This is a genomic window from Enterobacter sp. 50793107, assembly GCF_001463365.1.
In the GTDB taxonomy this organism is placed as follows: Bacteria; Pseudomonadota; Gammaproteobacteria; order Enterobacterales; family Enterobacteriaceae; genus Enterobacter; species Enterobacter cloacae.
In genome coordinates this window covers 1-57,671 of record NZ_LNII01000168.1, presented here as the reverse complement: position 1 = coordinate 57,671, position 57,671 = coordinate 1, and the positions used below count along the sequence as shown (strand labels likewise).

Here is a 57,671-nt window from a genome sequence, read left to right as displayed (position 1 = left end):
ATAAACGTGACGCTGCTCTGGCTTTTGTCGACGGTATTGATCCTCGCGACTGTCGCCTTAAAGTGGGCAAAGAGATGTTTACGTTATTTGGACCACAAATCGTACGCGATCTGCAACAGCGCGGTTTTGACGTTTTCCTCGACCTCAAATTCCATGATATTCCAAACACCACGGCGCACGCCGTTGCCGCGGCTGCCGAGTTGGGTGTATGGATGGTTAACGTGCATGCATCGGGTGGGGCGAGAATGATGACAGCCGCGCGTGAAGCGCTTCTGCCGTTTGGCAGCGACGCCCCCTTGTTGATTGCGGTAACGGTGCTGACCAGCATGGACGAAAATGACCTGCGTGACCTCGGTGTGACGTTGTCACCGGCTGAACATGCAGAACGTCTTGCGCGGCTGACGCAGAATTGCGGCCTGGACGGTGTTGTCTGTTCCGCGCAGGAAGCGGTGCGTTTCAAAACGGAGCTGGGCCAGAATTTCAAACTGGTCACGCCGGGTATTCGCCCAGCGGGCAGCGAGGCTGGCGATCAGCGCCGTATTATGACCCCTGAGCAGGCGCTGGCGGCAGGCGTGGATTACATGGTCATCGGCCGTCCGGTGACACAATCTGCCAATCCGGCAGAGACGCTTAAGGCGATCAACGCATCACTGAAAAAGGGGGCGTAATGACCGACTCAAACAGCCGTCTGGTCTATTCAACCGAAACCGGGCGCATTGATGAACCGAAAGCGAAAGCAGAGCGCCCGAAAGGCGACGGTATTGTCCGTATCCAGCGCCAGACCAGCGGGCGTAAAGGTAAGGGTGTTTGCCTTATCACGGGTATCGATCTGGATGATGCAGAACTGGCGAAACTGGCGGCTGAACTGAAAAAGAAATGTGGCTGCGGCGGTGCCGTCAAAGACGGGATAATCGAAATCCAGGGTGATAAACGCGATGTCATTAAATCGCATCTCGAAGCCAAAGGGATGAAAGTAAAACTGGCGGGCGGCTAAAATAAATGAGCCACGGTATTTACCGTGGCTCTTGTTTTATACGTGCGTAAGTCAGACCTGAAATGCGATAAATATCGCGATGCCCATCAGGGCGTATAATAATTATTTGCCGACCTGGTGACCGATAATACCACCAACAGCAGCACCACCTAATGTACCCAGCGTACTACCGTCTGTTAATACTGCACCACCCAGTGCACCAGCACCGGCACCAATAGCGGTGTTACGGTCACGTTTAGACCAGTTAGAGCATGCGCTCAGGGACATTGCTACAGTGATTGCCAGAACAGCGGCGGCTAATTTTTTGCTGGTTAAGGTCATAATACTTTCTCCTGAATTATCGATTCACGGAAAGATGCACGCTTTAAGTATAGACTAAACGAATACTTAAATTCTGTTCTCCGTGAAAGCTGGTCGCGCAGGTGTTACGTCATCACGCAGGTGATAGTCACTTCCTGTTATATCGCTAACATTAATTTTACGTCTTCAGGGTCAGTTAAACAGGTAAAAACTCTTAAAGGGGGGTTAGGATTCCTCTCAGAGAGAGGTTAAGAGGCGCCTGAAATTCAGGCGCTCGCGGTATCAGGCGGGTTTTTTAATAATGTCGACGATAAGTCCGTCTTCCTGGAGTTTATTCCGATGCGCTTCGCTCAGACGGTCATCGGTAATTACGCGGCTGAACCGGGATATTGGCCCCATCATATAGGGATGGACCGCGCCAAATTTTGAACTGTCGGTCAGCACGATTGCGTCACACTCTTTTTCCAGTACCGCGTTCACAACGTCTGAACGCATCATATCCCGGCCGGTAAAGCCGGTTTCTGGCTGCCAGCCGTCAATACCGATGAAGGCCTTGCTGAAATGCACCTGCTGCACGTACTGACGCGTCAGCGGGCCGACCATGCTCTCACTTTTTTTCTGATAGATACCGCCCAGCAGGATGACCTCGCAGCGTGTCTCCTTCAACAAGTGAGCGATATAGCTACTGACGGTAATGATGGTGATGTCTTTTTGCTCGGCCAGGGTGCGGGCCAGCAGGGCGTTGCTACTGCCGTTCTCAATAAAGACCGTTTCGCCATTGTTCACTAAGGACGCGGCAAACTCAGCCAGCTCACGTTTGAGGGCATAGTTATTCATCATGCGGGTTTCGACGTCCTCGCTGTCCAGCGGGACCGCATACCCATGCGCACGACGCAGGTAGCTCTGTTTTTCGAGTAGATTCAGATCCTGACGGATGGTGACTTCAGAAACGCCTGTCGTTTTAGCGAGATCGACGACGCTCACGCGCCCCTGATCGATGACCATCTGCAAAATGATTTGTTGTCGGGAATTCATAGCATCCATTTAATAAAGCGAAACGAGGGCGGATAGGGCGTGGTTAAACTTCCCACGGGGCTTTTGGCTGTCTGTTTTCTGACGCGGTTTCGGCGCCATTCTGAGCCAGAAGTTCAGACTTCAGGATCTCAAGGTTACGGATCGCAGAGTGATAATCGCCCGCCACCAGTATATCCAGCACGGTATCAATTCGTTGGGCTACGGCCTGCGCATCAATGTTAGACATAATCTCATCCCGGGTACGAAAAGTTAATATTTTCAATGATGCAGAAAATGGATTCAAAAGAGAAGGGAAAAAATGCAATAACTAAATTACATAAATGAAAGTAATAAATTTATTCCCCCGCATGCAGCGTGATGAATGAGTGGATTAGTCTAAAACTGCGCGCAAGGCGCTTTTTTATATGAGGAATTAGACTATGACAGTTATCAATCAGACTACCTGCACACTGTTTACCGATACTGAACGTTTCACTCAGTTGTCCGGGTATTACGAGGAGGAGCGCCGCACAGTCTGGATGATGTTGCGGGCGCAGCCACGACCTTGTTTCAACCATGCGTTAATCGAAGAGATCATGAACCTCTCCTGGCTTGTTCGCCAGTCCGGGTTTGCGGTCGATTTTTGGGTTACCGGTTCGCTGGTACCCGAGATGTACAATGCGGGAGGTGATTTACAGTTCTTTGTCGAATGTATCCAAAACGGACGCCGCGAAGCGTTAAGAGCCTATGCCCGTGCCTGCGTGGACTGCGTTCATGCGGCGTCACGGGGGTTTGATACGGGGGCTATTACCCTGGCGATGGTCGAAGGCAGTGCGTTAGGGGGCGGATTCGAAGCCGCGCTGGCGCACCACTTTGTGCTGTCCCAGCGCGATGCCCGCTTAGGCTTCCCTGAGATCGCCTTCAACCTTTTCCCCGGCATGGGGGGGTACTCGCTGGTTGCTCGCCGCTCAGGTATGAAGCTGGCGGAGGAGCTCATCTACAAAGGGGAGTCTCATACGGCAGAATGGTATGAACAGCATGGGTTAGTGGATGTCCTGTTCGAACCCGGGCAAAGTTACGTCTCCGTCAGAACGTTCATTGACACGCTGCGGCCGAAGATGAACGGCGTAAAGGCGATGTTACGTGCCCGTACCCGCGTGCTGCAGCTGCCTCGCAGTGAGCTGATGGATATCACGGAAGATTGGGTTGACGCCGCGTTCTGCCTTGAACCAAAAGATATCGCCTATATGGAGCGTCTGGTCATGCTGCAAAACCGCCATCATGCGGCGGGTTTACGCAAAGCCAGTTAGTGCTGTTTACGCGCCTGATATCGCTTTAGCCATCGCTCGAATGCGGCAGCGGGCATGGGCTTAGCAAAGAGAAAACCCTGCCGTTCGTTGACGCCGTTCTTAGTCAGAAAGGCGTCTTCTTTTGCGTTCTCCACACCTTCGGCAATGACCTGCAAATTAAGCGCCTGCGCCACCGCGACGATGGCCCGCACCAGCGACTGGGAAATAGACTGTTTATGAATATCCCGGACAAATGACTGATCGAGTTTTATCGCATCGATGGGGAAGCGTGCCAGCTGCGACAAAGACGAGTAGCCGGTACCAAAATCGTCCAGATGGATTTGCGCACCAAGCTGGCTGAACTGCTGGATCACCGACAGCGCCAGCTCTTCGTTTTCAATGAGGCAGCTTTCTGTTAACTCTACGTCGATAGGGCAGTATTCAAAATCCAGATCCTTCAGGGCCTGTTTTAAGTCGCTGAAAATGGTTTGATCTGCCAGCTGACGGGCCGAGACGTTCACCGCCACGCGCAGGTTAATGCCTTTGTCGCGCCATTTCGCCACCTGGCGAACCACATCAAGCATGACCCAGCGGCCAAGCGGCACAATCAGCCCTGACTCCTCAGCATACGAGATAAACTCCAGCGGAGGAATCAACCCGCGTTCTGGTGATTGCCAGCGCACCAGCGCTTCAAGGCTTCTGACTTCACCGCGCCAGGTGACTTTAGGCTGGTAGTGGATCAGCAGTTGATCGTTATCCAGCGCTTTGCGCAGGTTGGTATCCAGCCAGAGATACTCAAAAACGCGCTGGTTCATTTCCGGCGAGAAGACGCAGAACTTACCCCGGCCATTCTCTTTTGCGGTGTACATGGCGGTATCGGCATTGCGGATGACGCTTTCCCGATCGTTACCGTGCTGCGGGGCGAGGGCAATACCTAACGAGCAACCGGTATAAATTTCAATCAAACCAATTCTGAACGGCTGGCGCAGACGGGTCAGAATGCGTGATGCCATCGCTTCCAGAGAACCCTGAGAGGTATTGGTGGCCATGACAATAAATTCATCGCCGCCGAGTCGCGCCAGCACCTGGCCTTCTTCCAGACAGCTCAGAATGGCCAGTGCGACCGCCTGTAATAACTGATCGCCAAACATGTGCCCGTAGGCGTCGTTCACCTTTTTGAAGTTATCGAGATCGAGATACACCACGCCAACCTGCGTCTCACCGCGGCTGTCGATGGCATCTGAAATCAGTTCGTGGATCGCGTTGCGGTTCGGCAACCCGGTGATGGTGTCGGTATTGGCCAGCACCCGCAGGCGCTCCTGGGCGCGGCGCTCCTCCGTAATATCGGTGCCGGAACAGATAAGAAAAATTTCATTTTTACCGCTGCCGCTGTGGACAAATTTGTTTCTGAACAGAAACAACCGTTGTCCTTTTCGCGTTTTGATCCAGCGCTCGACTTCGTAAGAGCTGCCGTTGCGAAAGAAGCCGGTGATGTTGCGCTTAGAGGCTGCCGCTTCACTGCGGCTCATAAACAGCTTGAACACGTTCTGGCCGATAACTTCTTGTTCTTTCAGGCCGGTGTACTCCTCGCTCAGGCGGTTAAACCGCTGAATATTGCCGTTCTGATCGAGGATTACGATAACGGAGTTGGCTTCCGAAACCACTTGTTCCGCAAAGGACAGCCCCTGAGCCAGGTCCCGGGCTACGGAAGGCGTATCGTTCCACGCAGAGGCTGTTCCGGCCCACTCATTACGGGTTATTTTGCGTCCGACAAGGTGAACAGGAACATCTTCACCGTACAACGAGAGCGTCATAGAGATACTGGACGTAATGACGGTTAACTGGCGAATAAGTTCGGCCTGTTCATCATCCAGCGCCACCACCTGAGTGACATCGGCATTTTCGCTGGTGGAAAGGTGCAGAGCATTGCTATCCGCTGTCAGTCGCCACCAGGGGCTGTGAGTTCCCATGTAACGAAACAGCAAATTCTGCTCCAGATCGTCCATCATGTTTTCTCCTGCAGCTACCTGTTAGCGCACAATTTATTCAGTTGCAATCGGCTTTTTCGAGGTGAAACCACGGCCAGACCGATGTGAACTTATTGTTTTTTCCCGGGTTTCTTATAATAAAACGAGTCAGGTAAAAAAGGATACTTGGCAAATAAAAATTCACGTAACCGAATATAACGGCACTCTTTTACTGTAGATAATTCTGGCGAATTTGGGCGGGGGAAGTCTGAAAATAGTAAGAAAAAATGAAGAATTTGCAGCGTGGCGTAAAAGAAAAAATTGTCGGCCCGTCCGGCAAGGAAAGGGCCGACAATTGAACAGCTTATCAGGCGGCAGGGCGCGCGATGATGCTGCGGGTTTCCATGCGGACTTCGGCGATAGTTACGTCAATCACGTCGGTGACCTTGTAAACCGTTTCACCTTTGATTTGCACAGTCCCGTTTTCCTGGCTACAGACCAGTTCATCGCGAACGGTATGCAGGAACGGCGCAGGGATAAAGGCCACCGCCCCGTTATCCACCAGACGTACGCGCATCCCCCCACGGCTGATATCAATGATTTCTGCAGCGAAGCGAGTGTCTGTGCCGGCTTTGTCCTGCAGGAAGCGGGCGTACAGCCAGTCACCTACGTCACGTTCCGCCATGCGGTTCAGGCGCCGACGATCTGCCATCTGCAGGGTCGTGTCATCCTGAGGACGCGCAATTGATTCGCCCTTAATGATCGCTTTCAGCAGGCGATGGTTAACCATATCGCCATACTTACGAATTGGAGATGTCCAGGTGGCGTAGGCTTCAAGACCGAGGCCGAAGTGTGGGCCAGGCTCAGTGCTGATCTCGGCAAAGGACTGGAAGCGACGAATACGGCTGTCGAGGAAACCAGAAGGCTGTGCGTCCAGCTCGCGGCGCAGCTTGCAGAAGCCCTGCAAGGTCAGCACTTCTTCCGGGTCAACATGCACATCATGGTTCTTCAGTAAGGCGGCCAGCGCTTCGGTGTTCGCCGGATCAAACCCAGTATGAACGTTATAAATGCCGAAGCCCAGCTTGTCGCGCAGCACGCGTGCGGCACAAATATTGGCGGAAATCATCGCTTCTTCGACGATGCGGTTCGCAATGCGTCGTGGTTCGGCCACGATATCCAGCACTTCACCTTTTTCGCCCAGAACGAAGCGATAGTCCGGACGATCCTTGAACACCAGCGCATGGGTTTGACGCCACTCGCTGCGGCTCAGACAGATGCGGTGCAGCAGACGAATCTGTGCGGCAATGGCCTCAGAGGCCGGTTCCCAGCTGCCCGTGTTCTCCAGCCAGTCAGAGACGTCGTCGTAAGCCAGCTTGGCTTTAGATTCAATGGTGGCCGCGAAGAATTCGATATCGTCTTCAATTGTGCCGTCCGCAGCAATGGTCATGCGGCAGGCGAGCACCGGACGCACTTCGTTCGGCCGCAGCGAACAGAGATCGTCGGAGAGTTCACGAGGCAGCATCGGGATGTTAAAGCCCGGCAGATAGTTGGTGAACGCACGGATTTTCGCGATATCGTCCAGCTTGCTGCCTTCGGCAATCCAGGCGGTAGGATCGGCAATGGCCACGGTTAACAGCAGTTTGCCGTCGGCATGTTCTTCAGCGTACAGCGCATCATCCATATCTTGCGTACTGGCGCTGTCGATAGTAACAAACTCCAGGGCAGTCAGATCGCGACGCTCAAGACCTTCGTCCTGCATCTCGGTGGCGACGCCGTTCGGGGCTTCTTTCTCAAGATTATGGCGCGCAAGCGTAACCCACCACGGTACAAAATGGTCATCACCGAACGTGATGAACTGGGTCAGTTCCGCATAGAAACCGCGATCGCCTTTCAGTGGATGACGGCGCATTTCGGCAACGGCCCAGTCACCTTCTTTAAAATCATGCTCAACGCCGCGAGCGGCACGGCAGGGGATGGCGTCTTTCAGCAGAGGATGATCCGGCACGATGGAGAGACGATCGTCTTTTCTCTGCACCTTGCCCACAAAACGGGTCAGAAACGGCTCGATCAGTTCTTCCGGCTCGGCAGATTCACGCTCTTTTTCGGTATGAATAACCGCCATGACGCGGTCGCCGTGCATCACTTTCTTCATCTGCGGTGGCGGAATGAAGTAGCTTTTCTGCGCGTCGACTTCAAGGAAACCAAAGCCTTTTTCCGTGGCTTTTACGACCCCTTCTGCACGCGGCGTCTGGGAATGCAGTTGCTGTTTAAGCTGCGCTAGCAGCGGGTTGTCCTGAAACATAATGTTCTATTTTCGTAGCCATTGAGCGGCTGACAGTTTTACGCGATTCTCACTGCCACAGCAAGCGCTCTTTGGGTAAATAGTATGGTTATTCCGCTTTGCCAAGCGCAACTTTCAAACGCTCCAGCCAGCCGTCTAACGCGCTTCGCGTAAGCAGTGCAATCGCCCGGCCAGCGGGAAGACCTTCCTCCGTGAGCGGGTTAAACTGTGCTGCACTGAAACGGTCCGGTGAACGTGTCAACAACTCCACGGCCGCTAAGAGCGCTGGCGACGCGGCCCGGTCTTCATTGCGGCAATGGTTCAGGATTTCTCCTGTCAGATCGAGCAACGTGGGTTCGTGGCAGAGCACAGGCGTCAGCGCCTGAAGGGCGGGCTCGGCTTGCCAGCGTGAAAGCGACTCAAGTTGATGCGCACTGGCATAGCGCAGTTCCACGACAGGCAGTAGAGCGATCCAGGCACCGGGCCTGGCGGGCAGCGTGTGCGGTTGAATATGGTGTCCCGGCAGCCAGCGTACGGGGTAACCCAGTAGAGCCTGAAATACTGCTACCGCGCGGGCCTGAAAACCGATGAAGCCAATAATCTGGCTGATGAGCACAATGTCATACGTTGTCAGACCCACCTCATCAAGCTGGTTCTGCGCTTTATCATCAATGACATCCGGTGAGCTGGCAAGCTGGCGGGCATACTGCGTGATCTGCGCCAGACGGCGGTTACTTTCGCGAGAGGAGTCCGGGCCGGGAAGGGGGGCGAGAAGGGCGGCGTAGTGGTTACAGAGCCTTTGAACCCCGCAGGCCTGCGCCACCGTCAGCGCGGTGCTCAGCCTGTCGTAGGCACTCAGCGTATGCAGACGATTGACGGCGATATCGAGTGGAAACAACCGGTGACATAACGCCCGGGCAGGAGTAAGCCAGCCAGCACAGGCAGTAACAATCTCATCCGGTAAGGCTAAATCGAGCAAAAAACGATCGTCGACGTTAGCGGCTTCGGGCACCAGAGGCAGGACATCCGTCTGCGCGTGGTTTGACTGGGTTTCGTGGTACCAGTGGCCTTTGCCGGAAAAACGGCGTTGTTCCATGGGCGTTCCTTGATCTCAAAATGGCGATCAATATCCTGGCGTAAGGCGGATGAGGGGAAAAATATTGTTAGGTGATAACAAATAGCAGAACGGAATAACGAGAGAGGGCGGGCCGGGAAAAACTCTCTTCCCGGGCGGGAAGAGAGTCACAAACTTATTTAATTTCCAGCTCGTTCATTGCAGCGATGTTGAAGCCGCCGTCAACGTGAACCACTTCGCCGGAGATACCCGCGGAAAGGTCAGAGCACAGGAATGCTGCAGAGTTACCCACATCTTCAATGGTAACGGTACGACGAATCGGGGTAACCGCTTCGCAGTGTGCCAGCATTTTACGGAAATCTTTGATACCGGAAGCCGCCAGGGTGCGGATTGGACCTGCAGAGATGGCGTTAACGCGCACGCCTTCAGGGCCCATTGCGTTCGCCATGTAGCGGACGTTTGCTTCCAGAGACGCTTTAGCCAGACCCATCACGTTGTAGTTAGGGATTGCGCGCTCTGCGCCCAGGTAGGACAGGGTCAGCAGGGCGGAGCCCGGGTTCAGCATGGCACGGCAAGATTTCGCCATCGCAACAAAGCTGTAAGAGCTGATGTCGTGAGCGATTTTAAAGCCATCGCGGGTTACCGCGTTCACGTAGTCACCGTCCAGCTGGTCGCCAGGTGCGAAGCCGATGGAGTGAACGAAACCGTCGAATTTATCCCACGATTTTGCCAGTTCAGCAAACATGCCATCGATGCTTTCATCTTGTGCAACGTCACATTCCAGAACAATGCTGGAACCCAGCTGCGCGGCAAATTCTTCAACACGGCCTTTCAGCTTGTCGTTCTGGTAGGTGAACGCCAGCTCAGCGCCTTCGCGATGCATTGCCTGTGCGATGCCGTATGCGATGGACAGTTTGCTGGCAACACCGGTTACCAGAATGCGCTTACCGGAAAGAAAACCCATAGCTTTAATCCTTATATTCATTGCTTATTTTGCCTTGTAATTCATAGTGTTACAGGCAGTATTTCAAAATTATTCGAAATCAGCTCGAAATTATAGCCCACTCACTGCCCCTTGTGTCACGCTATTTCTCGCGAATCTCCCGGGAATGAACGCGCGTAAGGGGCTGATATGGGAAACGCGGCTGTGAAAATTTCGGCATTCGTCCAGTATATCACCCGGCGTCAGGTTCACCTCATCCAACCAGCGTCGAAGCGTGATCCCGTAAAGCGTTTCACCTTTTCTTGGCCTGCTCGATGAAACGCGCGACGACAATAAAGAAAACCGGGACGAAGAAAATGGCGAGAAATGTACCGCTAATCATACCGCCGAAAACCCCGGTGCCAATGGCATGCTGCGTGCTGTCACTTGCGCCACGGGCCAACATTAACGGGACAACCCCTAGCGTAAAGGCCAGTGAGGTCATCAGAACAGGTCGCAAGCGTTGCCGGGCAGCCTGTAGCGTTGCTGTCACGATTGTTTCCCCCTCCCGCTGCAGCTGCCTGGCAAACTCGACAATCAGAATGGCGTTTTTTGCAGACAGCCCGATCAGGGTGATCATCCCCACCTTGAAGAAAACATCATTTGTCATGCCGGTAATGTGTACGGCCGCTACCGCGCCAATAAGACCCAATGGCACGACCAGCATAACCGCGAAGGGTATAGACCAGCTCTCATAGAGCGCGGCAAGAACCATAAACACAACGAGGATCGACAGCACAATAAGGCCGGGAAGCTGTGACTCAGACGCTTTCTCCTGCGATGAACTCCCGGCCCATTCCCCTGCGATACCCGCAGGCATCTCTCTTGCCAGCGCTTCCATGGCTTTCATTGCCGTACCGCTGGATTCACCCGAGGCGGCACTTCCTGTAATGCGTATCGCAGGATAACCCTGATAGCGGTTCAACTGCTGGGGCGCAACGTTCCATGAAAGGGTGGCAAACGTAGAGACCGGCACCATCTGTCCCGTCCGATTTTTTACCGATAAGGCTAACAATTGTTCGGGCTGCATGCGGTAGGGCGCATCGGCCTGAACAATCACCTGTTGAACGCGGCCGTTATTGGTATAGTCATTAACGTAACTGGAGCCCGTGGTCACAGACAAGGTTTGATTAATTTCGTCAAACGAGACGCCCATGGACTCGGCTTTTTCCCGGTCGATCTGAATTGCCAGGCTGGTGCCATCCGGCAGGCCATCTATGTAGACATCATTCAGTTCAGGCCGTTGATTTGCCTGCTGAACAAGGTCATCCGCAGCCTTTTTTAGAGCCTGATATCCCAGTCCTGCCCGGTCCTGCAGATAGTAAGTAAATCCGGATGAGGTCCCCATATCCGAAATCGCCGGAGGGAGCAGGCTCATCGTCACGGCATCAGAAACACTCTCCATGCGCGACTGGATAGCGTTTGCTTCATCCTGGGCGGTGATCCCTTGTCGGTTTTTCCAGTCCTTAAGCGTGGTAAAGGCCATGGCCGAGTTGGGGCCAGAACCTGAAAAGCCAAAGCCCAGGATCATAATGTTGCTCTCAATCGCCGGTCGCGATGCAATTTCCTCTTCAAATTTTTCAACCACTTTAAGGGTACGCTGCATGGTTGCATCAGACGGCAGTTGCAGGGATGACATAAAGTAGCCCTGATCTTCATCCGGCAGAAACGAGGAGGGCAAAGACGACAGGCCAGCAAACAGGGCAGCGCAGAGGGCAACATACAGCAGCAGCATGCGGCCCGTTCGTTTTAATACGGCGCCCAGGCTGGAGGCATATACCGCCGTGAGGGCGTGAAAATGCGCGTTAAACCAGGTCGCAAATTTCCCGGCGCCTCTCTTGTTCGCCTCATGGGGCTTGAGTAACGTGGCACAAAGCGCGGGTGTCAGCGTCAGTGCCAGAAAGGCCGATAACAAAATGGAAATGGCCATTGAAATACAGAATTGTCGATAGATGATCCCCACCGATCCCTCAGCAAAGCCCATCGGGATAAACACCGCCGTGAGCACAAGCGTGATACCCGCGATGGCAGGGGTGATTTCCTGCATGGCCTGCCGCGTGGCTTCGCGCGGTGAAAGCGCTTTTTCTTCCATCACTCTTTCGACGTTTTCAACCACGACGATGGCATCATCAACGATAATACCGATTGCCAGCACCATGCCGAACATGGTCAGGATGTTGATGGAATAACCGCTGAGCAGCATGATCGTAAAGGTGCCCAGGAGCGCCACGGGGGCGACAATCGCCGGAATAAGCGTGCAGCGTATCTTGTGCAGAAAAAGCAGCATGACCAGAAACACCAGCACCATCGCTTCAACAAACGTCTGTACCACCTTCATAATTGAAAGCTTTACGAAGGGTGCCGTATCAAAAGGGACGGTGAAGCTCATTCCCTCCGGAAGCACGTGAGAGAGCTCATCAATGCGCGCCCGCACGCCTGAGGCGGTACTGATGGCATTCGCTCCCGGCGACAGCTGGATTGCGGCTGCCGTCGCCGGGACGCCGTTTTCGCGAATACCGTACGCATAGCTTTGCAGGCCGGATTCAATGCGGGCAACGTCCGACAACTGCAGGCGGGCCCCTGTGGTATCGGATTTAAGGGTAATATGGCGAAATGCCTCGACCGAAGAAAGTTGTCCTTTAACCGTAATCGGATAAGTCACTCCCTGGCCTTCTGTTGCCGGTTCATCGCCCGTTCTGCCGGGGGAAACAATGGTGTTCTGCTGGCTGACTGCCGTAAGTACATCGCTCACCGACAGCCCATAGCTGTGAAGCTTCATCGGATCGAGCCAGATACGTAGCGCTTTCTCACCACCAAAAAGCTGGACTTTGCCAACCCCCGGCACGCGGCGAAGCTCATCGCTAATATTTCTGGCAAAATAATCGCTCAAATCCGCTTGCTGAAATTTCCCGGAGGTGGATTTTAACCCCACCATCATCAGAAAACCGGCGTTCGCCGCCTCGACGTTAATGCCGTTTTGCCGGACCGACTGAGGCAGACGCGGCTCGACAATTTTTATCTGATTCTGGAGATCCATCTGCGCCAGTTTAATATCTGTGCCTGGCTTAAACGTCACCGTAATTGAGGCTGAACCGGTGGTGTCACTCGAGGATTCAAAATAGAGCAAATTATCCACGCCGGATATTTCACGTTCGATAAGAGAGACGACCGATGTATTCATTACATCAGGGCTGGCACCGGGATACGAGACAGTAATGATAATACCCGGCGGTGCAACGGCCGGATATTGCGCAACCGGCAGCCGGGGAATAGACAACACGCCCGTCAAAACAATAAAAAGTGCGACGACCCAGGCGAAAACAGGACGATCAATAAAAAATTGCGGCATGAGGATTACTTCCAGTCAACTAACAGTGAAACGCATTACGGGTGCAGTGCCTCGTCATCGGTCGATACCCGTTTACCGATGTCTCTGAGCTGTGAAAATTTCTCAAGGAGTTGCGGGGCGTCATCCAGGCTTGTCGCAAACATCCACATATAGGTCATCACGGAGTAAATATGACCCGCCGTAATACCCGTCGAGTGGGTCATCAGGATAATGGTCAGCGTAAAAAGCAGGGCAATCAGCGAACCAATCAGTAAATATCCCCACGCTTCGCGGTCAGAGAGCGCAATACGCAAGTGTGCAAGCGTAGAATAATGACGTTTAAGGGTCGCAGAGCCCGCTTTATGTACATAATCCACCTCTTTCTCGAGGCGGTTATTGAGGCGTCTGAACAGCAATTCATTCTTATGGGTGAAACCGGAAACAAATCCCATCAGGATTAAGACGATGATGGCGCAGACGATGCCAGCCCAGAATTCAATGATCAGCAGCATAATGGCTGCACCAAAAAGCGAACTCATTGAGGTAATGAGCATGGGCAGATGCATTTCAAAGAAATCCACGAACTCACGCGATAAGGTAACTCTCGCCGCGATTGTCGAATGATTAAGCTGATATTTCCGCTGAGCCAGCACCACAGAGACCGCAAGCCCGGCGTAAATCCGTGCGAAGGTGCGCGTGTCCACGCTGCGCCTGGCGGCACCAATGCACCAGATAAACAGGACCATTAGCCCATACAGTGCAGCGCTCACGGTATCCCCGGCGAGAATGGCATTTATCGCGATCCCCGCAAGTACGGGATAGAGTAAAAAGGTCACATTTTCGGCAATAACCAGAAAGAAGGTAATAAACAGCTTCTTGCTGTGCCGCACGGCAAGTGCCTTGAGCGAGCCAACAACCCCGGAAACGACCGGAGGACGATGAGTATTTTTAAGGACCATATTTTTCGAGTTATTAATGCCAGAGAGCAGGGGAATTCCGTCAGGAATTTATCCATTAACCGTTACTTTATACAGCGCATGTTTAGTACTGATGTGCGATTTGTGGAGGTTATATGGAGACAGTAAACTTAAATCATCCTTAACATGAGATAAATGGGTGAGCCAACAAAAAATATAATGAGAAAACATTCGCAGTAAAACACCAGATCGGCAATATCAGGTGCGATGTTTAACAAAATACTGAAAATGATGATCAGGTAGATAAAAATCAATGCCAGGCACAGGGCCATGACAAGGAGTTCCGTCAATCCGCCTCCTTTATGTTGAATCGCAAGAAAAAACGATGTCGCTGCGATACAACCATAAATAACAGGTGAGGAGATAATGGTTGCCGCCACTTTTTCATCGACTTCATGTATCAGGATCATCCAAAGATGCAATAATCCCCACGATACAATAAGAAACAAACATGACGTGCCAATGTTAGCAGGTGAGACATATCTATTAATATTCATGGTGAGTGTCTTCGGGTATTAATGAAAGCAATTGATAGACCGGGGTGCGTGAGAGAAGTTCAACGGTTTATTCTCTTTGGTCGCTTTTTTTTCTGAATAAAAAGATTACGTCTGTATATGGAGTATTTATTTCCGAAATGTGGAGGGAGTGTGGAGACAATAAGCTAAGGGGGTTCGGTTGTGGCAAAAATGTTTATAAAAAGTCGTCGCGCAACGGCACTTTTTTGTCGTGCGTGGGTCTTAGACTTTTATAAAATGACGTATAGCGTATTTTCTCAACATAATAGAGACGCTTTCAGTTCCTGTGGAGATAAAATGTACAAAAATAATTTAATCCTTGTCGCCGAAGATGAAGATGAAATCGCCGATATACTGATGAGCTACCTGCAGCGGGCTGGGATGAAAACGTTAAGGGCAACTGACGGTGAGCAGGCGATAAACCTGACGCGTCTGCATAAACCGGATCTCATTTTGCTGGATATCCAGTTGCCGGTATTTGATGGCTGGAGCGTTCTTACCACGCTGCGCCGGGAGAGTACGGTGCCTGTTATTATGGTCACCGCCCTCGATCAGGATGTTGATAAGCTGATGGGATTGCGCCTGGGCGCTGATGACTATGTGATCAAGCCTTTCAATCCCTCTGAAGTTGTCGCGCGAGTCGAAGCCGTACTGCGCAGGACGAAGGCTCACGTTCAACAGGTGGCTGCAATGCCGCTCAGGACGCCCTTCGTCACGGTCTACCCGGATGATTTCTATATAGAAGTTACGGTGGGGGAAGAGGTGGTTTGCCCGGTATTAACCACCACAGAATTTAAATTGCTGACTTACCTGGTCAGGAACCCAAGAAAGGTCTGCTCCCGTGAGGAATTACTTAACGCCTGCCTGCCGGAAGGCGATACCTTAGACAGAACGGTCGACAGCCACATGAGCAAGCTGCGTAAAAAACTGGAGCTTGCAGGTCTTCATGGTGTGCCAGAAAGCATTAGAGGAATGGGCTACCGGCTGGGAGAAAAGAAATGAGCAGAGAATCTGTTCTGAGCCGCCAGATTCTGACCTACATGTTAACGCTGGCGTTGATGATTATCGCCATCGCTATCCTGGGGTCCTGGCTGTTTTACAGCTTCGTACTCGATTACCTTCCGGGCGGCGTAGCGGCCGGTAACGATGAAAATATGACGATGTGGGACTGGGTGTGGATCGTGACGGTCTCTGCAATCAGTGTGATGATTTCCCTCTTTTTAACCGTAAAGCTGTCATCGCGCATCCTCACGCCGTTAAACGCGGTAGCCACAAGCCTGAAACGCATCTCGCAGGGCGAGCTGGATGCCAGGGCCTGGTGCGCCAGTTCCCGGCTTGGCGAGATAAATCATCTCGTCAACGACTTCAACGAAATGGCTGAAAAATTACAGACGCTGGACAGTCAACGTAAATCCTGGAATGCGGCGATTGCGCATGAGTTGAGAACGCCCGTCACGATTTTACGCGGGCGGCTTCAGGGGCTCGTCGACGGTGTTTTTACGCCGGAACCCGTTCTGTTTAATAACCTGCTTAAACAAACCGAAGGGTTGGCGCGGCTAATAGAAGATCTCCGGGTTGTCAGCTCAGACGGCGGTGCCGGTTATACGTTATACAAGAGTGAAATCGATCTGAAGGAAACCCTCGAAACGGCGCTGGAAACCTTCAGACCCGAGTTTGAGCGTAAGCAATTTACTCTTCGTACCGAACTTAAAGCCCAGCGGTGTCTCTGCGATCCGCTACGTATTAATCAGTGCTTAACCGTGCTGTTCGACAATGCGCTGCATTATTCGACATCACGTAAACTCATCGTAAAAAATGGCGTGTTTGGCAGAGAAAATTACATTCTGATTCAGGACGAAGGGCCGGGCATTCCGCGCGAATTTCATGATTTTCTCTTCCAGCCCTTTCAGCGGGATAAAGGGGCCAGACAATTGAATCCTGAAGGGTGTGGTTTAGGGCTGTCGGTGGTCAAAGCCATCATGTCTGCGCACGGTGGCGATGTCACCTATGTATTGACGAAGCAAAACCACTCCCTCTTCAAATTAACATGGCCGAACGCGTCGTAACTGCGTACAGGCTCAAATGAGCCTGTTTGCGACGGGCGTCATTTGCCACATTTCACCTAACCTGGCATCCCATTCCGGCGGCGTGATAGCCAGTTTGCCCCGTTTCGGGCTTAACGTTATCTCACTGAAGTAGATCTCGTCCCGGGTGAGCATGAGATCGACACGGCAATAGTCAATCCCCAGGGCCAGCTCTTGCGCCGCCAGCAGCGCTTCCTGATAAGAGGCGGGCTTGGGTATGTCCTGCGGAGTGTTGGGATATTCCATCTGGAAAGGCTGCAACTGCCAGTGGCGATCGTAAACGTTGATAAAACCATTGCCGTTTTCATCAGTGAAATCAGCTTCCATAAACTGCGCGACACCGTGGAAACAATGAATCCTCAACATCTCGGGTGTTGTGTTTTTGTCCGTGTCATTAAAGAGATCGATATACTTCTCGCACAGAATAACAGGAGGGATGTTTTTATATTGCCATTCCCGTGTGGTGTAATATAAATTTCTCTTTAATGCCAGCCGAAGCTTGTTTTGCGATTTTTTAAGGTCAAATTCAGCTTTGTTTGTGCATATGATCGCGCTTCCACTGTCATGGTTGCACTTTAACACAAATTTATGCGGCAGTTTCGTCATGTCGATGTGCTCAACGCGACGGTATACGTCAATCAATGGAACGATTTTTAGACGTTGCGTTCTCGACAGGACATATTCCCGCACAGCCAGTTTATCCGCCAGCATCGTATAGTGCGCATTATGGTCATAGACCAGACGATGACAAATTTTTTCGTTCAGGGTGGCAGGTGATTTTATATCAAATGTGTCGCCGTGGGTTGCTTTGAGACGGGACAGATGAAAGTTAATGTCTGATATTAAATAAGACCGACACTTCCTGAGCAGATACTCAAGGTGTTTTAAATAATATGTGGTTTTGTTCATTCTTTCCTCCGGAATATCTGCATATTCTGAAGGAGAAGGATTGATTCTTATTGCCTGGAGGATGGAGGAAAAATGGAGAGCCGCTTATAAAGCGGATGGCGATGTGCAACGCAAAATAAAAGGATTAAACGTCCTGTTTAATCCTTTGAAGTTCTGAGTCGAAATATTCGCTGTCGCGGGAGACGCCTGACGGGCGGTTACCGATCCTTTCTCCATGCATCAGCAGTTAGCGCTTCACCAAAATGTCCGGCAATCAGGCGTTTTGTTAAATCGTGGAGTGGGGAGGCCAGCACATCCGCCGTGCTGCCGCGCTCGACAACTTCCCCCTGATGCATGACCATCACCTGGTCGCTGATGTGTTTCATCATGCCAAGATGTTGGGTGACGTAGATATAAGAGATCCCCTGTTTTTCCTGCAGTTCCAGCATCAGGTTAATTAACTGCGAACGCATCGACATATCCAGTGAGGCGAGGGCTTCGTCTGCAATAATCACCTTCGGGCGCAAAATCAGGGCGCGCGCCAGCCCCAGACGCTGCTTCTGTCCCGGAGCCAGCATATGCGGATAGTAACTTTCGTGATCGGGCAGCAGTCCGACCATACGCAGGGTTTCAAAGATACGTTTACGGCGAGCGTCAGGCTCCAGATCGGTATTCAGCCGCAGCGGGAAATCCAGGATCTGCGAAATACGCTGGCGCGGATTGAGCGAGGTGGAGGGATCCTGGAAGATCATGCGGATGCGCTGGCTGCGGAAGGAGTAATCGCCGAATGCCAGCGGATGATCGTCAATCAGCACTTCACCGCCGCTTGGCTCAACCATGCCCGCCAGCATCTTAGCCAGCGTGGATTTGCCGGAACCATTCTCGCCAATAATCGCCAGCGTCTGCTTTTCGCGCAGCGTAAAGCTCAGCGGTTTCACCGCTTCCACGGTCTGGCGATGGAACAGCCCGGTGCGGTAGCGAAAGGTCTTACTCAGGTTGCGTACTTCCAGTAAGGTTTCGACCATTTCACTCTCTCTCCATGTTCAGCGGGAAATGACAGGCGTAAAGATGGTTCTTCGCCCCCGTCAGACGCGGCGTTTCAATACACTTACGCTGAGCATACGGGCAACGTGGCCCAAGACGACAGCCTATCGGCAATGATTCCAGAAGCGGGATCGCACCCGGCAGCGTGTTCAGACGGCTCTTGTGCGGCATGGCGCTGCCAAAATCCGGGATCGCACGAATCAGCGCCTGCGTATAGGGGTGGTGCGGCGTGGTGATCAGATCTTCACTGGGGGCGGTTTCCACCGTTTGCCCACAGTACATCACATCAATTTTATCCGCCCATTTGCTGAGCATTTGCAGGTCGTGACTGATTAGCAAAATGGTGGTGTTGTTATTCTGATTCAGCCTCGTCAGCAGACGGAATATCTGCGCCTGCGTGGTCGGCTCCATGGCGTTTGTTGGTTCATCCGCAATCAACAGGCGCGGCTGATTGGCCAGCGCGATGGCGATCATCACTTTCTGGCATTCACCGTCGGTGAGTTCGTAGGGGAAACTGCGCATTGCGTCTTTATGATCTTTGATCCCGACGCGGTGCAGCAGCTCAATGGCGCGGCGTTTGCGCCAGCCGAAACGCTGCCACCAGCGGCCTTTATAGGTCCAGCCGGGGATATTCTGCATCAACTGCTTACCTACGCGCTCGGACGGGTCAAGGCAGGATTGTGGCTCCTGGAAAATCATCGAGACGTTATGGCCCACCAGCTTGCGACGCTCGCGCGGGGAGAGGCGCAGCAGGTCGATATCATCAAACCGCATGCGGTCGGCGGTGACGCGCCAGTTGTCCTTCGCTACACCACAAATGGCTTTGGCGATGAGGCTTTTCCCGGAACCGGATTCGCCCACCAGACCGCGAATTTCACCTTCAGCAAGGGTAATGCTGATTCGATCGACGGCCTTAACCCAGCCCTCACCGGTTTTAAACTCGATGGTGAGGTTGCGGATATCAAGAAGCGGCATTATTGCACCCCCGCATTAATTGCGCGGCGAATACCGTCGCCCAGCAGGTTAATCAGCAACACGCTGACCATAATGGCCGCACCCGGTAACATAACTGTCCACGGGGCGACGTAGATAAGCTCCAGCGCATCGCCCAGCATCGCGCCCCATTCCGGTGACGGCAGTTGGGCACCCAAATCGAGGAAACCCAGCGCAGCGATATCCAGTATCGCCATCGACAGAGCGCGGGTGATCTCGGTGACCAGCCCGGCTGCGATATTCGGCAGGACGGCAAACCAGAGAATATTCAGCGTGGTGGCACCGTCCAGACGGGCAGCAACAACATACTCTTTCTCCAGTTCGTCATGCACCATGCTGTACACAGAGCGAACGATACGGGGCAGGATTGCCAGCCACACGGCAAACATGGCATGCGTCAGGTGCGGCCCGGCAAAGGCCACCACAATGATCGCCAGCAGCAGCGATGGGATAGAGAGCAGGGTGTCCAGAATGTGATTCAGCACCGCCGAGCGCAGACCGTGGGTGGAGCCAGCAAAAATGCCCAGCGCCAGACCGCAAACTGTGGCGGCAAGCGTCACCACAAACGCACCACCCACCGTTGGGGCGGCACCGCTCAGCAGGCGGCTCAGCACATCACGGCCCAGATCGTCGGTGCCCAGGAAGAAGGAAACTTCCCCATAGCGCGACCACGACGGGGGCAACAGTTGATAGCCGAGGAACTGCTGGTCGATACCGTACGGCGCAAACCACGATCCAAATACGCACAGCAAGACCAGACCGGCACAGCCGTACAGACCGATCATTGCCGTGGCGTCACCATAGAATTTACGCCACACGGTACGTAGCGCACCGGGCGTGCGCTTTTCACTGTATACGCTATCGTAAGGCATACCATTCCTTATGCTTCAACGGGTTGGCCATTGCACCCAAAATATCGGAAATCACATTAACAATAATCACCAGCGAACCGATCACCATGACGCCTGCTGAAATGGCGGCGTAATCCTGCTGACGAATGGCGTTAATGAGCCACCGGCCCAGACCTGGCCAGCTAAAGACCATCTCGGTGATCATCGCCAGGGTCAGCATGGTCGAAAACTGCAGCCCAAGGCGCGGAATAACCGGCGGGAGCGCGTTATGCAGTACGTGACGACGCAAGATAGTCAGGCGTGAGAGCCCGCGCGTGGCCGCAGCTTTAACGTAGTTCTGATCAAACACTTCCATGGTGCTCAGGCGCATCAGGCGGATCACTTCGGTTGTTGGCGCCACCGCAAGCGTTAGCACCGGCAACACCATATGACGCAGGGCGCTGACGATCATTTCGTGACGCCAGACGGAATCAGAGAGCCATGCATCAATAATGGCGAAACCGGTCACCGATTTAACCGTGTAGAGGAGGTCAAAGCGGCCTGAAACCGGCAGCCAGCCCATCGTCAGAGAGAAGAACAGCGTCAGCAACAGCGCCAGCCAGAAGACCGGGATAGAAAAGCCGAGCAGGGCGAGGGCGCTGATAAATTTATCCTGCCATTTATTGCGATAAATCCCCGCCAGCATGCCCACTGGAATGCCCACCATCAGGGCAAAGCCGAAGGCCAGAATACAGAGCTCCATCGTGGCCGGGAACACGTCTTTCAACTGCTCAGAGATAAGCTGTCCGTTGATACTGGAGACGCCAAAATCCCAGTGCAGCAGGCCGTTGAACCAGAACAACCAGGCATCCCACAGCGACGATCCCTGAAGCGGGGCGTGCGGCGTAAAGTAGCTCAGGCTGAATCCCACGAAGGTCAGTAAAAAGAGCGTCACCAGCAGTAACAGGAGTCGACGCAAGGTAAAAATGATCATGGTTTTTTCACCTCTTGTTCTTTTTCACGGTCGACCCCGGCGAAGGAGGCGTTGCCAAACGGGCTCAGTACCAGGCCTTTAATATCGTAACGATAGGCCTGCAGACGCAGGGAAGAGGCCAGCGGCAGCACGGGCAGTTCCTTAGCGAGAATCTTTTGCGCTTCATCATAGGCATCAATGCGTGATGAGAGCTGTTGTGACGCCAGCGCTTTTTGCAGAACGGCGTCAAACTCGCGGTTGCACCAGTGAGCGTAGTTGGTCTGTGAGTTTATTGCCGCGCAGCTTAACAAGGGACGGAAGAAACTGTCCGGGTCGTTACTGTCAGTCGCCCAGCCCGTCAGCGTGAGGTCATGGTTCATATCCATCAGGCGCGCTTCCTGGAAACGCCCTTCAACCGGAACGATGATCACTTTTACACCCACCTGCGCCATATCAGCCTGCAGCAGCTCGGCGGTTTTCAGCGGGCTAGGGTTCCATGCCTGAGAGCTGGTCGGTACCCAGAGCTGCAGCGTCAGGTTTTCAGCGCCCAACGCTTTAAGCTGTTCGCGTGCTTTTGCCGGATTGTATTCCGTGATTTTGGCTTCACCGTCATACGCCCACGAGGCGCGCGGTAAAATAGAGGCGGCGGTTTCCGCGGTGCCGTAATAAATGGACTGCATCAACCGCTGGTTGTTAATGGCCAGCGCCAGTGCATGACGCACAGCCGGGTTATTCAGCGGCGGCTTATCGGTGTTAAAAGCGAGATAGGCAATGTTCATACCCGGGCGCAGCGTCAGGCGCAGGCGCGGATCGTCGCGTAAAATAGTGAGCTGGCTGGCGGCAGGCCAGGCCAGCACGTCACATTCGCCGGTCAGCAGCTTTGAGAGCCGTCCTGTACCGCCAGACCCGAGGTCGACCACAACCTGCGGCATCAGCGGCGTGCCGCGCCAGAAGTGTTCGTGGCGCTGCAGGCGAATATATTGCCCGGCGCGGTATTCGGCCAGCTGGAACGGACCGGTGCCGACCGGCTGGCGGTCAAGCAGCTCCTGACGATCCTGCTTGTTCAGCTTTGCCGCGTACTCAGCGGACATGACGGACGCATAGTGGGTCGCCAGATGCCAGAGGAAAGAGGCATCCGGGCGCGTCAGGGAAAATTCAACCGTCCGGTTATCCAGTTTGCGCACGCTTTTAACGGTGTCGGCAAACTGCAGGCTGTCGAAATAGGGGAAGTTCCCCCCGTTGACGTTATGCCAGGGGTGATGGCGGTTGAAGATACGCTGGAACGTAAAGACCACATCGTCTGCATTCAGCTTGCGCGTGGGGGTAAACCACGGCGTATGCTGAAACGCAACGTCATCACGCAGACGGAAACGGTAAGTTGCGCCGTTGTCCAGCACCTCCCAGCTTTCCGCCAGCTCCGGCACCAGACGGTAGGTGTACGGATCAACATCAAGCAGACGGTCGTAAAGCTGAGCGGCGAGAGTATCCACAATCAGGCCGCTACCCGCTTTTTGTGGGTTGAAGGTATCAACCTGTCCGCTGACGCAGTAGACGAAGCCACTGTCACGAATATCAGGCTGCTCAGTTGGCTCGGGGGCAGCAAAGGCCTGGCTACTGAACAGACTGAGTGCAAAAAAGGACGATAAAACCAGACGCATAATTTTTAAGGTATGATATGTTAAGTGGCTATCTTACTAATATTAAACGAAATTATCCAGTGTCGTTTATCCCTGAGGGCATCCTGGGGGCAGTAGCGTTTGCAGTCGCTCATTCAGCATACCAACCTGATCGGCGTTCATACCGACTCTCCACTTTGAATATACCTCATAAACCATCTTAGCATTTTCATGCCCTGTCTGACTCGCTATAAACGAAGGATTCGCCCCGACAGACCGTATGCGGTTAGCAACTGCGTGCGTGATTGGCTGATGGAACTCACGACTGACATCTTCCCGTTACCTCGCGATGCGATATTGGGTGGGCAATAAAACCCCATAATAAAGTGCGCGCTGTTTATCCTGTGCAAGCATGATGTGATGGCGTGAATTATTATTGAGTCGATGTATTACAATAAGAAATATTCACTAAACGTATACTTGCTTAATTAATGGTTGCGTTACGAGTAATGTTGATTTATATACTGACCCTCTGATCCTGCAATTTGGCAGGGTGAAAGAAAAAAAGAATAAAATGAATCATCATAACATCTAAGAAAATTACAGTTTTCTGTTGGGGCATACCGAACGGCACTGCGCCTGATTGTCTGCTTTTTTATATTTAATGTTAAATCTTTTTCATCATGGACGTCTCGCGTCTTTCTCATGGCATGAGAAGTGACCAAAACATCAGAGAGTTAGGGAATGATTGAACCTTTGGGGCTAATTAAGAATTTTGCACGCGTTCGCACGCGCATATTCGTGACGATTGCGTTTTTCTCATCGGTCATAAATATACTGATGCTGGCACCATCTATTTATATGTTACAGGTTTACGATCGCGCGCTGTCATCCGGGAATACCACAACGCTTTTTATGTTGACGCTGCTGGTGTTATTTATGTTTGCCGTCATGGCACTCCTTGATTACGCGCGTGGCATCGTCATCATCCGATTGGGTAATCAGTTTGATAATGCGCTTTCGCCTGCAATCTATACCGCTGCATGTGAAAGTAATCTCGTTAAGCACAGCCCGAATGCCGGGCAGGCTATCAGCGACCTCACCGTTATACGCCAGTTTGTTACCGGCCCGGCGTTATTTGCGGTTTTTGATTCCATTTGGTTTCCCGTTTACCTCGGCGTTATTTTTCTTTTTAACACCTGGCTCGGGGTGTTCTCGCTTTCAGGCGCATGTCTGCTGCTGGCCCTGGCGTTTATTAACGAAAAAACGACGCGTCAACTTTTGAATGAAGCGGGGGGGTATGCCTTGATCTCAAATCACCAGGCTAACAGCTCCTTACAATCTGCTGAGACGCTGCATGCCCTGGGGATGACTGACAACGTTAAGGCGCGCTGGTGGCGCGGACATCAACAGTTCCTTTATAGCCAGAGTGCGGCCAGTGAACGCGCTGTATTGATGTCTGCCGTCACCAAAACCGTACGCATGGCGCTTCAGTCCCTGATGTTGGGGCTGGGCTGCTGGCTGGCGATTCTGGGAGACATCTCGCCGGGTATGATGATCGCGGGCTCAATTTTGCTCGGAAGAGCGCTGTCACCGGTGGAACAACTCATCAGCGTGGCGAAAGGCTACCGGTCAGCTCGTCTGGCATGGGAACGCGTGGTTCGTCTGACGGGAGACTTTCCCCCGGCGCAGGAGAGCATACGCCTGCCAGCTGCGCAGGGAGTGCTCACGGTGGAGAATGTCACCGTTTTCCCTCCGGGAAACCCCCGGCAGCCCATACTGCAAAACATCACTCTGCGGGTAAACCCGGGTGAGGTGCTGGGAATTGTGGGAGCCAGTGCATCGGGGAAATCCTGTCTCGCCAGAGTGTTGTGCGGTGTCTGGCCTGCCGGAGAGGGGGACGTCAGGCTGGATGGGGCGGATATTTATCAGTGGCAGAAGCAGAAGCCGGGTCCCGGAATCGGCTACTTGCCGCAGGACGTTACGCTTTTCACGGGAACCCTCGCTGAGAATATTGCCCAGTTTGGGGAGATTGATTCAACGCAACTGATCGCCACGGCAAAGCAGGCCGGGATCCACGACATGATTTTGCGTATGCCTGACGGGTATAACACCCTGACCGGCGAGCAGGGTATGGCCCTGTCGGGTGGGCAAAAACAGCGCATTGGCCTGGCCCGGGCGCTGTACGGCAATCCGGCACTGGTGACCCTTGATGAGCCCAACGCTCACCTCGATGAATCGGGTGAGCAGGCTTTGCAGCAGGTTATCCGGCAGCTCCGGCAGCAGAAAAAAAGCGTTGTCATCATTTCTCATCGTCCGGGAATATTGCCGCTGACCAGCCATTTGCTCGTCCTGGAAGGCGGAAAAACCAAGCTTTATGGCCCAACGGCACAACTCTTACAGCAGTCAGCTCGCCCGGTAAATAAGACACACAGCGTCCCTGCTGAACAAGGAAAAGCCCATGCATAATAGCGATGCGCAGAAGACGCCCCTTGTTGACGTCGTTCCGTTTGTCCGCCTTGGCTGGGTAGTGTTGCTGGCAGGTCTGGGATCTTTCTTGCTCTGGGCGGCACTGGCGCCGCTGGATAAAGGTGTTGTTTCCACCGGAACCGTGGTGGTGGACGGCTACCGTAAGGCCGTTCAGGCACCCACAGGCGGTGTGGTGACAAGCATCGCCGTCAAAGAGGGGCAGACGGTACATAAAGGCGACCTGCTGGTGCTGCTCAGCCAGCAATCGACGCTCGCCCAACTCTCCGCTGCGCGCCAGCATTATCTGACGTCGCTCATTGCTGAAAGCCGCCTGCAGTCTGAGCTGGCGGGCATGCAAACGCTGACCTTGCCCCCTGAGACAGAAGACGAAGCCCTGCGGGATGCGATCAAGCCCATAGTGGCTCAGCAACGCCAGCTTATGCAGGCCCGACAGGAGGCGCTGAAAAATGCTCAGGAAAATGACGCTCAGGCCATTGCAGGGCTGGCTCGCCAGCGCGATTCGCTTGCCAGAACCTGCGAGACGAAAGCGCAAGGACTCGCACTGTTAAATCGTCAACTCAAAGACCTGAAACCACTAATGGAAGAGGGCTATTTCCCCCGTAACCGCTATCTCGATATCCAGGTGCAATCGGCGTCTCTGGCGGGCGAGGTGGGTGAAACCCGCAGCAAAATCGTAGAGTTAGGGAATCAGATCGCCCAGCTCAAACGCGGCATGCAGCAGCGGTTGATTGATAACCGGAAAGATATTGAAACGCAAATTGACCAGCTTCGCCTGCAGGTCAGCGAGAGCAAAAAACAGCTGACGCTCTCCGGTGTCGATCTCTCCCTGACCCGCGTTGTCGCACCGCAGGATGGTGTGGTAATGAACCTCGCGCTTGCCAGCGACAGCGCGGTGGTGAGCGCGGGCGAGCAGCTACTGGAAATTGTCCCGCAGGCCTCCCCCCTGATTATCGACTCACAAATTGACGTCGCCCTGATCGATAAAGTCCATAAGGGCATGCCCGTTACCCTGATGTTTACCGCCTTCAACCAGCAAAGCACGCCGAAAATCCCGGCCCGGGTATCGCTGGTGTCAGCGGATCGCCAGACCGATCCCACCACCCAGCAGCCGTACTACAAGATTCAGATCGCCGTTACGCCGGAGGGGATGAAAAAGCTGAAGAGCGAGGAGGTTAAACCGGGTATGCCAGTAGAGGTCTTTATTAAAGCCGGAGAGCGCTCGCTGTTGAGCTATCTGCTGAAACCCATTGTGGATCGTGCATCGCGGTCGTTCATCGAGGAGTAAAGATGCTTACCGCAAAATTCATACCTGTTGTGTATCTGCTCGCGCTGATGATGCCCTTTTCAGCAGATGCGCTGACACTGACCCAGGGCTGGTTCATGGCGCTGGACAACGATCCGCAGTACCGCGCTGCTGTGAAGGATCAGCTTGCCGGAGAAGAGTACATCCCCATCGGTCGCGCCGGGTTACTGCCAAAAGTCAGCGTTAGCTATCAACGCGCACCGCGTAACTGGCAGCGACAGCAGTACCAGCAGACAAATTTGTTGGGGGAGCGTTCTGAGGTGGTGCAACATCAACAATATGACAGTTATTCGGGATCGGTTACCGTTGTTCAGCCGCTGTTTGATTACGATGCCTATGCGGGGTATCGCATCGGCATTATCAAAAAAATGCAGTCTGATGAACGCTACCGAAGCAGTCTGATTGATCTGCAAAACCGTTTCATTACCGCCTGGCTGGATCTTACCGAGGCGCATCAACGGCTTCAGCTTGCGGCTCTGCATCGTCAGGGGCTGGAAGAGCAGAAAAAGCAGGCTCAGCGACAGTTTGAGGCCGGTGAGGGAGCAGTAACGGATGTCACCGAGACCGCCTCTGCGCTCAGCCTGGCGATTGCGGATGAGGTGGAGGCGCGCGATACGCTGGATACGGCTAACGTTGCGTTATCAGCGATCGTGGGCATGGATCTCTCGCAGACGGCAGCGCTGCCGATACTCGGTGAAAAGCCGCTTAGGCTGCCGCTGGCATCAGGAGACTATCGATACTGGGAACAAAAGGCAGCCGCGCATAATCCCGATATTCTTTCTGCCGGACATAGCGTGGAAGAAAAACGCTATGAAATTGAACGCAGTCGCGCTGGCGCGCTTCCCCGGGTACAGCTTTACGCGATGCATTCGGAGAACGATTCAAGCAACGACAATACCATTCATCAGAAATATCGTACCGACAGCATAGGCCTGCGCGTCAGCATGGATCTCTTTTCCGGGGGCGGCGTTTCAGCGTCCCTGCGTCAGGCAGCGGCCCGCTATGAGCAGGCAAAATATCTTCACGATGCACAGCGGCTGGCGACCTACAGCGAAATTAAAAAATCCTTAAATAAATGCCTCCATGCGTCAGAGCGCCTTGCTGCCTATGCTTCCGCGGTGGACGCCGCCAGGCGTCAGATTGAAGCGACGAAAAAAAGCATTCAGGCTGGTCAGCGCATGAATATCGATTTATTAAATGCAGAACAATCTTTCTATAAAACCAAAGTTGAGCTTACTGCAGAAAAACATGCTGTCATTAAGGCATGGGTCAGTTTGCTCGCGCAGACGGGCGAAATAAACAATGATAACGTTATGTTACTTGATTCGTATTTTGCTCAATGATTGTTGATAATAAACAGAGGGACGACTATGCCTGTATTCGATTATCAGGGCGAGAAAAACACGCAGCTTATTAAGGATGCACTGACCATTGAAAGTATCAATTTTGGTGCAGCCACGTATGCTGATTATACCTATACAGAAGAAAATGGCTGGAAAGTATTAGACGGGACCACGCTTAACTACAGCGGCTGTACTAATCCCTATGGTGCTTTTTATGGCGAAAGTCTTCTTGAAACCAGCGCTGAATGCAACGTTATGGGAAAATATGACGCCAATGGCAAGCTGGTCAATATAGGCATTAGCTTCTGGGGGACGGGCACTTATGCCAGCGCGCCTTCACTTCAGCATACCATCAATACCGCGATGGATACCGTCAGCGACGTATTATCTGCACTCGTCGACGGCTATGCGGATAACTATGTTCTCAACGCGTATAAAAACCTCATGAGTTCGGTGGCCGCGTTTGCCACGGCAAATGGCCTGACCGGTAATGACATCATCATTACCGGACATAGTCTTGGCGGACTGGCTGTTAACAGCATGGCAACCCTGTCCGCACAGGGCCAGTGGGGTGGTTTCTTTGAAGACGCAAGCTACGTCGCATTCGCCTCTCCGACTCAAAACTTGGCCGATGACAAAGTGCTTAATATTGGTTATGAGAACGATCCGGTATTTCGTGTGTTAACGGGTCATAGCTTGACGCTGGACAGTTTATTTAACCACGACACGCCGCTTGAAACCTGCACCAACAACATCGTCTCCTTTAATGATTACTATGCCGGCCTGACCAACGATTGTAAGATCTTTTCGATCGCGAATATGGCGTCCTGGGCCGGGCACTCCGGTCAGGGCTATACGGACGGTGCATTACGAATTATGGATTCTGAAATCTATGATTTCACCCATCAAAATTCCAATATCATTGTTTCTAATCTTTCTGAAGCATACCGTTCCACGACCTGGGTTTCGGATCTCAATAAATCCGTAACGCATGTGGGATCAACATTTATTATTGGTACCGAAACAAATGATTTATTACAAGGAGGGAAGGGTAACGATTATCTCTGCGGTGGTGGGGGAGATGACAGTTTTAAAGATCACAGCGGCTACAACGTTATTTATGGCGGCGCAGGGACTAACACCTACGTAACGGAATGTCATATTGCCGATTTTACGTTTAGCCACGATGCAGAAGGGACGCTGTACTTTAAATATTCCACCGGCGATATTACACGGGCGGAAGATATCCATTACGTTAACGCAGACCACACCTTGTTCAGCCTGTTTGGTATTAACATCAACCAGAACGCGACATGGCAGGTCACGGATTATGGCTTAGAAGGTGACAGTGGCTCAATCGCGTATGCGAAAAGCTATTATGCCGATACAGAGAACAGCTTCACTATCTCGACCGCCAGTAATGACAGCTGGTTCTATTCAGGAGCCAATGACAGTGAGATCAGCGTAAACGGGAACAATAACAATGTGGTTTCCGGGTATGCCGACGACGCCATCCACCTTAACGGCAGCGAAAACACGCTTCTCTTCTACGGTGATTTTGGTCATGACACGGTCTATAACCTCTCCGCCAGCGACAGCCTGATCTTTATGGCTAACCAGAACATTGCCGATAATGACAGCTATCTCAACCACCTGTCGTTTGAAGGTGATAATGCCTTACTCACCTACGGCGACAGCAGCGTCACGCTGGTCGGTGTGAATACCGATATGCTTTCGCAGATGCATATTGCGGTAGCATGACTCTTATCCCCGCGGGATCCTCGCGGGGATAAATCCCGTCAGAATGGCTCTGCCCGTCAGCGCATCTGGTGCTTTTTGAGCAATGCTCTTAACTGGTGGTAGGTTAGCCCCAACAGTTCAGCTGCCCCTTTCTGGTTATATTTCGCCATCCTCAGGCTCTGCTCCAGTAGCTGTTGTTCCTGCTTATGCTGAAACTGGCGCAGATCGAGCGGGAGTGAGGGCCCATCGTTCGAACGCGCCGGCGCGGTAACAGATGGCGCGTTACGCTGAAAAGGATCGAGAATAATGTTGTCCAGTTCCGTTTCGCTGCTGCCGTGACGGTAGACAGAGCGTTCGACGACGTTCTTCAGCTCGCGAATATTCCCCGGCCAGGGGTAGTTAAGCAGCGTCTCCCGGGCATTATCGCTAAAGCCCGGAAAGAGCGGCAGACCCAGCTCACGGCACATCTGAATGGCGAACTGTTCCGCCAGCAGCATAATATCGCTGCGCCGTTCACGCAGCGGCGGAAGCTGGACGACGTCAAAAGCCAGGCGGTCGAGCAGGTCGGCGCGAAATTTATCCTCAGCCACCATTTCCGGCAGGTTGGCATTTGTCGCACAGACCAGACGCACGTTAACCTGTAGCGGCTGGCTGCCGCCGACGCGTTCCAGCTCGCCATATTCAATGACGCGCAACAATTTTTCCTGTACCAGCATTGGCGCGGTGGCCAGCTCGTCGAGGAACAGGGTGCCGCCGTCGGCACGCTCGAAACGGCCAGGGTGGCGCTTTTGCGCCCCGGTAAAGGCTCCCGCTTCATGGCCGAACAGCTCGGTATCCAGCAGGTTCTCATTCAGCGCGGCGCAGTTAAGCGAAATAAAAGGACCATCCCAGCGCCCGGACAGATAGTGGAGTCGGTTGGCGATCAGCTCCTTGCCCGTGCCGCGTTCGCCGATAATCAGCACCGGTTTGTTGAGAGGGGCGAGGCGTGAAACCTGCTCCAGTACTTCGAGAAAGCTGTTAGCCTCACCGAGTAGATTGTCTTTATATTCAGCCATGATGAAATTAACCACTCCTTAGCGAGATTCACCAGGTGAGCTTAGTTCCAATGTGATCGAAAATCAATCACATTCAGTGAAATCAATAAGATAAAAAGTTGGCACGGGAATTGTATTATCTGTACAGCAGGGCATCGCCCGATAACAGAAATGTGAGGATTGAATTATGGGTATTTTTTCTCGTTTTGCCGACATCGTGAACGCCAACATCAACTCGCTGCTTGAGAAAGCGGAAGATCCGCAAAAGCTGGTGCGTCTGATGATTCAGGAAATGGAAGATACGCTGGTTGAAGTGCGTTCTACCTCCGCCCGTGCGCTGGCTGAGAAAAAGCAATTAACCCGCCGTATTGAGCAGGCTACCGCCCAGCTTAATGAATGGCAGGAAAAAGCCGAACTGGCGCTGCGTAAAGATAAAGAAGATCTGGCCCGTGCCGCATTGATTGAAAAACAGAAACTGGCGGATATGGTTACCGCGCTGGAACATGAAGTTACGCTGGTGGACGACACGCTCACCCGTATGAAGAAAGAGATTGGCGAGCTTGAGAACAAGCTGAGCGAAACCCGTGCGCGTCAGCAGGCACTTACGCTGCGTCACCAGGCGGCAAACTCTTCCCGCGATGTACGCCGTCAGCTGGACAGCGGTAAGCTTGATGAAGCAATGGCGCGTTTTGAGTCCTTCGAACGTCGTATCGATCAGATGGAAGCGGAAGCGGAAAGCCACAGCATCGGTAAGCAAAAATCGCTCGATCAGCAGTTCGCCGATCTGAAAGCCGACGATGAAATCAGCGAGCAGCTGACGGCCCTGAAAGCCAAAATGAAGCAAGACAATCAATAATAATTCATGCGGCACCTGAGCGTGCCGCCACGCATCGTACGACAAGGAGTACACATGAGCGCGCTTTTTCTCGCTATTCCCCTGACCATTTTCGTGCTGTTCGTGCTGCCGATTTGGTTATGGCTGCACTACAGCAACCGTTCTTCACGGGACGCCCTTTCCCAGAGCGAGCAACAACGTCTGGTACAGCTGTCCGATCAGGCGAATAAGATGCGTGAACGTATTCAGGCGCTGGAAGCTATCCTGGATGCGGAACACCCGAACTGGAGGGAGCGTTAATGTCAGGACTGAATCTGAATAAAAAGCTGTGGCGGATCCCACAGCAGGGCATGGTTCGCGGCGTCTGTGCGGGGCTTGCCCACTATCTGGATGTACCGGTTAAGCTGGTGCGCGTGGTAACGGTGTTATCGATTTTCTTCGGTCTGGCGTTTATCACTCTGGTGGCGTACATCGTATTGTCGTTTGTGCTCGACCCCATGCCGGAAGGTGAACTGGCTGCAGAAGGCGCACCGAGCAGTAGTGACATTTTGAACCAGGTGGATGCTGAACTCGCCGCAGGTGAAAAGCGGTTGCGCGAAATGGAACGTTACGTCACGTCTGATACCTTTACGCTGAGAAGTCGTTTTCGTCAGCTTTAAGAGAGAACATAGATGAACAAAAACTGGCAACAGGCCGGTCAGAAGGTAAAACCCGGCCTGAAAATCGCAGGTAAACTGGTCCTGCTGACGGCGTTACGTTATGGCCCGGCAGGCGTGGCTGGCTGGGCAATAAAATCTGTTGCCCGTAAGCCGGTAAGACTGTTGCTGGCCGTGGCGCTGGAGCCGCTGCTGCAAAAACTGGCCAAACGCGTTTCCCGTCGATACTTATCCTGATCTCCATGTATACCGCAGTCTTTCTCTTATGAGAGGAGGGCTGCCGGCATTTCTCTTCGTTTTCTTCCTTTTCTGTCTTTCTTTGCGGCAGCTCACATTACTGCGCTGAGTTGCCTTGAGAAGACGTTTTTACCCCCTCAGGTCCGTTGACAGATATTTTTCATGGGAGTAGATTGCGTTCCGTGGGACCGCTACCATGGAAAAATAAAGTGAACGATAAAATTAAAAATTTAATCAATCTTGTTTACGGTGAATCGTTTTCTGAGGCGCACCGTGAAACACTGTCAGGGAAAATCTCCAGAGCTGCAGCTGTTATTACCGAAAGGCGTAAATCCGGTTGGGATGAAAAAGATATCGTCCTGATAACCTATGCCGATCAGTTCTACAATAAAGGGGAGAAAGCGCTGCCTGTTTTTACCCGTTTTTATAACAGATGGCTTTCTCGTTCATTTTCTCATGTGCATCTTTTACCTTTTTACCCGTGGTCCTCTGATGATGGTTTTTCTGTTATCGATTACCATGACGTTGCGCCTGAAACGGGAACATGGCAAGACGTTGCTGAATTAAAACAATATGCCAGTTTAATGTTCGATTTTGTTTGCAACCATATGTCTGCGAAAAGCCAGTGGTTCGCTCATTATCTTGCGCAAAAACCGGGCTATGAAGATTTCTTTATTTCCGTGGATCCGCAAACTGATTTATCTGCTGTGACACGGCCTCGTGCATTGCCTCTCCTGACACCTTTTACACTTGATGACGGAAGCGTTCGGCATCTGTGGACGACCTTCAGCGATGATCAGGTTGACCTCAATTTCGCCTCTCCTGAGGTGTTGATTGCAATGGTGGATGTGCTTCTCCATTACCTGATGGAAGGAGCGCGCTATATCCGCCTTGATGCGGTCGGTTTTATGTGGAAGATCCCCGGAACAAGCTGCATCCATCTTGAACAAACGCACCGTTTGATTCAACTCTTCCGCGCCATTACGGACGCTGTGGCACCGGGTACGGTGATCATCACTGAGACCAATGTCCCGCATAAAGACAACGTTTCTTACTTTGGTGACGGCAAGAATGAAGCCCAGATGGTGTATCAGTTCTCCTTGCCACCACTGGTTCTGCATGCCGTTCATCGTCAGGATGTACGGGCACTTTGTCAGTGGGCCTCATCGCTGAAACTGCCGTCAAAGCAAACCACCTGGTTTAACTTTTTGGCCTCGCACGACGGGATCGGACTTAATCCGTTACGCGGAATTTTACCGGAATCGGAAATTCTGTCGCTGGTGGAAACACTCCAGCAGGAAGGCGCGCTGGTTAACTGGAAAAATAACCCTGATGGTACGCGCAGCCCGTATGAAATCAATGTAACCTATCTGGATGCATTAAGTGCTAAGAAGGATGAAGATACTCTGCGCATCGCCCGTTTTATTCTGGCTCATGCCGTTCTGTTGAGTTTCCCGGGTGTGCCTGCAATCTATATTCAGAGTATTATTGGCTCCCGTAATGATTATGAGGGTGTGGAGCGGTTAGGGTATAATAGAGCAATAAACCGAAAGAAATATCAGTCCGGTGAAATTGATCATAAACTCGACGATATTAATAGCCTTCGTCATAAAGTTTATTCGGGATTGAGTGCGTTAATTTCGTTACGCCGTCAGGAAAAAGCGTTCCACCCGGACAGTCAGGCGCGCTTTGAAACATCCGGGGAGCATGTTTTGAAAATAGTTCGCATTGCCGATAACGGCGAGCGAATAACAGCGCTCTTTAATTTCAGTAATGATATTCAGCACCTCCCTTCAAATAGTCAGACAGGAAAAGATTTAATAACCGGGATCAATATTAACGATACGACGTTGACCCTAAATCCATGGCAGGTTATGTGGATTAAAGAAAACTAAAAAAGGACCTTAACAATGAAAATGCCGAGAATTGTGCTGATTTCAGCACTGGTTTCGTGCGCCCTGTTATCAGGCTGCAAGGACGACACACAATCTTCTGTGACCATCGAGTTTATGCATTCGTCGGTGGAGCAGGAGCGTCAGGCCGTCATCACGAAACTGATTGAGAAATTCGAGAAAGAGAATCCCTCCATTACAGTGAAACAGGTGCCGGTAGAAGAGGATGCATACAACACCAAGGTCATTACCCTCGCGCGGACCGGCGCACTGCCGGAGGTGATTGAGGTCAGCCATGACTATGCAAAAGTGATGGATAAAGAGCAGTTGCTGGACCGTGACGCAATTGGCGAAGCCATTAAAGCCGTCGGTGAAAAGACATTTTATGACGGCATTCTCCGTGTTGTTCGCACGGAAGACGGCACCGCGTGGACGGGGGTGCCAATTAGCGCCTGGCTGTCAGGCGTCTGGTACCACAAAGATGTTCTCGCCGCGGCGGGTATTAAAGAGCCGCATAACTGGCAACAGCTGCTGAAAGCCAGTCAGATGCTCAACGACCCGGCTAAGAAACACTACGGTATCGCGCTTCCAACCGCTGAAAGCGTCATGACCGAGCAGGCCTTCTCCCAGTTTGCCCTTTCAGGTGGGGCAAATGTCTTCGACGCGCAGGGCAACATCCAGATCGATACGCCTGAAATGTTAAACGCGCTGGCGTTTTATAAAGAACTGGCGAAGAACACGATGCCAGGCTCGAACGACGTCATGGAGATCAAAGACGCGTTCATGAACGGTTCCGCGCCAATGGCGGTTTACTCCACCTACATTCTGCCTGCCGTGTTTAAAGAAGGGGATCCTGCCAACCTGGGCTTCGTGGTTCCAACGGAAAAATCGTCTGCGGTTTACGGCATGGTGACGTCGCTGACGATCACGACCGGCCAGACTGAAGAAGAAACCAAAGCCGCTGAGAAATTTGTGACCTGGATGGAGCAGGCTCAAAACGCCTCGGACTGGGTCATGATGTCTCCGGGGGCGGCGTTACCGGTGAACAAACTGGTGGTGGATACCGAGAGCTGGAAAAACAACGAGGTCATCAAAGCCTTTGGTCAACTGCCGTATGAGCTGATCGCACAGTTCCCGAATGTGCAGGTATTTGGGGCCGTGGGCGACAAAAACTTTACCCGCATGGGCGACGTGACAGGTTCCGGCATCATCAGTTCGATGGTGCATAACGTGACGGTGGGTCAGCAAGACCTCAACACCACGTTAAGCAACAGCCAGAAACGCCTGACTGACCTGGTTTCACAACGATAGGAGCGCTTCTGCGGAAGGAAATTATGAAGACGTTGTTTTCTGGTCGTTCAGATATGCCTTTCGCCATGCTGCTGTTGGCCCCCAGCCTGATTTTGCTGGGGGGCCTTGTGGCCTGGCCAATGATTTCCAACATTGAAATCAGTTTCTTACGCTTGCCGCTCAACCCGCGCATTAGCGCGGTGTTTGTTGGGCTGGATAACTACATCCGTATTTTGAGTGATGCAGCGTTCTGGCACTCCCTGTGGATGACCTTCTGGTATACGGCCCTGGTGGTGATAGGTAGCACGGGGCTAGGGCTGGCTGTCGCCATCTTCTTTAACCGGGAGTTTCGGCTGCGCAAAACGGCGCGTTCGCTGGTGATTTTATCTTACGTCACGCCGTCTATTTCACTGGTGTTTGCCTGGAAATACATGTTCAACAACGGCTACGGCATCGTGAACTACCTGGGGGTAGACCTGCTGCATCTGTATGACCAGGCACCGTTGTGGTTCGACAACCCCGGCAGCAGCTTTGTGCTGGTGGTGCTATTCGCCATCTGGCGCTACTTCCCGTATGCATTTATCTCGTTTCTCGCGATCTTACAAACGATTGATAAATCGTTATACGAAGCCGCAGAAATGGATGGTGCGAATGGCTGGCAACGTTTTCGCATCGTCACGCTGCCCGCGATTATGCCGGTGCTGGCCACGGTCATCACGCTGCGAACTATCTGGATGTTTTACATGTTTGCGGACGTGTACCTGCTGACTACCAAAGTCGATATTTTGGGCGTCTATCTCTACAAAACGGCGTTTGCCTTTAACGATTTGGGTAAAGCTGCGGCTATCTCAGTGGTGCTGTTTGTGATCATTTTCGCCGTCATTCTGCTGACCAGAAAAAGGGTAAATCTCAATGGCAACAAATAAACGCGTACTGGGTCGTATAGGCTTTTACCTTGGGCTCGTGGCGTTCCTGATTATCACGCTGTTCCCATTTTTCGTGATGCTGATGACCTCCTTTAAAAGCGCCAGAGAGGCGATATCGCTGCATCCGACCATTCTGCCGCAGGAGTGGACGTTACAGCATTACATCGACATCTTTAACCCGCTGATTTTCCCGTTTGTGGATTACTTCCGTAACAGCATGGTGGTGTCACTGACCTCGTCGATCGTTGCCGTGTTTCTCGGCACGCTGGGGGCTTACGCCTTATCCAAACTGCGTTTTAAAGGGCGTACGACGATCAACGCCAGCTTCTACACCGTCTACATGTTTTCAGGGATTCTGCTGGTGGTGCCGCTGTTCAAAATCATCACCGCGCTCGGCATCTATGACACCGAACTGGCGCTGATTATCACCATGGTGACTCAGACGTTACCTACGGCGGTGTTTATGCTGCGCAGCTATTTCGACACTATCCCGGACGAAATAGAAGAAGCCGCGATGATGGATGGCCTTAACCGCCTGCAAATCATCTTTCGCATTACCGTTCCGTTAGCGATTTCGGGTCTGGTGTCGGTCTTTGTCTACTGCTTCATGGTGGCGTGGAACGACTATCTGTTTGCCTCCATTTTCCTGTCCAGCGCCAGCAACTTCACCTTGCCGGTAGGGCTGAACACCCTTTTCAGTACGCCAGATTACATCTGGGGCCGCATGATGGCGGCATCGCTGGTGACGGCACTGCCGGTGGTCATTATGTATGCGCTGTCTGAACGTTTTATTAAAAGTGGTTTGACCGCCGGTGGCGTTAAGGGCTGAGGCGGCCAATTTTAACAAGGAGTGAGTAATGAAGAAGTTAGTTGCGACAGCGCCGCGTGTGGCAGCGCTGGTCGAATATGAAGACCGTCCCGTTGCCGTTCATGAAGTGAAAATTCGCGCCCGCTTTGGCGCACCGAAACACGGCACCGAAGTGGTGGATTTCAGGGCGGCGAGTCCGTTTATCGACGAAGAGTTTAACCCTGACTGGCAACTGTTTACGCCGCGTGAAGAGGGGGCGGCTCGCGGGATCGAGTTTGGTAAATTCCAGCTCGGGAACATGATCGTCGGGGACATCATTGAGTGCGGCGCTGACGTAACGGAATACCGTGTCGGAGACCGCGTTTGCTGTTATGGACCGCTACAGGAAACGGTCATTGTGAATGCCGTCAACAACTACAAACTGCGCAAAATGCCTCAGGGCGCCTCCTGGAAAAATGCGGTCTGCTACGACCCGGCACAATTCGCAATGAGCGGCGTACGTGATGCCAATGTGCGGGTAGGGGATTTTGTCGTCGTCGTTGGGCTTGGCGCGATTGGTCAGATCGCCATCCAGCTGGCAAAGAAAGCCGGTGCGTCAATCGTTATCGGTGTCGATCCTATCGCGCACCGCTGCGACATTGCCCGTCGCCATGGGGCAGACCACTGTCTGGATCCGATTGGCACGGATGTTGGTCTGGAAATCAAAAAACTGACCGGCAAGCAGGGCGCGGATGTGATTATCGAAACCAGCGGCTTTGCTGATGCGCTGCAGTCTGCGCTGCGCGGACTCGCGTACGGCGGCACCATCTCATACGTGGCCTTTGCGAAACCGTTCGCGGAAGGCTTTAACCTGGGGCGCGAAGCGCATTTCAATAATGCGAAAATTGTCTTCTCCCGCGCCTGCAGTGAGCCAAATCCTGATTACCCACGCTGGAACCGTAAGCGTATTGAAGAGACCTGCTGGGAATTGCTGATGAACGGCTATCTCAATTGCGAAGATTTAATCGACCCGGTCGTAACGTTTACCACCAGCGCTGAGAGCTACATGACCTATGTCGATCAGCATCCTGAACTGAGTATCAAAATGGGCGTCACGTTCTGAGCTATGGAGAGCATGAAAATGAAAATCGCAACGCAAAACCAGGCCTTTTTCCCGACAAATAACCTGGAAAAATTTCAATACATCAAGGCCATGGGCTTTGATGGGTATGAGATAGACGGCAAGCTGCTGGTGGAGAACCTTGAAGAGATTAAAGCGGCCATTAAGGCTACAGGGCTGCCGGTTACCACGGCCTGCGGCGGGTACGATGGCTGGATTGGTGACTTCATCGAAGAGCGTCGCCTGAACGGATTAACGCAGATCGAACGCATCCTTGAAGCGTTAGCAGAGGTGGGCGGTAAAGGAATCGTGGTTCCTGCCGCCTGGGGGATGTTTACCTTCCGCCTGCCGCCGATGACGTCGCCGCGTAGCCTTGAAGGAGACCGCAAGGCGGTGAGCGCCTCGCTGCGCCAACTGGACGAGGTGGCGGCGCGCACCGGCACCACCGTTTACCTGGAGCCGCTGAACCGCTATCAGGATCACATGATCAACACCCTCGCGGATGCACGTCGTTACATCGAAGAGAATGGGCTGAAATATGTTCAGATTATCGGCGATTTCTATCATATGAATATTGAAGAAGACTCGCTGACGGAAGCGCTGCACCAGAACCGCGACCTGCTGGGCCATGTGCATATTGCCGATAACCATCGTTATCAGCCGGGAAGCGGCTCTCTTGATTTTGCCGCTCTGTTCGACCAGCTGCGTGCCGATTGTTATCAGGGTTACGTTGTTTACGAGTGCCGCGTTCGCGCTGACGATCCTGCGAAGGCCTATCAGGATTCTCTCACTTATCTGCGTGAATGCTAAGGATGACCAGCGTGATGAGTGCCTTAACACCTTCGCCTCTGCGTGTCGCCATTATTGGTGCCGGGCAGGTCGCGGACAAAGTGCATGCCTCGTATTACTCCACGCGCAGTGATGTTCAGATGGTGGCTGTCATGGACAGCCATCCTGAACAGGCTCAGGCGTTTGCTGAACGCCATGCCATTCCGTCGGCATGGCAGGACGTGAATGAAATGCTGCAGGCGGTCAAACCGGATGTGGTGAGCGTCTGTTCGCCCAACCGTTTTCATTTTGAACATGCGATGGCAGCCCTGGAAGCCGGTTGCCATGTAATGTGCGAAAAACCCCCAGCCATGACGCCACATGAAGCCGACCGGATGCGTGTGGCGGCCCGAACGGCGGGAAAAGTGCTGGCCTATGATTTTCACCACCGCTTTGCACGTGATACGCAACTGCTGCGTGAGGCGGTAATAAACGGGACATTGGGTGAAATCTACTTCACTACGGCGCAGGCATTGCGCCGCTGCGGCGTTCCCGGCTGGGGCGTTTTCACCAATAAAGCACTGCAGGGGGGCGGGCCGCTGATTGATATTGGGATCCATATGCTCGACGCCGCGATGTATGTACTGGGTTTCCCGGCGGTAAAACGCGTGACGGCCCACAGCTTTCAAAAACTGGGAAACCGCAAAAACAGTGGCCAGTTTGGTGAATGGGATCCTGCACAGTTTACCGTTGAAGATGCCCTGTTCGGGACGATTGAATTTTGCAATGGCGGCATTCTGCGTCTGGATACCTCCTTTGCCCTCAATATCCGCGAGCAGTCCATCATGAATGTCGCCTTTTGCGGTGAAAAAGCGGGGGCAACGCTGTTCCCGGCCCACATTTACACCGATGAGGGTGGAGTTTTGCAGACCCTAACCCTGCGCGAAGAGGCAGACGATCAGCGGCATTTACGCAGCATGGATGCGTTTGTCCGTCATGTCATGGGAGAGCCGGTTATGATTGCCGATGCCGAACAAGGTCTGGTGATCCAGCAACTGGTCGCCGCACTGTACGAGGCGGCAGAAAAAGGGGAAAGCGTAACGTTATGCTGAACCTGTCTGTATTAAACGATCCGGGTTTTTGCCCTCATAGCCTCAATAAATACGCGTCAATCATGGCCTGCGGCAACGGCTATATGGGCATACGTGCGGCGCATGAGGAAAACTACACGCAGCAGACCCGGGGAATGTATCTTGCCGGGCTTTATCATCGTGCTGGTCGTAATGAGACCAACGAACTGATCAACGTGCCTGACATCATCGGCATGGATATCGAACTGGACGGCATCAATTTCACCTTGCTGTCAGGGGAGATTATTGACTGGCAGCGGGAGCTGGATTTTGCCAATGGCGAACTGCGTCGTCGCGTAGTGTGGCGCTCGCCAGACGGAAAGCGCTACCGTGTGGAAAGCCGCCGTTTTGTCTCACTGGATCAACTGCCGTTGGTGGCAATGCAGCTCTCCGTCACTCCGCTGGATGCCTCATCAGACGTTATGCTGAGCACGGGGATTGATGCGACGCAAACCAACAGCGGCCGTCAGCATCTGGATGAAATCTCGGTCAGAGTCTTTGACCAGCACTACATGCAGGGCGTGTATGAAACGCAGGATCGCGCTGCGGATGTGGTGATATCGGCATGCTGTCGTCTCTCAACCACCAGCGACAGCTGCTTTACCGCGAAAAACCGGCGTATCACGGTTCATCACGCCGTAAAGGTCGCTCAGAGTGACACTGTCACGCTTGAGAAGCTGGTCTGGGTGACGCATCGCAGCGATAAAGCGCTTTCACAGGACACGTTTGCCCGCAATGCTCTGGCTGAGCTCAAAACCTGCGCGACAAGAGGGTATGCCGCGTTACTCGAAAGCACGGCGTGCGCCTGGAAAAAGATCTGGCATGACTGCCGGGTGGACGTCATGTCGACCGAACATCAGGATCAGCTGGCGCTGGATTACGCGGTCTGGCACCTCACGGCCATGACGCCTGCCCATGATGAACGGAGCAGTATTGCGGCCAAAGGCCTGACCGGGGAGGGCTATAAAGGCCACGTGTTCTGGGACACCGAAATTTTCCTGCTGCCTTTCCATCTCTTTACCCGACCACAGGTTGCCCGCCGTCTGCTGCGCTACCGCTGGCTTAACCTGCCGGGGGCCCGGGAAAAAGCACGCCGGAACGGCTGGCCAGGCGCCTTGTTCCCCTGGGAGAGTGCCGCGAGCGGTCAGGAAGAGACGCCGGAATTCGCAGCGATCAACATCCGCACGGGCGTTCGTCAGAAAGTGGCCTCCGCGCTGGCTGAACATCATATCGTGGCGGATATCGCGTGGGCCGTTGTCGCCTACTGGCAGGCAACGCACGATGACGCCTTTATGCGCAATGAAGGCCTGACGCTGCTCATGGAAACCGCGTTGTTCTGGATGGGACGCGCGAAGGAAGTTGGCGACCGTCTGGAGATCCATGACGCGATTGGGCCGGATGAATACACGGAGCACGTGAATAACAACGCCTACACCAACTATCTGGCGTGGCACAACGTCGCCAGTGCCTGCCGGTTTATGTCAATGTTTGAGCGTGAAGATGCGCGTTTTACGGAAAATGCGCAACGGTTCCTGTCGCGCTTATGGCTGCCCGAGGCTAACGCCGACGGGGTCATACCGCAGGATGACACCTTCATGTCCAAACCAGCGATCGATCTGAGCCGCTATAAAGCCAAAGCGGGCAAGCAGACCATTCTGCTGGATTACTCGCGCGCTGAAGTTAACGAGATGCAGATCCTCAAACAGGCCGACGTGGTAATGCTTAATTACCTGTTGCCGGAACGCTTTACGCCGCAGCAGTGCGCGGCCAACCTGGCATTCTATGAGCCGCGCACAATTCATGACTCATCCCTGAGCAAAGCCATCCACGGCATTGTGAACGCGCGCTGTGGTGATACAGAAGGGGCTTACGCCTTCTGGCGTGATGGCATTGCCATCGATCTGGGCGACGATCCGCACAGCAGTGATGACGGTATCCATGCTGCCGCAACGGGTGCGATCTGGTCAGGCGTTATTCAGGGATTTGCCGGGCTGCAGATCGTGGACGGGGAGTTACATCTGGCACCCAGGATGCCTGCGCACTGGCAAAGGATGGCGTTTCCGCTGCGTTGGCAGAATGCGCAGCTGCACTTCATAGTAACGAAAGAGGCACTTACGGTGACCAGTTCTGCTCCCGTCACGCTAACGCTCTGGGGTAAAACCCTCCAGCTTTCGGGACGGCAGGTCTTGTCCTGCAAGGATTTTCTTACGTCTGTTACTGGGACCGCTACCACGGAGGGGAGAGATGAACCTTAAGGCCGTTGTATTCGATCTGGATGGGGTGATCACCGACACCGCTCATCTGCACTTCCTGGCCTGGCGCGCTGTCGCGAAGGAGGTCGGGATCACCATTGATGAAGCCTTCAATGAAACGCTGAAAGGGATTAGCCGCATGGATTCCCTGCAGCGGATCCTGCGTCACGGTGGCAAAGAAGACGCGTTCGACGAACAGCAGCGCCTGGCGCTTGCGCGTAAAAAAAATGCGCTCTATGTACAGTCGCTGGCTTCGCTTACGCAAGCGTCACTGCTCCCGGGCATTCGTGAGGTGCTGGCCGACATACGCGCGGCAAACGTCAAAATTGGGCTGGCGTCCGTTTCACTCAACGCTCCCGGCATTTTGCAGGCGCTGGGGATCCACAGGGCGTTTGATTTCTGTGCCGATGCGTCCCGTATTGCCCGCTCCAAACCGGACCCGGAAATCTTCCTTGCCGCCTGCGCGGGTCTTAACGTCCTCCCGGAGGAGGCCATCGGGATTGAGGATGCCGCCTCCGGCGTTGAGGCGATCAACGCCGCAGGGATGTTGTCGGTGGGAATAGGGGCAGGCCTCAACCATGCGGGACTTCAACTTCATTCAACGCGGGAGCTGACCTGGAAATGCCTGACAGATTTCTGGGCTTCCCGGACGGTACTGATAAGGAATTAAGAATGGCGCAACTTTCGCTAAAACATATCCAGAAAATCTATGACAACCAGGTCCATGTGGTCAAAGATTTCAACCTCGACATTGAGGATAAAGAATTTATCGTTTTCGTCGGGCCATCGGGCTGCGGTAAATCGACGACGCTGCGCATGATTGCCGGGCTGGAGGAGATCAGCGCCGGTGAGCTGGTGATTGACGGCGTGCGTATGAATGATGTCCCGGCCAAGTCCCGTGATATTGCGATGGTCTTTCAGAACTATGCGCTGTATCCCCATATGACGGTGTACGACAACATGGCATTTGGGCTGAAGATGCAGAAGATCGCGCCTGCCGTCATTGAAGAGCGCGTTAACTGGGCCGCTCAGATTCTTGGGCTGCGCGATTACCTCAAGCGTAAGCCCGGTGCGTTGTCGGGTGGCCAACGCCAGCGCGTGGCGTTAGGCAGGGCGATTGTGCGTGAAGCGGGCGTCTTCCTGATGGATGAACCGCTCTCAAACCTTGACGCCAAACTGCGTGTTCAAATGCGTGCCGAAATCAGCAAGCTGCATCAAAAGCTGAATACCACCATGATTTATGTGACGCATGATCAGACCGAAGCCATGACGATGGCAACCCGCATTGTGATCCTGAAAGATGGATACATTCAGCAGGTGGGCGCGCCGAAGCAGGTCTATAACGAACCGGCAAATATGTTTGTGGCAGGTTTCATTGGTTCGCCAGCAATGAACTTTATTCGGGGGGCGATCAATGAACGCTACTTCGTGACGGAAACGCTGCGTCTGGAGATCCCCGAAGATATGCTCTCGGTACTTAACGCTCAGGGATATCAACGTAAAGCCGTGGTCTTTGGCATCAGACCGGAGGATATTTTCACCTCGCAAGCCAGCGGTGAGGCGATTGCCGCCAAAATCAGCGTTGCCGAACTGACCGGTGCTGAATTTATGCTGTATGCCACCGTCGGGGGCCACGAACTGGTCGTCCGGGCAGGGGCTGCCACTGATTATGCTGCAGGGGATAATATCGGCATTCAGTTCGATATGAATAAGTGTCATTTTTTTGACGCGGAAACAGAAGCGGCAATCAGATAATAAAAATGTTCGCCGGAAATATTAATTTCCGGTTTTTTTGTTTGTCCATTATAAAGGAATATTTTAATGAGTTCTCTACTAAGAAGTGCTGCGCTTATTCTATGCGCAGGGGTTAGCTACGCACACGCCTCAGAAACGGCACCACACTGGAATTTTAATATAGGTGCCATGTATGAAATTGAAAACGTCGAAGGTCAGGGAGATGATAAAGACGGATTATATGAACCCTCCGTGTGGTTTAACGCCACATGGGATGCGTGGACGATTTCCCTTGCCATGTATCAGGAAGGCCCCGTTGATTACAGCAGTATGACCCGCGGGACCTATTTTGATCGTCCCGAATTCGAGCTGCGCTATCGTTTTATTGGAACCGATGATTTTACCCTCGGCCTGACCGGCGGCTTCCGTAATTACGGTTATCATTTCAAAGATGAACACGGCGCGAAAGACGGTAGCGCGAATATGCAGCGCTACAAAATACAACCAGACTGGGATATTAAGTTAAGCGATGACTGGCGTTTCGGCGGCTGGTTTGCCATGTATCAATTTGCCAACGACCAGGAAAAAACGGGTTATGCCGACAGTCGCGTTGAAACAGAAACGGGCTTTACCTGGACCATCAATGAAACCTTCGCTGCAAAAGTGAATTACTATTTAGAGCGCGGTTTCAATATGGACAGTTCACGTAATAACGGTGAGTTTTCAACGCAGGAGATCCGCGCCTATTTACCCATTTCATTAGGTAATACCACGCTGACGCCGTATACCCGCCTGGGACTCGACCGCTGGTCAAACTGGGACTGGCAAGACGATCCTGAGCGTGAAGGGCATGATTTCAACCGTCTGGGCCTGCTTTATGCCTACGATTTCAATAACGGTCTTTCAATGACGCTGGAGTATGCCTATGAATGGGAAAACCACGATGAAGGCGAAAGCGATCGATTCCACTATGCGGGCGTGGGCGTGAATTACGCCTTCTGATCGGCTGTTCACCAGGGGCTATCAGCCCCTGGTTTTAGCGAAGAGAATCAGCGAACGAAAAGTGGGTTTCAATCAGCACCTTATGCGGGGCGGGTTTACCGGAGATACGCCTGAAAAGCAGGTCGCAGCTCTCTTCGCCCAGCTTGCGGGTGGGAATATCAAATCCAGCTGGCGCAGGCGTCAGAATCAGGGAGAGCATCGGGTCGCTGTAACCCGCCACGGCAACCTGCTCAGGTAGCATCAAATTTAACTCATCCGCAGCGCGATAAAGACTCAGCAATTTCATGCTGTCGGTGGCGAATACTGCATCCGGTGGGGTGGAAGAAGACAACAACGTAATGGCCGCTGAAAGTGCGCTCTCATGGGTATAACCGCCATCAATGATCCAATCCGGGTTAACAGCAATATTCGCCTTTTCCAGGCTGGCTTTATAACCCGCGAGACGATCAATAGACACGTGATAATCGAGTGGCGCATGCAGACAGGCAATTTTTTTCCGTCCGTTTTTAATAAACGTGTCGGTCAGCATCTCGCTGTCACGAAAATTGTCGGTATCGACGGAGTAAATATTCTGAAAGTCGCCTTCGACTTTACCGATTACGACTACCGGCACACCGTAGGTATCGAGCCGAGAGAAAAAGGATTCATTAGCGGGCGAACTCAGCATAATGACCCCTTTAATCATTTTCTGCTTTATTTTGCTTTCGCATTTTAGCAGGTCATCTTCACTGCTCTTTGACGTTTGCAAAATAACATCAAATCCTTCCTGTTCCGCCTTGGCGGTTATGGCGTGCAATACGTCGGAGAAAAAAGGATTACCGGCAGTGGTTTTTGTTGAGCGGGTGGAAATCACCATAATGGCGTCAAAGCCAGATGAGGTCAGAGCACGGGCAAGTTTATTTGGTTGATAATTTAGCTCTTCAATCGCCTTCAGCACTTTCTCCCGCGCTTCAGGAGAAATATTGGTTTGTTTATTCAACACTCTGGACACGGTTGATTTAGAAACACCAGCAACGCGCGCAATATCATAGATGGTGGGTGACATACACCTTACTCACTCCGGGACGGCAATGTCGTTCATCTTACTGGAGAAAAAACGGCAATAGCAATAATTATGAATTGATAATCAACGATCTGCCCCCATTTACTGTATTCTGAAGCAAGTCATTCCAGGCTTCCAGCGACGAAGGACGGCGATGAAGCGACTTAAAAACGAACTCAATTCTCTGGTGAACCGTGGCGTCGATCGCCATTTGCGTCTGGCGGTCACCGGGCTTAGCCGCAGTGGCAAAACGGCGTTTATCACGGCGATGGTTAACCAGCTGCTGAACCTGCACGCCGGGGCACGCCTGCCGCTGCTCAGTGCGGTGCGGGAAGAGCGTCTGCTGGGCGTTAAGCGCGTTCCCCAGCGCGATTTCGGTATCCCTCGCTTTACCTATGATGAAGGGCTGGCACAGCTTTACGGTGACCCCCCTGCGTGGCCGACACCCACCAGAGGGGTGAGTGAAATCCGTCTCGCGCTGCGTTTTCGTTCCAATGAATCATTGATGCGCCACTTCAAGGATACCTCCACGCTCTATCTGGAGATTGTGGATTACCCGGGCGAATGGCTGCTCGATTTACCCATGCTGGCGCAGGATTATCTCAGCTGGTCGCGACAAATGACCGGTTTGTTACAGGGTCACCGCGCGGAGTGGTCGGCAAAATGGCGGCAGTTATGCGCAGGATTAGATCCGCTGGCACCCGCAGATGAGAACCGCCTGGCGGCGATTGCCGAAGCCTGGACGGATTATCTGCATCAGTGCAAACAGGAAGGGCTGCACTTCATCCAGCCAGGACGGTTTGTTTTGCCGGGCGACCTGGCGGGTGCGCCTGCGCTGCAGTTCTTCCCGTGGCCCGACGTGGATGGCGTGGGAGAGGCAAAGCTGGCGCAGGCAGACAAGCACACCAACGCCGGGATGCTGCGCGAGCGCTACAACTACTACTGTGAAAAAGTGGTGAAAGGTTTTTATAAAAACCACTTTTTACGTTTCGATCGTCAGATTGTGCTGGTGGACTGCCTGCAACCACTCAACAGCGGGCCGCAGGCTTTCAACGATATGCGCCTGGCGCTGACGCAACTGATGCAAAGTTTTCACTACGGACAGCGTACGCTGTTTCGCCGCCTCTTTTCCCCGGTGATCGACAAACTGCTGTTTGCGGCCACCAAAGCCGATCACGTAACGGTTGATCAGCATGCCAACATGGTGTCGCTGTTACAGCAACTGGTGCAGGACGCCTGGCAAAATGCGGCGTTCGAAGGGATCAGCATGGATTGTCTTGGGCTGGCTTCCGTACAGGCGACGCAAAGTGGGCTGATTGATCTTAACGGCGAGAAAATCCCGGCCCTGCGCGGGAATCGCCTCAGCGACGGCGAACCGCTGACCGTGTATCCGGGCGAAGTGCCTGCACGCCTTCCGGGGCAGGCATTCTGGCAGAGTCAGGGCTTCCAGTTTGAAGCCTTCCGCCCACAGGTCATGACCGTCGATCAGCCATTACCGCACATTCGTCTGGATGCGGCGCTGGAGTTTTTGATTGGAGATAAATTGCGATGACGGAACCGTTAAAACCCCGCATTGATTTTACCGGGACGCTTGAGCAGGCGCAGCAGGAGGCCTTTAAAACGGCGCAGACGTTCAGCGGCGAGCAGGCAGAACATTTTGCTCCGGCCCTGACTGACGAGCCGTCCGTTGAGGAGGGCCAGGCGGAAGCGGTCGTTGAGGCTGCTTTACGTCCGAAACGTAGCCTGTGGCGTAAGATGGTTACGGCCGGGCTGGCGCTCTTCGGCGTAAGCGTGGTGGGACAAGGCGTGCAATGGGGGGTCAACGCCTGGCAAACCCAGGACTGGGTGGCGCTGGGCGGTTGTGCCGCGGGGGCGTTGATCGTGGGGGCTGGCGTAGGGTCGGTTGTCACCGAGTGGCGTCGACTGTGGCGTCTGAGGCAGCGTGCGCATGAACGGGATGAAGCACGCGATCTGCTGCACAGCCACGGTACCGGAAAGGGTCGGGCATTCTGCGAAAAGCTGGCGGCGCAGGCGGGGATTGACCAGTCGCACCCGGCACTGCAGCGCTGGTATGCCGCCATTCACGAAACGCAAAATGACCGGGAGGTGGTGACGCTCTATTCGCATATGGTGCAGCCAGTGCTGGATGCTCAGGCGCGGCGCGAGATTAGCCGCTCTGCGGCGGAATCAACGCTGATGATCGCGGTCAGCCCGCTGGCGCTGGTGGATATGGCGTTCATCGCCTGGCGTAACCTGCGCCTGATAAACCGTATCGCCAGTCTTTACGGTATTGAGCTTGGCTACTACAGTCGGCTGCGGCTCTTTAAGCTGGTGTTGTTGAACATCGCCTTTGCCGGTGCCAGTGAGCTGGTGCGCGAAGTCGGCATGGACTGGATGTCGCAGGATCTGGCGGCCCGTCTCTCAGCGCGTGCCGCGCAGGGAATTGGGGCAGGGTTGTTAACCGCACGTCTGGGCATTAAAGCGATGGAAGTCTGCCGACCACTGCCGTGGATCGACGGAGATAAACCGCGCCTGGGCGATTTTCGTCGTGAATTGATTGGGCAGCTCAAAGAGACGCTCAATAAAAAACCGGTTCAGTAACCGGTTTGTTTACTTATCGTGCTGGCTGTCAATCTTTCTTGACAGCCATCTTCCGCATCACCGTGTTCTGACATATCATTTTAAGGTTATTGGCTTAAAACGGTGAATTTCCCATGCGTCTTGAAGTCTTCTGTGAAGACCGTCTCGGTCTGACCCGCGAGTTACTCGATCTCCTTGTTTTACGTAGCATTGATTTACGTGGCATTGAGATTGATCCTGTCGGGCGAATTTACCTCAATTTTGCCGAAATTGAATTTAATACTTTTAGCAGCCTGATGGCTGAAATCCGCCGTATCGCTGGCGTTACGGATGTACGCACCATTCCCTGGATGCCGTCTGAGCGTGAGCACCTCGCACTGAGCGCCTTGCTTGAAGCCATGCCAGAGCCCTTCCTGTCACTGGATTTGAAAAGCAAAGTTGAGCGGGTAAACCATGCGAGCTGCCAGCTGTTCGCCCAGAGCCAGGACAAGCTCACCCATCACCATGCCGCGCAGCTGATCCCGGGGTTTAATTTCCAGCGCTGGCTGGACAGCAACCCGCAAAATACGCATAGCGAGCATGTGGTGATCAACGGGCAAAATTTCCTGATGGAGATTACGCCGGTGTACCTGAAAGGAGAGAACGACACTCGCGTTCTGACCGGGGCCGTTATCATGCTGCGCTCTACCGTGCGGATGGGCCGTCAGCTGCAAAATCTCTCCAGCCAGGATGTGGGAGCGTTCAGCCAGATCATTGCCGTCAGCCCGAAAATGCGTCATGTGGTCGATCAGGCCCGTAAGCTCGCCAGCCTGACCGCGCCGCTGCTGATTACCGGCGATACCGGGACCGGGAAGGATCTGCTGGCCCACGCCGTGCATCTTGCCAGCCCACGCGCGGCAAAACCGTATCTGGCGCTGAACTGTGCCTCTATTCCTGAGGATGCGGTCGAAAGCGAGCTGTTTGGTCACGCCCCGGAAGGCAAAAAAGGCTTCTTCGAGCAGGCGAACGGCGGCTCCGTGCTGCTGGACGAAATTGGCGAAATGTCGCCGCGCATGCAGGCCAAACTGCTGCGCTTCCTGAACGATGGGACCTTCCGTCGCGTAGGGGAGGATCACGAAGTTCACGTGGATGTGCGCGTAATTTGTGCCACCCAGAAAAACCTCGTTGAGCTGGTACAGAAAGGGATGTTCCGGGAAGATCTCTACTATCGACTGAACGTGTTGACGCTAAACATTCCGCCGCTGCGCGATTGTCCACAAGATATCATTCCGCTGACGGAGCTGTTTGTGGCACGCTTCGCCGACGAGCAGGGGGTTCCGCGTCCGAAACTGTCAGCCGATCTGGGTACGGTGCTGACGCGCTACGGCTGGCCGGGGAATATTCGTCAGCTGAAAAACGCCGTTTATCGTGCGCTGACGCAGCTGGAAGGGTACGAGTTGCGTCCACAGGATATCCTGTTACCGGATTACGATGCTGGTACGGTATCGGTGGGCGAAGAGGCGATGGAAGGCTCGCTGGATGATATTACGAGCCGTTTCGAGCGTTCCGTGCTGACACAGCTTTATCGCAGCTACCCAAGCACGCGTAAGCTGGCAAAACGCCTGGGGGTATCCCATACCGCGATTGCGAATAAGCTTCGTGAATATGGACTCAACCACAAGAAGGGTGACGAATAACGATAAAAGCCTCTGTAAAGAGGCTTTTTTTCGCACTTACTCTTTCGCCAGAGGCGTGGTATCTACCTCGACTTTTGTCTCTCCCTGAATCCCCGCAATTTTCTGTTCAACCTCTTTCACCTGTTCCTTGCTATGAAGCAGGGTATAGGTCAGGTCGAATTGCGTGCTGGCGCCAGGTTGTAGCTGCTTAACGCGTTTCTGCTCGCGTTCAATGGTGACGGGATAGGCGTAGCTGGTTCCCGGCTCAATACCCGTGACATAGCCCTGTTTGAGCGTATCGGTATTTTTCCATAAGGTCAGGACAGGCAACTGCCGCGTGTCGAACTGAATTGACGCACCTTTGTCTCCCGCTTTATTGACCACTGCCGCCAGGGTTTCATGATTATTATCCGCGAGCGGTTTGATATTGAAGACCATTTCATCAAAGCCCTGAGTGGGGCCAGCGTAGGTTTGCCAGTTATCCAGACCCGCTTTGGCATAGTCATTGAAAGGACCAATGCTGGCGGCCGGCGCAAGGAAGCGGGCACCTTCTTCGAGGATTGGCGTACCAAAGTTGCTGTGATAGATAATCTGATAATCATGAGGATAATCAGCATGGTTAGTCAGAACATCATGCAGGCTGAACTGGTTGCTGCCCGGTACGTAACGCAGTTCGGTCATCGTCTGCAGATCTGCTTTTTTAAACGTGCTCTCTCTGATTAATCCGCGAATACGAATTTCATGCGGTGCGGCATCAGCAACATCGACTTCCACCTGCGACGCAGGCGTATTTCCCGCCTTGCCGTGCAGGGTATAAATCTGCCCGTCAGCCGTGACCGGGTGGCCTGTCCATTCATAGCCGCAACGAACCATCATTTCGTTGAAACCTTCCAGCCAGCCAAGTCCGTTTCGACTCTCCAGATTGATATAGGCCGGATTCACCACCTCTTTGACAGGCGAATCCCACCCCATTCGGGTACCAAAGCCTTCGACATGCAGCAGATTCATCCCACGCGTTGGGCTGAGGGTAATTGTCAGACCATTTTTGCTGCTGATAACAATTACCTTGCTGCCTTCCTGCTTGCCACCATGCAGGACTTTTTGCTCGATGCTGAAAGGCTGTCCCTTAAACTTCAGCTCATCGCTGGAAATTTTCCAGTTTCCTTTATCCACGCCGCTTTCAGCGCTTGTCAGCACCCAAGTTTTAGCGGCGGCGTGTCCAGATATCAGTACCGCAAGGACCGTAAAAGCCAGTTTAATCTTCATATTTAATCCCTTTTGCTGAAACGATTTTTTATCACGTAAGCAAATCTAATGTTTAGGGGAGAAGGGAAATGTGACGGGCTTCACTGGCGGAGAAATTGCGGTTTTTAAACCTTTATTATGCGTGAGCGATCTCGTTATGGTGAGAATAGAACGTTTTTATTTCATGATATATGTGATTTTAGAACGTTTATGCTTTAACGATTCAGCTATTGAGGCAATAAAAAACCCCGCATCGGCGAGGTTTGGAACGCAAGGTCTATTCTTAAATAAACCTTTTATTTCATTACATTGCTAAGCTTTATAAAATGCCTGTAAATAATCAGGCTTTCAGTGATTCCAGCGCAGCGGTGTAGTCAGGTTCGGTGGTGATTTCGTTGACCAGTTCGCTGAACACGACGTTATCGTTTTCATCGATTACCAGCACGGCACGCGCCGCCAGGCCTTTCAGTGGGCCTTCAGCAATGCCAACGCCGTATTTTTCCAGGAAATCCGGGCTGCGCAGAGTTGAAAGGGTAATGACGTTGCTCAGACCTTCAGCACCACAGAAACGGGACTGCGCGAATGGCAGGTCTGCTGAAACGCACAACACCACGGTGTTGTCCATTTCAGTGGCCAGCTGGTTGAATTTACGCACGGATGCGGCACAGACGCCGGTATCAATGCTTGGGAAAATGTTCAGTACTTTGCGTTTGCCAGCAAACTGGCTCAGTGTGACGTCAGACAGATCTTTAGCCACCAGAGTAAACGCCTGCGCTTTGCTGCCAGCCTGAGGAATGGAACCTGCTACAGCAACCGGGTTGCCCTGGAAATGAACGAGTTGTGACATAGATATCTTCCTGTTTACATATAGTTAACGTCGAGGCTAGTGTATGCCATCAGCGGATAACACGGCAAACCAATTTTTTCGCCTTACCGGGCTGCAAGGAGTCAGTGATGAGAAGCGTTAAGGTCTATGAAGAAGCCTGGCCATTGCATTCCCCGTTTGTGATCTCCCGTGGCAGCCGAAGTGAAGCCTGCGTGGTGGTGGTCGAAATAGAAGAAGAAGGGGTTAAAGGGGTTGGTGAATGCACGCCTTATCCTCGCTACGGAGAAAGCCTTGCCTCGGTGATGGCGCAAATTATGACCCTGGTACCTGACCTGCAAACCGGGTTGACGCGTGAGGCGTTACAGCAGCGTTTACCTGCCGGGGCGGCCCGTAATGCAATTGACTGTGCGCTGTGGAGTCTTGAGGCGGCGAGGCAGCAGATATCCTTACCGTCGCTGGTCGGCGTGACGCTTCCGGAGAAAGTGGTGACCGCGCAAACCGTGGTGATTGGCGAGCCGGAGCAGATGGCCGCCAGCGCAAAAGCGCTCTTTGAGGCTGGTGCCACGCTGCTGAAGGTGAAACTCGACGATCGCTTGATCAGTGAACGCATGGTCGCCATTCGCGCGGCGGTGCCGGACGCCACGCTGATTGTCGACGCCAACGAGTCATGGCACCCGGAAGGGCTGGCCGCGCGCTGCCAGCTGCTGGCCGATCTGGGTGTGGCTATGCTGGAGCAACCGCTTCCCGTACAGGATGATGCGGCATTGAAGAACTTTATCCACCCGCTGCCGATCTGCGCCGATGAAAGCTGCCATACCCGCGAGAGTCTCGACGGTTTAGCGGGCTGCTATGAGATGGTCAATATCAAACTCGATAAAACCGGTGGGCTGACCGAGGCGCTGGCGCTGGCGTCGCAGGCACAGGCGAAGGGGTTTACGTTGATGCTGGGATGCATGCTCTGTACTTCCCGGGCGATTAATGCGGCGCTACCGCTGGTGAATCAGGTCCGGTTTGCCGATCTCGATGGCCCGACCTGGCTGGCGGTTGACGTTTCGCCTGCGCTCACCTTCACCAGCGGAGTGCTTCATCTCTGAGGCTGCCAGCGCAGAAGATCTACCATCGCTTTCAGGTATTTTTCGCTGGCTTCGTCGGAAGATATCGGGGGGAATTCAGCGGTGATGCAGTGCAAGTCCAGATCGGCGCACCAGCTACCAAATGACCCCGGTGTTTCATAGCCGACGCTGCTGACCAGAGGCAGAGCAAAGGCATCGGCAAGCCACTGCCCCAGCGCGGAGTGACGGGGATCTTCAATACAGGCCAGCGGATCGTGAAATGAGACAACCCACGCGGGGTGGATCTTGTGGATTAACTGGCAGAGCGCCTGTGTTTCTGGCTCTGAGCCGGGTTTTTCTCCCGTCAGTAACACCACGTCACGCTCTTCAGCCGAGCTGTTCCAGCGGTATACCGTTTCACCGGCACGCCAGTTGGCCGCCGGGAAGTTGCGGTTTAAGTCTATCCCTCTCGCATTCGCCCGCAGCCCAAGCTGACAGCCATCCGGGTTGACGGTCAGGATCACATGATGCCGGCGTAGTGTCGGTGCAAGGGTGCGTAACGCGCAGGAGAGGGTGACGATCGAGGAGTTCTCATCGCCGTGCGTTCCCGCAATAATCAGGCCGCTATGACGATCGGCATCCGGTGCGGGAAACCAGATTAGCGGTGCACCTAAGAAAGACTGGCCATAATGTTCGGTGCCTGGCGGGAAAGCGCCACGTTCCGTTCTTGGTCGGGTAACTGCCATAGGAAATCCTGATAAAGAAGTGCTTACTGGCAGTGTTGTGCAAAACCCACGTTTAATCAAATAGTTTCATCGAAGGACGAAGATTGCCAGATATCACCTTTCCGGCTTAAGGTATTTGCATTTCGCCGTTTCGAAACAAATAATTACGCATTCGCGTATTACCGATTTCTAAAGGGGATCTCATGAAGCATCCTGTTTCGCTGCTTTTTTCTGCACTGTGCCTTTGCGGGCTATCGTCATTTTCTTACGCTGCTGATGTGCCAAAGGGGACGGTGCTGGCGCAAAAACAGGAACTGGTCAGACACATCAAAGACGAACCCGCGACACTGGACCCGGCCAAGGCCGTGGGGCTACCCGAGATTCAGGTGATTCGCGATCTGTTTGAAGGCCTGGTTAATCAGAATGAGAAAGGGGAGTTGACGCCGGGCGTGGCGACGCGCTGGCAGAGTAACGATAACCGCATCTGGACATTTACCCTGCGTGATGATGCAAAATGGTCTGACGGCACGCCGGTCACGGCGCAGGATTTTGTCTACAGCTGGCAGCGTCTGGTTGACCCGAAAACCACCTCGCCGTTTGCCTGGTTTGCTGCTCTGGCAGGCATTAACAACGCTCAGGCGATTATTGATGGCAAAGCCGCGCCCGATACGCTGGGGGTAACGGCGGTGGATGCCAGAACGTTACGTGTTCAGCTCGATAAACCGCTGCCGTGGTTTAGCAACCTGACGGCAAACTTCGCGTTCTATCCGGTTCAGAAAGCGAACGTCGAAAGCGGTAAAGAGTGGACGCGTCCGGGCTCCCTTGTGGGCAATGGTGCCTATGTGCTGAAAGATCGTGTGGTGAATGAGAAGCTGGTCGTTGTGCCGAATACCCACTACTGGGATAACGCGAAAACTGTTCTTCAAAAAGTGACGTTTATTCCGATCAACCAGGAGTCTTCCGCCACCAAACGCTACCTGGCAGGTGATATTGATATCACCGAGTCGTTCCCGAAAAACCTGTACCAGAAATTGCTCAAGGATATTCCTGGACAGGTATACACGCCACCGCAGCTGGGAACGTATTACTATGCATTTAACACGCAAAAGGGTCCGACCGCCGATTCCCGCGTGCGTCTGGCGCTGAGTATGACCATCGATCGCCGGATTATGGCGGAGAAAGTGTTAGGTACGGGAGAAAAACCAGCCTGGCATTTCACGCCTGATGTGACGGCAGGTTTCACGCCAGAGACATCGCCATTTGAGCAGATGTCGCAGCAGGAGCTAAACGCGCAGGCCAAAACCTTGCTGCAGGCGGCGGGGTATGGTCCTCAGCGTCCACTGAAGCTGACCCTGTTGTATAACACTTCAGAGAATCATCAGAAAATCGCGATTGCGGTGGCTTCGATGTGGAAGAAGAACCTGGGGGTAGATGTCAAACTGCAAAACCAGGAGTGGAAAACCTATATCGATAGCCGAAACACAGGGAATTTTGATGTGATCCGCGCGTCCTGGGTCGGGGACTACAACGAGCCATCGACCTTCCTGTCGCTGCTGACATCAACTCATAGCGGCAATATCTCCCGCTTTAACGACCCGGCTTACGATAAGATCATCAATCAGGCGACGCTTGAAACCACCGTGGAAGCCCGTAATGCGGATTACAACCGGGCGGAGAAGATCCTCGCGGAAAAAGCGCCAATTGCGCCGATCTACCAGTACACCAACGGACGTCTGATTAAACCATGGGTGAAGGGATATCCGATCAATAACCCTGAAGACGTGGCGTATAGCCGTACGATGTATATTGTGAAGCACTGAAAAACGCGAGTCCGCTAATTTATTTCCCCTCCTGATACTGCGCTGGCCCGATATCACGTGCCAGCGCTTTTCTATTCATTCTAGATCTTGAAGACGGCGCTGCATTGATAATGTGTTTTACAGCACTGGGTATTGCTCTTTTTTTAATTAAGAGAAATATTCATATTTTGAATATATTGCATTTCGTTAAAAAAAACTGTCCATTATTGGACTTTTTAATGGGTTTCGCGTCTTGCGGAAGCGTGTAAACATTGATGCGGGTCATATTATTAGGTGGCGCTGTAGATATTTTCTCTTGTATTGATTTAAATCAATAACGTTGCTTTGTTTGGATATGGATCTTCATTTTTTCACAGAAATAGCCACTAATGCTGACTATTTTCGGAGTTGTGGTTGATATTTCTTTATGAAAAGGCATGCTGCAAAACCATATTTTATTTCTATAGAGTAAAATTCTTAAGGAATGTCTTAAATTGGCCTTTGATTCCAGGTGGTTGATCTATTGTAGCGTTTTGTTCTAATATCGATTTATTCAGAAACGTCGTTAACTTCAACAAACATTCCTTAAGGAAAGGGACTGCTATGGCTGATACGTTCCAGAACGAAGTGCCTAAGGCACGCATTAATTTAAAACTTGCATTGCATACCGGAGGGGCGCAGAAGAAAGTTGAGCTACCCCTTAAATTACTCACTGTCGGTGATTTCAGTAACGGCAAAGAGAGCCGGCCATTATCTGAAAGAAAGAAAATTAACATCAACAAAAATAACCTCAACAGTGTACTTTCGGAATTTAACCCGGAGGTCAACATGACGGTTCCGAATACGCTGGCGGGTGAGCGTACGGAAGAGAATGTGACGCTGCGCTTTTCAGATATGAAAGATTTTGAACCCGAACAGGTGGCCCGACAAATTCCCCAACTTCGTGCCATGCTGGCGATGCGTAATTTATTACGTGACCTCAAGTCCAATCTGCTGGATAACGCCACTTTCAGAAAAGAGCTCGAGAAAATTCTTAAGGACCCGGCGCTGTCTCAGGA

Annotated in this window: 51 protein-coding genes and 1 pseudogene (1 of these 52 running past the window's edge); 30 read left to right on the top strand and 22 right to left on the bottom strand. The window is 53.0% G+C overall.

The features are described from left to right. Positions 1 to 668 carry the 3' portion of an orotidine-5'-phosphate decarboxylase gene (pyrF, locus tag APU11_RS24415; protein WP_058651313.1) on the top strand. 70 nt of this gene lie to the left of the window's left edge, so only the last 668 of its 738 coding nucleotides appear in the window; the start codon falls outside the window, past its left edge; its stop codon occupies positions 666 to 668. Continuing rightward, entirely contained in the window at positions 668 to 994 is a 327-nt protein-coding gene (gene yciH, locus APU11_RS24410; RefSeq protein WP_013096377.1) for a stress response translation initiation inhibitor YciH, read from the top strand. Before pyrF ends, yciH begins: the two co-directional genes overlap by 1 nt. Before the next feature lie 102 nt (positions 995 to 1,096). Here yciH and osmB read toward each other — a convergent pair whose 3' ends face one another. From osmB to APU11_RS24395, 3 genes are all read right to left on the bottom strand, one after another. Continuing rightward, on the bottom strand, positions 1,097 to 1,315 hold the full coding sequence (gene osmB / locus APU11_RS24405; RefSeq protein ID WP_008501216.1) for an osmotically-inducible lipoprotein OsmB: 219 nt from the start codon (positions 1,313 to 1,315) through the stop codon (positions 1,097 to 1,099). A 261-nt stretch (positions 1,316 to 1,576) separates the two neighbouring features. Further along, positions 1,577 to 2,329, bottom strand: a complete 753-nt coding sequence (locus APU11_RS24400; protein ID WP_038985428.1) for a DNA-binding transcriptional regulator YciT — start codon at positions 2,327 to 2,329, stop codon at positions 1,577 to 1,579. Positions 2,330 to 2,372: 43 nt separating this feature from the next. Continuing rightward, positions 2,373 to 2,555 carry a hypothetical protein gene (locus APU11_RS24395; RefSeq protein ID WP_020690946.1) on the bottom strand — a complete coding sequence of 61 codons (183 nt, stop codon included), beginning with the start codon at positions 2,553 to 2,555 and terminating at the stop codon, positions 2,373 to 2,375. 193 nt (positions 2,556 to 2,748) lie between these two features. Between APU11_RS24395 and APU11_RS24390 the strand changes: the two genes are divergently transcribed. Next, positions 2,749 to 3,618, top strand: coding sequence for a crotonase/enoyl-CoA hydratase family protein (locus APU11_RS24390; protein WP_020690947.1), 870 nt, complete (start codon positions 2,749 to 2,751; stop codon positions 3,616 to 3,618). On the opposite strand, the gene pdeR is transcribed toward APU11_RS24390, so the two are convergent. From pdeR to APU11_RS24355, 7 genes are all read right to left on the bottom strand, one after another. Next, on the bottom strand, positions 3,615 to 5,606 hold the full coding sequence (pdeR, locus tag APU11_RS24385; RefSeq protein ID WP_013096381.1) for a cyclic di-GMP phosphodiesterase: 1,992 nt from the start codon (positions 5,604 to 5,606) through the stop codon (positions 3,615 to 3,617). The two genes, APU11_RS24390 and pdeR, sit on opposite strands and share 4 nt — an antisense overlap. Positions 5,607 to 5,931: 325 nt before the next feature. Next, positions 5,932 to 7,866, bottom strand: coding sequence for an exoribonuclease II (locus APU11_RS24380; protein WP_058651255.1), 1,935 nt, complete (start codon positions 7,864 to 7,866; stop codon positions 5,932 to 5,934). An 88-nt stretch (positions 7,867 to 7,954) separates the two neighbouring features. Further along, positions 7,955 to 8,941, bottom strand: a complete 987-nt coding sequence (locus APU11_RS24375; protein ID WP_058651256.1) for a hypothetical protein — start codon at positions 8,939 to 8,941, stop codon at positions 7,955 to 7,957. A gap of 154 nt (positions 8,942 to 9,095) precedes the next feature. Then, on the bottom strand, positions 9,096 to 9,884 hold the full coding sequence (fabI, locus tag APU11_RS24370; protein WP_013096384.1) for an enoyl-ACP reductase FabI: 789 nt from the start codon (positions 9,882 to 9,884) through the stop codon (positions 9,096 to 9,098). Positions 9,885 to 10,155: 271 nt separating this feature from the next. Continuing rightward, positions 10,156 to 13,251, bottom strand: coding sequence for a multidrug efflux RND transporter permease subunit (locus APU11_RS24365; protein ID WP_058651257.1), 3,096 nt, complete (start codon positions 13,249 to 13,251; stop codon positions 10,156 to 10,158). Between the two features lie 35 nt (positions 13,252 to 13,286). Then, positions 13,287 to 14,189, bottom strand: a complete 903-nt coding sequence (locus tag APU11_RS24360; RefSeq protein WP_058651258.1) for an ABC transporter six-transmembrane domain-containing protein — start codon at positions 14,187 to 14,189, stop codon at positions 13,287 to 13,289. 128 nt (positions 14,190 to 14,317) lie between these two features. Further along, positions 14,318 to 14,704, bottom strand: a complete 387-nt coding sequence (locus tag APU11_RS24355; RefSeq protein ID WP_044158342.1) for a hypothetical protein — start codon at positions 14,702 to 14,704, stop codon at positions 14,318 to 14,320. Positions 14,705 to 15,019: 315 nt separating this feature from the next. Between APU11_RS24355 and APU11_RS24350 the strand changes: the two genes are divergently transcribed. Both APU11_RS24350 and APU11_RS24345 read left to right on the top strand, forming a co-directional pair. Next, positions 15,020 to 15,724, top strand: a complete 705-nt coding sequence (locus APU11_RS24350; RefSeq protein WP_058651259.1) for a response regulator — start codon at positions 15,020 to 15,022, stop codon at positions 15,722 to 15,724. Continuing rightward, positions 15,721 to 16,788 carry an ATP-binding protein gene (locus APU11_RS24345; protein WP_029883563.1) on the top strand — a complete coding sequence of 356 codons (1,068 nt, stop codon included), beginning with the start codon at positions 15,721 to 15,723 and terminating at the stop codon, positions 16,786 to 16,788. The genes APU11_RS24350 and APU11_RS24345 overlap by 4 nt, the downstream gene beginning before the upstream one ends. Positions 16,789 to 16,800: 12 nt before the next feature. Here APU11_RS24345 and APU11_RS24340 read toward each other — a convergent pair whose 3' ends face one another. The 7 genes and pseudogenes from APU11_RS24340 to APU11_RS29060 form a co-directional block, all read right to left on the bottom strand. Then, positions 16,801 to 17,715 (bottom strand): ATP-grasp fold amidoligase family protein, encoded by a 915-nt coding sequence (locus APU11_RS24340; protein ID WP_045294282.1) that lies wholly within the window; start codon positions 17,713 to 17,715, stop codon positions 16,801 to 16,803. Positions 17,716 to 17,912: 197 nt separating this feature from the next. Beyond that, positions 17,913 to 18,719 carry a putrescine export ABC transporter ATP-binding protein SapF gene (gene sapF / locus APU11_RS24335; protein ID WP_013096393.1) on the bottom strand — a complete coding sequence of 269 codons (807 nt, stop codon included), beginning with the start codon at positions 18,717 to 18,719 and terminating at the stop codon, positions 17,913 to 17,915. Position 18,720: 1 nt separating this feature from the next. Further along, positions 18,721 to 19,713: a peptide ABC transporter ATP-binding protein SapD gene (gene sapD / locus APU11_RS24330; RefSeq protein WP_013096394.1), complete on the bottom strand. Its 993-nt coding sequence runs from the start codon at positions 19,711 to 19,713 to the stop codon at positions 18,721 to 18,723. Further along, positions 19,713 to 20,603 (bottom strand): putrescine export ABC transporter permease SapC, encoded by an 891-nt coding sequence (sapC, locus tag APU11_RS24325; RefSeq protein WP_058651260.1) that lies wholly within the window; start codon positions 20,601 to 20,603, stop codon positions 19,713 to 19,715. Before sapC ends, sapD begins: the two co-directional genes overlap by 1 nt. Next, complete coding sequence (gene sapB, locus APU11_RS24320) at positions 20,590 to 21,555, bottom strand: putrescine export ABC transporter permease SapB (RefSeq protein ID WP_013096396.1); 966 nt, start codon at positions 21,553 to 21,555, stop codon at positions 20,590 to 20,592. The genes sapC and sapB overlap by 14 nt, the downstream gene beginning before the upstream one ends. Then, entirely contained in the window at positions 21,552 to 23,192 is a 1,641-nt protein-coding gene (gene sapA, locus APU11_RS24315; RefSeq protein ID WP_038419595.1) for an ABC transporter substrate-binding protein SapA, read from the bottom strand. Before sapA ends, sapB begins: the two co-directional genes overlap by 4 nt. Before the next feature lie 66 nt (positions 23,193 to 23,258). Beyond that, a pseudogene (locus APU11_RS29060) lies at positions 23,259 to 23,432 on the bottom strand (site-specific integrase); the annotation flags it as partial. A gap of 462 nt (positions 23,433 to 23,894) precedes the next feature. Here APU11_RS29060 and APU11_RS24310 point away from each other — a divergent pair. The 4 genes from APU11_RS24310 to APU11_RS24295 are packed head-to-tail and all read left to right on the top strand — an operon-like array spanning position 23,895 to position 30,047. Beyond that, positions 23,895 to 25,619: a type I secretion system permease/ATPase gene (locus APU11_RS24310; RefSeq protein ID WP_080396969.1), complete on the top strand. Its 1,725-nt coding sequence runs from the start codon at positions 23,895 to 23,897 to the stop codon at positions 25,617 to 25,619. Beyond that, positions 25,612 to 26,925 carry an HlyD family type I secretion periplasmic adaptor subunit gene (locus tag APU11_RS24305; RefSeq protein ID WP_058651261.1) on the top strand — a complete coding sequence of 438 codons (1,314 nt, stop codon included), beginning with the start codon at positions 25,612 to 25,614 and terminating at the stop codon, positions 26,923 to 26,925. The genes APU11_RS24310 and APU11_RS24305 overlap by 8 nt, the downstream gene beginning before the upstream one ends. 2 nt (positions 26,926 to 26,927) lie before the next feature. After that, a complete protein-coding gene (locus APU11_RS24300) occupies positions 26,928 to 28,286 on the top strand; it encodes a TolC family outer membrane protein (protein ID WP_058651262.1) in 1,359 nt (452 codons plus the stop codon). 27 nt (positions 28,287 to 28,313) lie between these two features. Continuing rightward, entirely contained in the window at positions 28,314 to 30,047 is a 1,734-nt protein-coding gene (locus APU11_RS24295) for a lipase (RefSeq protein ID WP_023622385.1), read from the top strand. Positions 30,048 to 30,103: 56 nt separating this feature from the next. On the opposite strand, the gene pspF is transcribed toward APU11_RS24295, so the two are convergent. Then, positions 30,104 to 31,081, bottom strand: coding sequence for a phage shock protein operon transcriptional activator (gene pspF, locus APU11_RS24290; protein ID WP_047023082.1), 978 nt, complete (start codon positions 31,079 to 31,081; stop codon positions 30,104 to 30,106). A gap of 166 nt (positions 31,082 to 31,247) precedes the next feature. Between pspF and pspA the strand changes: the two genes are divergently transcribed. From pspA to APU11_RS24215, 15 genes are all read left to right on the top strand, one after another. Continuing rightward, entirely contained in the window at positions 31,248 to 31,916 is a 669-nt protein-coding gene (pspA, locus tag APU11_RS24285; protein WP_058651263.1) for a phage shock protein PspA, read from the top strand. Positions 31,917 to 31,970: 54 nt separating this feature from the next. Continuing rightward, entirely contained in the window at positions 31,971 to 32,195 is a 225-nt protein-coding gene (gene pspB / locus APU11_RS24280; protein ID WP_013096404.1) for an envelope stress response membrane protein PspB, read from the top strand. After that, complete coding sequence (gene pspC, locus APU11_RS24275; protein WP_013096405.1) at positions 32,195 to 32,554, top strand: envelope stress response membrane protein PspC; 360 nt, start codon at positions 32,195 to 32,197, stop codon at positions 32,552 to 32,554. Before pspB ends, pspC begins: the two co-directional genes overlap by 1 nt. Positions 32,555 to 32,566: 12 nt before the next feature. Further along, positions 32,567 to 32,788 (top strand): phage shock protein PspD, encoded by a 222-nt coding sequence (gene pspD / locus APU11_RS24270; protein ID WP_058651264.1) that lies wholly within the window; start codon positions 32,567 to 32,569, stop codon positions 32,786 to 32,788. A 209-nt stretch (positions 32,789 to 32,997) separates the two neighbouring features. After that, complete coding sequence (locus APU11_RS24265) at positions 32,998 to 34,683, top strand: sugar phosphorylase (protein ID WP_058651265.1); 1,686 nt, start codon at positions 32,998 to 33,000, stop codon at positions 34,681 to 34,683. A gap of 15 nt (positions 34,684 to 34,698) precedes the next feature. After that, a complete protein-coding gene (locus tag APU11_RS24260) occupies positions 34,699 to 35,991 on the top strand; it encodes an ABC transporter substrate-binding protein (RefSeq protein ID WP_013096408.1) in 1,293 nt (430 codons plus the stop codon). Positions 35,992 to 36,014: 23 nt separating this feature from the next. Further along, on the top strand, positions 36,015 to 36,896 hold the full coding sequence (locus tag APU11_RS24255; protein ID WP_013096409.1) for a sugar ABC transporter permease: 882 nt from the start codon (positions 36,015 to 36,017) through the stop codon (positions 36,894 to 36,896). After that, complete coding sequence (locus tag APU11_RS24250) at positions 36,883 to 37,725, top strand: carbohydrate ABC transporter permease (protein WP_058651266.1); 843 nt, start codon at positions 36,883 to 36,885, stop codon at positions 37,723 to 37,725. Before APU11_RS24255 ends, APU11_RS24250 begins: the two co-directional genes overlap by 14 nt. A gap of 28 nt (positions 37,726 to 37,753) precedes the next feature. Beyond that, positions 37,754 to 38,806, top strand: coding sequence for a zinc-binding alcohol dehydrogenase (locus tag APU11_RS24245; protein ID WP_013096411.1), 1,053 nt, complete (start codon positions 37,754 to 37,756; stop codon positions 38,804 to 38,806). Between the two features lie 18 nt (positions 38,807 to 38,824). Next, positions 38,825 to 39,613: a sugar phosphate isomerase/epimerase family protein gene (locus tag APU11_RS24240; protein WP_058651315.1), complete on the top strand. Its 789-nt coding sequence runs from the start codon at positions 38,825 to 38,827 to the stop codon at positions 39,611 to 39,613. An 11-nt stretch (positions 39,614 to 39,624) separates the two neighbouring features. Then, entirely contained in the window at positions 39,625 to 40,683 is a 1,059-nt protein-coding gene (locus APU11_RS24235) for a Gfo/Idh/MocA family oxidoreductase (protein ID WP_095439582.1), read from the top strand. Next, complete coding sequence (locus APU11_RS24230; RefSeq protein WP_058651267.1) at positions 40,677 to 42,956, top strand: glycoside hydrolase family 65 protein; 2,280 nt, start codon at positions 40,677 to 40,679, stop codon at positions 42,954 to 42,956. Before APU11_RS24235 ends, APU11_RS24230 begins: the two co-directional genes overlap by 7 nt. Beyond that, the gene (gene pgmB, locus APU11_RS24225) at positions 42,946 to 43,623 is read left to right on the top strand and encodes a beta-phosphoglucomutase (RefSeq protein ID WP_058651268.1); all 678 of its coding nucleotides are present in this window, start codon (positions 42,946 to 42,948) and stop codon (positions 43,621 to 43,623) included. Before APU11_RS24230 ends, pgmB begins: the two co-directional genes overlap by 11 nt. A 2-nt stretch (positions 43,624 to 43,625) precedes the next feature. Continuing rightward, entirely contained in the window at positions 43,626 to 44,708 is a 1,083-nt protein-coding gene (locus APU11_RS24220) for an ABC transporter ATP-binding protein (protein ID WP_029883673.1), read from the top strand. Between the two features lie 66 nt (positions 44,709 to 44,774). After that, positions 44,775 to 45,689 carry an OmpG family monomeric porin gene (locus APU11_RS24215; protein ID WP_058651269.1) on the top strand — a complete coding sequence of 305 codons (915 nt, stop codon included), beginning with the start codon at positions 44,775 to 44,777 and terminating at the stop codon, positions 45,687 to 45,689. Between the two features lie 34 nt (positions 45,690 to 45,723). Here APU11_RS24215 and APU11_RS24210 read toward each other — a convergent pair whose 3' ends face one another. Beyond that, the gene (locus APU11_RS24210) at positions 45,724 to 46,734 is read right to left on the bottom strand and encodes a LacI family DNA-binding transcriptional regulator (protein ID WP_023621299.1); all 1,011 of its coding nucleotides are present in this window, start codon (positions 46,732 to 46,734) and stop codon (positions 45,724 to 45,726) included. Positions 46,735 to 46,885: 151 nt separating this feature from the next. On the opposite strand from APU11_RS24210, the gene APU11_RS24205 reads away from it, so the two are divergent. The 3 genes from APU11_RS24205 (at position 46,886) to tyrR (ending at position 50,987) form a co-directional block, all read left to right on the top strand. After that, complete coding sequence (locus APU11_RS24205; protein ID WP_013096419.1) at positions 46,886 to 48,283, top strand: YcjX family protein; 1,398 nt, start codon at positions 46,886 to 46,888, stop codon at positions 48,281 to 48,283. Beyond that, positions 48,280 to 49,332: a YcjF family protein gene (locus APU11_RS24200; RefSeq protein ID WP_058651270.1), complete on the top strand. Its 1,053-nt coding sequence runs from the start codon at positions 48,280 to 48,282 to the stop codon at positions 49,330 to 49,332. Before APU11_RS24205 ends, APU11_RS24200 begins: the two co-directional genes overlap by 4 nt. 113 nt (positions 49,333 to 49,445) lie before the next feature. Continuing rightward, the gene (tyrR, locus tag APU11_RS24195; RefSeq protein ID WP_013096421.1) at positions 49,446 to 50,987 is read left to right on the top strand and encodes a transcriptional regulator TyrR; all 1,542 of its coding nucleotides are present in this window, start codon (positions 49,446 to 49,448) and stop codon (positions 50,985 to 50,987) included. A gap of 36 nt (positions 50,988 to 51,023) precedes the next feature. On the opposite strand, the gene APU11_RS24190 is transcribed toward tyrR, so the two are convergent. Further along, complete coding sequence (locus tag APU11_RS24190) at positions 51,024 to 52,232, bottom strand: aldose 1-epimerase family protein (protein WP_058651271.1); 1,209 nt, start codon at positions 52,230 to 52,232, stop codon at positions 51,024 to 51,026. 319 nt (positions 52,233 to 52,551) lie between these two features. After that, a complete protein-coding gene (gene tpx, locus APU11_RS24185) occupies positions 52,552 to 53,058 on the bottom strand; it encodes a thiol peroxidase (RefSeq protein ID WP_013096423.1) in 507 nt (168 codons plus the stop codon). Positions 53,059 to 53,165: 107 nt separating this feature from the next. On the opposite strand from tpx, the gene ycjG reads away from it, so the two are divergent. Then, positions 53,166 to 54,131: an L-Ala-D/L-Glu epimerase gene (ycjG, locus tag APU11_RS24180; RefSeq protein ID WP_058651272.1), complete on the top strand. Its 966-nt coding sequence runs from the start codon at positions 53,166 to 53,168 to the stop codon at positions 54,129 to 54,131. Here ycjG and mpaA read toward each other — a convergent pair. Continuing rightward, on the bottom strand, positions 54,122 to 54,835 hold the full coding sequence (mpaA, locus tag APU11_RS24175; RefSeq protein ID WP_013096425.1) for a murein tripeptide amidase MpaA: 714 nt from the start codon (positions 54,833 to 54,835) through the stop codon (positions 54,122 to 54,124). The two genes, ycjG and mpaA, sit on opposite strands and share 10 nt — an antisense overlap. 182 nt (positions 54,836 to 55,017) lie before the next feature. On the opposite strand from mpaA, the gene APU11_RS24170 reads away from it, so the two are divergent. Both APU11_RS24170 and tssB read left to right on the top strand, forming a co-directional pair. Beyond that, positions 55,018 to 56,634: a peptide ABC transporter substrate-binding protein gene (locus APU11_RS24170; protein ID WP_058651273.1), complete on the top strand. Its 1,617-nt coding sequence runs from the start codon at positions 55,018 to 55,020 to the stop codon at positions 56,632 to 56,634. A gap of 582 nt (positions 56,635 to 57,216) precedes the next feature. After that, the coding region (tssB, locus tag APU11_RS24165; RefSeq protein ID WP_060578735.1) for a type VI secretion system contractile sheath small subunit at positions 57,217 to 57,671 on the top strand (455 nt) is incomplete at its 3' end.

Coding starts and splice junctions, on each gene's coding strand:
- pspC (WP_013096405.1), top strand. CDS start 32,195: ATGTCAGGACTGAATCTGAATAAAAAGCTGTGGCGGATCCCACAGCAG.
- APU11_RS24380 (WP_058651255.1), bottom strand. CDS start 7,866: ATGTTTCAGGACAACCCGCTGCTAGCGCAGCTTAAACAGCAACTGCAT.
- APU11_RS24365 (WP_058651257.1), bottom strand. CDS start 13,251: ATGCCGCAATTTTTTATTGATCGTCCTGTTTTCGCCTGGGTCGTCGCA.
- pspF (WP_047023082.1), bottom strand. CDS start 31,081: ATGGCTGAATATAAAGACAATCTACTCGGTGAGGCTAACAGCTTTCTC.
- APU11_RS24355 (WP_044158342.1), bottom strand. CDS start 14,704: ATGAATATTAATAGATATGTCTCACCTGCTAACATTGGCACGTCATGT.
- sapA (WP_038419595.1), bottom strand. CDS start 23,192: ATGCGTCTGGTTTTATCGTCCTTTTTTGCACTCAGTCTGTTCAGTAGC.
- pgmB (WP_058651268.1), top strand. CDS start 42,946: ATGAACCTTAAGGCCGTTGTATTCGATCTGGATGGGGTGATCACCGAC.
- APU11_RS24240 (WP_058651315.1), top strand. CDS start 38,825: ATGAAAATCGCAACGCAAAACCAGGCCTTTTTCCCGACAAATAACCTG.
- APU11_RS24395 (WP_020690946.1), bottom strand. CDS start 2,555: ATGTCTAACATTGATGCGCAGGCCGTAGCCCAACGAATTGATACCGTG.
- APU11_RS24170 (WP_058651273.1), top strand. CDS start 55,018: ATGAAGCATCCTGTTTCGCTGCTTTTTTCTGCACTGTGCCTTTGCGGG.
- pspD (WP_058651264.1), top strand. CDS start 32,567: ATGAACAAAAACTGGCAACAGGCCGGTCAGAAGGTAAAACCCGGCCTG.
- APU11_RS24245 (WP_013096411.1), top strand. CDS start 37,754: ATGAAGAAGTTAGTTGCGACAGCGCCGCGTGTGGCAGCGCTGGTCGAA.
- sapC (WP_058651260.1), bottom strand. CDS start 20,603: ATGCCTTACGATAGCGTATACAGTGAAAAGCGCACGCCCGGTGCGCTA.
- fabI (WP_013096384.1), bottom strand. CDS start 9,884: ATGGGTTTTCTTTCCGGTAAGCGCATTCTGGTAACCGGTGTTGCCAGC.
- APU11_RS24295 (WP_023622385.1), top strand. CDS start 28,314: ATGCCTGTATTCGATTATCAGGGCGAGAAAAACACGCAGCTTATTAAG.
- ycjG (WP_058651272.1), top strand. CDS start 53,166: ATGAGAAGCGTTAAGGTCTATGAAGAAGCCTGGCCATTGCATTCCCCG.
- APU11_RS24220 (WP_029883673.1), top strand. CDS start 43,626: ATGGCGCAACTTTCGCTAAAACATATCCAGAAAATCTATGACAACCAG.
- APU11_RS24390 (WP_020690947.1), top strand. CDS start 2,749: ATGACAGTTATCAATCAGACTACCTGCACACTGTTTACCGATACTGAA.
- tpx (WP_013096423.1), bottom strand. CDS start 53,058: ATGTCACAACTCGTTCATTTCCAGGGCAACCCGGTTGCTGTAGCAGGT.
- pspA (WP_058651263.1), top strand. CDS start 31,248: ATGGGTATTTTTTCTCGTTTTGCCGACATCGTGAACGCCAACATCAAC.
- pdeR (WP_013096381.1), bottom strand. CDS start 5,606: ATGATGGACGATCTGGAGCAGAATTTGCTGTTTCGTTACATGGGAACT.
- yciH (WP_013096377.1), top strand. CDS start 668: ATGACCGACTCAAACAGCCGTCTGGTCTATTCAACCGAAACCGGGCGC.
- pspB (WP_013096404.1), top strand. CDS start 31,971: ATGAGCGCGCTTTTTCTCGCTATTCCCCTGACCATTTTCGTGCTGTTC.
- APU11_RS24205 (WP_013096419.1), top strand. CDS start 46,886: ATGAAGCGACTTAAAAACGAACTCAATTCTCTGGTGAACCGTGGCGTC.
- APU11_RS24310 (WP_080396969.1), top strand. CDS start 23,895: ATGATTGAACCTTTGGGGCTAATTAAGAATTTTGCACGCGTTCGCACG.
- APU11_RS24400 (WP_038985428.1), bottom strand. CDS start 2,329: ATGAATTCCCGACAACAAATCATTTTGCAGATGGTCATCGATCAGGGG.
- APU11_RS24300 (WP_058651262.1), top strand. CDS start 26,928: ATGCTTACCGCAAAATTCATACCTGTTGTGTATCTGCTCGCGCTGATG.
- APU11_RS24250 (WP_058651266.1), top strand. CDS start 36,883: ATGGCAACAAATAAACGCGTACTGGGTCGTATAGGCTTTTACCTTGGG.
- sapF (WP_013096393.1), bottom strand. CDS start 18,719: ATGGTCGAAACCTTACTGGAAGTACGCAACCTGAGTAAGACCTTTCGC.
- tyrR (WP_013096421.1), top strand. CDS start 49,446: ATGCGTCTTGAAGTCTTCTGTGAAGACCGTCTCGGTCTGACCCGCGAG.
- APU11_RS24260 (WP_013096408.1), top strand. CDS start 34,699: ATGAAAATGCCGAGAATTGTGCTGATTTCAGCACTGGTTTCGTGCGCC.
- APU11_RS24345 (WP_029883563.1), top strand. CDS start 15,721: ATGAGCAGAGAATCTGTTCTGAGCCGCCAGATTCTGACCTACATGTTA.
- sapB (WP_013096396.1), bottom strand. CDS start 21,555: ATGATCATTTTTACCTTGCGTCGACTCCTGTTACTGCTGGTGACGCTC.
- APU11_RS24200 (WP_058651270.1), top strand. CDS start 48,280: ATGACGGAACCGTTAAAACCCCGCATTGATTTTACCGGGACGCTTGAG.
- APU11_RS24210 (WP_023621299.1), bottom strand. CDS start 46,734: ATGTCACCCACCATCTATGATATTGCGCGCGTTGCTGGTGTTTCTAAA.
- APU11_RS24190 (WP_058651271.1), bottom strand. CDS start 52,232: ATGAAGATTAAACTGGCTTTTACGGTCCTTGCGGTACTGATATCTGGA.
- APU11_RS24340 (WP_045294282.1), bottom strand. CDS start 17,715: ATGAACAAAACCACATATTATTTAAAACACCTTGAGTATCTGCTCAGG.
- APU11_RS24255 (WP_013096409.1), top strand. CDS start 36,015: ATGAAGACGTTGTTTTCTGGTCGTTCAGATATGCCTTTCGCCATGCTG.
- APU11_RS24215 (WP_058651269.1), top strand. CDS start 44,775: ATGAGTTCTCTACTAAGAAGTGCTGCGCTTATTCTATGCGCAGGGGTT.
- APU11_RS24230 (WP_058651267.1), top strand. CDS start 40,677: ATGCTGAACCTGTCTGTATTAAACGATCCGGGTTTTTGCCCTCATAGC.
- APU11_RS24360 (WP_058651258.1), bottom strand. CDS start 14,189: ATGGTCCTTAAAAATACTCATCGTCCTCCGGTCGTTTCCGGGGTTGTT.
- mpaA (WP_013096425.1), bottom strand. CDS start 54,835: ATGGCAGTTACCCGACCAAGAACGGAACGTGGCGCTTTCCCGCCAGGC.
- sapD (WP_013096394.1), bottom strand. CDS start 19,713: ATGCCGCTTCTTGATATCCGCAACCTCACCATCGAGTTTAAAACCGGT.
- APU11_RS24305 (WP_058651261.1), top strand. CDS start 25,612: ATGCATAATAGCGATGCGCAGAAGACGCCCCTTGTTGACGTCGTTCCG.
- osmB (WP_008501216.1), bottom strand. CDS start 1,315: ATGACCTTAACCAGCAAAAAATTAGCCGCCGCTGTTCTGGCAATCACT.
- APU11_RS24350 (WP_058651259.1), top strand. CDS start 15,020: ATGTACAAAAATAATTTAATCCTTGTCGCCGAAGATGAAGATGAAATC.
- APU11_RS24375 (WP_058651256.1), bottom strand. CDS start 8,941: ATGGAACAACGCCGTTTTTCCGGCAAAGGCCACTGGTACCACGAAACC.